Genomic DNA, 57671 nt, shown 5'->3' with positions numbered 1-57671 from the left:
AGTTCTAGATGCTTCTGGGTCTTCGGGGGGCCACCGTGCGGTTCGGCGGGCGGCCCGTGCTGGACGGCGTCGATCTGGAGGTCGCCGAGCACGAGGTGGTGTGCGTCCTCGGGCCGAGCGGCAGCGGGAAGTCCACGCTGCTGCGGGTGGTGGCCGGACTCCAGCCGCTGGATGCCGGGCGGGTGCTGCTCGACGGCCGCGACCAGGCGGGTGTGCCCGCCCACCGGCGGGGCGTCGGGCTGATGTTCCAGGACCATCAGCTGTTCCCGCAGCGCGATGTGGCCGGGAACGTGGCGTTCGGGCCGCGTATGCACGGCCTGCCCCGGCGGGAACGGGCCGAGCGGGTCGAGGAGTTGCTGGAGCTGGTCGGGCTGCCCGGGGCCGGGCGGCGGGCCGTGGCCGCGCTCTCCGGCGGCGAGCAGCAGCGGGTCGCGCTGGCCCGCGCGCTCGCGCCCCGGCCGCGGCTGCTGATGCTGGACGAGCCGCTGGGCCAGCTCGACCGCTCGCTGCGGGAGCGGCTGGTCGTCGAACTGAGGGAGCTGTTCGGGCGGTTGGGCACCACCGTGCTCGCCGTCACCCACGACCAGGGGGAGGCGTTCGCGCTCGCCGACCGGGTCGTGGTGATGCGGGACGGGCGGATCGCCCAGGCCGGGACGCCGCTTCAGGTGTGGCAGCGGCCGGCGGACGCCTTCGTCGCCCGGTTCCTCGGCTTCGACAACGTGGTCGACGCGACCGTCGCCGGGCAGGCCGCCGCCACGCCCTGGGGCAAGCTGCCGGTCCCCGAGGGTGCCGCGCAGGGCGCGCGCTCGCTGCTCGTGCGGCCCGCCGGGGTCCGGCTGGTGGCGGCCGACGCCGGGCTGCGCTGCACGGTCGCCGCCCGTACCTTCAAGGGCACCCATGTCGCCGTGCGCCTCCAGCCCGAGGACGCCCCGCGCCTGGAGGCCGCCTGCGCGCTGCGGTCGGCGCCCGAGGTCGGCGATGTGGTCGGCGTGGAGTTCGACGCGGCCGAAATCGTGGTGCTGGACTGAGCGGGCGGCTCATAGGCTCGGCCCATGAGCCGACTCGAGCATGACCGTTATTGTGATGAAATAGCCCATCAAGTGCGGCAGTTGAGGGCCGTGGTGACCTCCGGCGCCGATCTCTCCGCGACCGTGCCGACCTGCCCCGACTGGTCCCTCGAGCAGCTGGTGCGGCACACGGGCGGCGCGCTGCGCTGGGTGGAGCTGCTGGTGCGCACCCGCGCCGAGGCGGAGATCGAGCCGAGCGGGGTGCCGGGCGGTGCCGGACCGCAGACCACCGGGGACGCGGCCGCGCTGGACGCCTGGCTGGCGGAGAGCGGGGAGGCGGTCGTCGCCGCGCTGCGCGAGGCCGGGCCGGACGCCAAGGTGTGGGCCTGGTCCGGGGTCAACGACGCCGGTTTCTGGGCGCGCCGGATGACCCACGAGATCACCGTGCACCGTGCCGACGCGACGCTCGCCGCCGGGCTGCCCTACGACGTGGCGCCCGAGGTGGCGGCCGACGCCGTCGACGAGTGGCTGGAACTCGTGCAGTTCGTGCAGCGGGCCGTGCCGGACGACCCGGCGGGCGAACTGCGCGGCACCGGCCGCACCCTGCACCTGCACGCCACCGACGCCGATCCGGAGCTGAACGCCGAGTGGCTGATCGAGCTGGCCGAGGACGGCGTGGTCTGGCGGCGCGGCCATGAGAAGGCGGCGGTCGCGCTGCGCGGCCCGCTCACCTCCGTGCTGCTCGCCTTCTACCGCCGCCTTCCGCCGGACGGCCCGGACCTGGAGGTGCTGGGGGAACGGGAACTGCTGGACTTCTGGCTGGAGCGGGCGTCGTTCGGCTGAGCCGGGCCCGGGCACGCGGATGGCCCGCCCCCCGGCCGTAGCGGGGACGGGCCATCGCGGGGCGGGTGATCAGCGGTCGCTCTTGGCGCCGCGGCGGCGCAAGCCGAAGAACACCGCGCCACCGCCGGCGACGACCAGGGCGGCCGCGACGCCGGCGATCAGTCCGGTGCTGGAGCTCGCACCGGTCTCGGCGAGGTTGGACTTCCCGGCCGCGGGCGACGGCGCGTTGCTCACGGTGTCCGCGGGCGCGCTGCTGCCGCCCTCGGGGGCGGACGGGGTGGGCGTGGGAGTGCCGGCGGGTGCCGACGGGGACGCGGAGGCCGGCGGGGTGTCCGAGGGGGTCGCGGACGGGGTCGGCGTCGGGGTCGGGGTCGGGGTCGGGGTCGGGGACGGCGTCTCCTCCCCGGGCTTGCACGGGGTGGACGGGGTGGTCAGGTTCGGCTTGATGTCCTCGTCGACCTGGTTCCCGGCCTTGACGCGGATCCGGTAGGTGGCGTTGGGCTTCCAGTCCTCCTCGAAGGTGATCGTGACACCTTCGCGGGAGCCGCGGACCTCCTGGGTGCCGACCAGGCGCTCGTCGGCGCCGTTGTTCTCCAGGTAGACCGAGACGGTCGCCGGGACGCCCGTGGGGTCCTTGTCGGTGACCGTGATGACGCCCTTGGTGCCGTCGCACACGGCGGCGGCGGAGAACTCACTGATGTCGCAGGCGAGGGCGGTGCCAGCGGCACCGAGCGCGAGCGCGGCCGAGGCGGAGGCGACACCGAGCATGCGCACGGAACGTGCAACGTTACGGCGAGTTATGGACACGTTTGTCCTTACGGGATACGCACATGGGGGGTTGACGGGGAGTCGGGACGGCACCGGTGTCCGGTGGACGCCCCGGCATCCCAGGAGCCTCACAGGTTTATAAGCGCTCCATAAGAAGTGTCAATGCGCGGACCCCGCCCGGGTGTTGGCTTTGCCCGCTTATTAACCGCCGAGACGTTTCAACGCCTCCGGAGCCTCCTCGATCCGGTCGACCAGCGCGACCCGGGCCGCCATCGGGCGCTCCCGCGCGAGCGCATGGAGCAGCGGCCAGGCCGGCAGGTGCTCCGTCCAGTGCGCGGTGTCCACCAGGACCATGGGAGTCGGTTCGCCGCGCGACTGGTAGTAGTTCGGGGTCGCGTTGTCGAAGATCTCCTGTACGGTGCCTGCGGCGCCCGGCAGGAAGACCACCCCGGCGGTGCAGCGGGCCAGCAGGCCGTCCTCGCGGGTGGCGTTGGAGAAGTACTTGGCGATGTGCGCGGCGAAGGCGTTCGGCGGTTCGTGGCCGTAGAACCAGGTCGGGATGCCGACCGAGGCTCCGCCGCCGGGCCAGGCCGCGCGCACCTCGAAGGCGGCCCGCGCCCAGTCGGTCACCGACGGGACGAACGACGGCGCCTTGGCCAGGACGGCGAGGGCCTCGGTGAGCATGGCGTCCTCGAAGGGGGCCGCGTACGCGCCGAGGTTCGCCGCCTCCATGGCGCCGGGGCCGCCGCCGGTCGCGACGGTGAAGCCCGCGCGGGCGAGCGCGCGACCGAGGCGCGCGGCACCGGCGTACGCCTCCGTTCCGCGCGCCATCGCGTGGCCGCCCATCACACCCACCGTCCGGGCGCCGACGAGGAGTTCGTCGAGCGCGTCGGATACGGAGTCGTCGTGCACCGCGCGCAGCATGGAGGCGAAGACGTCGCCGTCGGCCCTGGTCTGCTGGAACCAGGCGTAGGAGAGGGCGTCCGGGGTGGCCTCGTACCCCTCGTCGAGTCCGTCGAACAACTCGTCCGACGTGTAGACGAACCCGCGGTACGGGTCGAAGGGGAGGCCCGGTATGGGCGGGAAGACGAGAGCGCCGGCGGCACCCACGCGGGTGGCGGCCTCGGGGGTCATGGGGCAGCCGAGGAAGACGGCGCCGGTGACGTCGGCGGTGAGCAGGGCGTCGGTGCGGTCCGTCAGGTCGACGGCCTGGACGCGGTGGTGGGCGAGAGAGCCCCGCGTCCGGGAGACCACCTCGTCGAACTCCGCGCGGGACTCGATCTCGCGGTCGTGGGAGGCGTGGTGACTCTGCTGAGGCTGGGCGGGTGTCGGATGCACCCGCCCATGCTAGGCAGCCGGGTCCGCGGGGCGGGTCAGCCCTCGATGGCCGCCGGGTCCATCCAGACGACCTCCCAGGTGTGGCCGTCGAGGTCGTCGAAGGAACGGCCGTACATGAAGCCCATGTCCTGCGTCTCGCCGGCCGTCGTGCCGCCCGCCGCGAGCGCCTTGTCCACCAGCTCGTCGACCTTCTCCCGGCTCTCCGCGCTCAGCGCGATCAGCACCTCGCTGGTCCGGGTGGCGTCGGCGATCTCCTTCTTGGTGAACTGCGCGTACTTCTCCTTGCTGAGCAGCATCGCGACGATCGTGTCGCTGATGACCACGCTCGCCGTGGTCTCGTCGCTGAACTGCGGGTTGATCGAGTAGCCCAGCTCGGTGAAGAACTTCTTCGAGGCGTCCACGTCGGCGACGGGCAGGTTCACGAAGATCATCTGCTGGTACATGCGGGGTCTCCCTAGGCGGTGTGTGTCGTGCGGTGTTCGTGGAGGCAGACCCGGGCGCCTGCGCGAACTCATCGGTGGCCGCGCATCTTTTCGTACGAGTTCTCAGTGGGCCAGCGGCTGGGCCGCCAGCGCGGCGACGAGCAGGGTCAGCGGGCCGAACACCGCCAGCAGCGCGCCCGCGCGCAGGGCGGCGGCGCCGCGCAGCACCGTGCCGGGGGCGCCGAGGCGCAGCAGGGCGGCGGTGGTGTCGGAGCGGACCTGCCGGGACTCCACGGCGGCGGTCAGCAGGGTCGCGAGGGCGCAGCCCGCGACCACCAGCACGCCCAGGGTGGTGAGGGGGCCGAGGGTGGCCGGGGTCTGGAGGCCGGCCAGGGCGTACACCGCGGAGGCCACCGCGCAGAGCACGCCGAGGGGGCGGCCGATCCGGTCCGCCTCCGCCATCAGGGCGCGGCCCGCGAGGAGGCGGAGGGCGCCGGGGCGGACGGACTGCAGCAGACGGCCGCACAGGTGGGTGAGTCCGGGGCCGGCCAGGGCGAGGCCCACGGCGGTCAGGGCCCAGCCGAGGAGGACGCCGACCGGGCCGGTGGTGAGGCCATTGGGCATGGTGAGGTCCGCGGGGGTGGTGTGACCTGCGTACGCCTCGACGGCGAGGCCGGCGGCGAGGGTGGCGATGCCCCAGGGGAGGGTGGCCGGGGTCTGCTGGGGGGACGGGGACGGGGACGGGGGCGCGGGGCGGGGCGTGGCCTCGGCGTCCGGTGACCGCTCCTGGCCCCGGGCCGTGTCCTCGGGGGCGGTCACGGTGTTCGGCGTTTGCGGGGCGGCCGTCGTGGAGGGGGCACGTCCGGGAACCACCGGTGCCGCCCCGGCCGGCACGACCGCCCGCGGCTTGCCGAAACGGGCGCCGAACCTGCCGTACGCGCCGAAGGTCTCGCGTCCCGCCGAACCGCCGAACGCCCCGAAGCGGCCGAAGCGGTGGCGTGGGCCCTGGACGGTGGCCCCGGGGTCGCGGGGGCGGAGGGTGAGGGCCACCGCGAGGGACGCGGTCGCCGGGATCGCCGCCAGCAGGGTGAGGGCCGCGGGGAGCGGCAGGGGCTGGTCCGCGGCGAGGAAGTCGGCGGCGGCGCCGTCGAAGGGCAGACCGGTGAGGTCGCCGCGCAGGTGCAGGAAGACGAGGAGGGCCAGCAGGCAGCCCAGCGTGGTGGCCAGGGCCGTGGTGATCGCCGAGACGGTCATCAGGCGGCCCGGGCCCAGGCCCACGGCCGACAGGCCGGGGCGCGGCGCGGTCGCCGGGTCGGTGCGGGCGACCGCCACGGCGAAGTGGACCGTCGCGGCCAGGGGGGTCGCGCACCAGGCCAGACGGAGCAGGAGGGACCCGGCCGGTTCGTCGGGGTGACCGAGCGCGTAGCCGAGGGCGGACAGCAGGAGGAAGCCCGTACCCGCCGAGGCCGCCGCGACCAGCAGGCGGCGCAGCTGGACGGCCGGGTGGGCGCTGCGGGTCAGGCGGAGAGCGAGCACGCGGCCCGGCCTTCCGTCTCGGGGGCCGGGGGCAGGTGGACGGTGCGCACGCGGCGCCCGTCCAGCAGGGAGACCGCGCGGTCGGCGAGGGCCGCGGTCCCCGCGTCGTGGGTGGCGAGCACCACCGTGATGCCGTGCGAGCGGGCCGCCGTGGTCAGGGTCCGCAGGACGTGGCCGCGGTCCGCGCGGTGCAGCGGGGCGGTGGGCTCGTCGGCGAACAGAACCGTGGGGGCGGGAGCCAGCGCGCGGGCGACGCAGACCCGCTGACGCTCCGACTGGGTGAGGTCGGCGGGGCTTCTGCGGGCCTTGTCGCCGATGTCGAGGCGTTCCAGCCACTCCTGTGCGGCGACCTTGGCCCGGCGGCGGGTGGTGCCGCGCAGCATCAGGGGGAGCGCCGCGTTCTCCCACACGTTCAGCTCCGGGACGAGCACGGGGGCCGGGTCGATCCAGCCGAACCGGTCGCGGCGCAGCCGTTCCCGGGTCAGGGGGCCCATGGTGTGCACGGGGACGCTGTTGAACCAGACCTCGCCGCGCTGGGCGCGCACCAGCCCGGCCAGACAACCGAGCAGGGTGGACTTGCCGCTGCCGCGCGGGCCGGTGACGGCCAGGATCTCGCCCTCCCGGACGCCGAGCGAGACGCCGCTCAGCGCGGGGGAGCCGTCCTTGTGCGTGAAGTGCAGGGACCGTGCCCAGAGCACGTCGTTGTCCGGCGGGGCCTCCATGGGCGTACACCTCGGTTCAGATCCGTAGTTCCCGTGCCTGTTCCCCCGTGCGGGGGAACGAAGCCAGGGCCGTATCGGTCACTGGCACGCTAGGCAGCGCGGTGCGGGAGCCCGGACAGCACACGGCCCCGGGCGCCCGTTTCTCACTCGAACGGGCGGCACCGGGGCCGCAGATGATCATCCCTGAGGAAGATCAGAGCTTCGTCCACGCCTCCGTGAGGGTGGCGCGCAGGATCTGCTCGATCTCGTCGAAGGTCTCCTGGTTGGAGATCAGCGGCGGGGCGAGCTGGACGACCGGGTCGCCGCGGTCGTCGGCACGGCAGTACAGGCCGTTGTCGAAGAGCGCCTTCGACAGGAAGCCGTACAGGACGCGCTCGGTCTCCTCGTCGTTGAAGGACTCCTTGGTGGTCTTGTCCTTCACCAGCTCGATGCCGTAGAAGTAGCCGTTGCCGCGGACGTCGCCGACGATCGGCAGGTCGTGCAGCTTCTCCAGCGTGGAGCGGAACGCGGCCTCGTTGTCGAGAACGTGCTGGGTGAGGTTCTCGCGCTCGAACAGGTCGAGGTTGGCGAGGCCCACCGCGGCCGACACGGGGTGGCCGCCGAAGGTGTAGCCGTGCAGGAAGGTGTTGTCGCCCTTGTAGAACGGCTCGGCGATGCGGTCGGAGACGATGCACGCGCCGATCGGGGAGTAGCCCGAGGTCATGCCCTTCGCGCAGGTGATCATGTCCGGGACGTAGCCGAACTTGTCGCAGGCGAAGATCGTGCCGAGCCGGCCGAAGGCGCAGATGACCTCGTCCGACACCAGGAGGACGTCGTACTGGTCGCAGATCTCGCGGACCCGCTGGAAGTACCCGGGCGGCGGCGGGAAGCAGCCGCCGGCGTTCTGCACCGGCTCCAGGAAGACCGCGGCCACCGTCTCCGGGCCCTCGAAGAGGATCTGCTGCTCGATCTGGTCGGCGGCCCAGCGGCCGAAGGCCTCGGGGTCGTCGCCGTGGATCGGGGCGCGGTAGATGTTGGTGTTCGGCACCTTGTGCGCGCCCGGGACGAGCGGCTCGAAGGGGGCCTTCAGGGCGGGCAGGCCGGTGATGGACAGGGCGCCCTGCGGGGTGCCGTGGTAGGCGACCGCGCGGGAGATGACCTTGTACTTGGTCGGCTTGCCCTTGAGCTTGAAGTACTGCTTGGCGAGCTTCCAGGCGGTCTCGACCGCCTCGCCGCCGCCGGTGGTGAAGAAGACCTTGTTGAGGTCGCCCGGCGCGTGGTGGGCCAGCCGCTCGGCCAGCTCGACGGCCTTGGGGTGGGCGTAGGACCAGACCGGGAAGAACGCCAGTTCCTGCGCCTGCTTGGCGGCCGTCTCGGCGAGTTCCTGGCGGCCGTGACCGGCCTGGACCACGAACAGGCCCGCGAGACCGTCGAGGTAGCGCTTGCCCTTGTCGTCGTAGATGTAGGTGCCCTCACCGCGGACGATGGTCGGGACGGGGGCGTTCTCGTACGACGACATGCGGGTGAAGTGCATCCACAGGTGGTCGTACGCGCTCTGGCTGAGGTCCTTGGTGCTCACGGTTATCGGGTCCTCACGGGTTATCGGGTTCCCCACATGTAGGTCTGCTTCTTGAGCTTCAGATAGACGAAGCTCTCGGTGGAGCGCACGCCGGGCAGGGACCGGATGCGCTTGTTGATGACGTCCAGCAGGTGGTCGTCGTCCTCGCAGACGATCTCCGCGAGGATGTCGAACGAGCCCGCGGTCATCACCACGTACTCCACTTCCGACATGTCAGTCAGCGCGTCGGCGATGGACTCCACATCACCCTCGACGTTGATCCCGACCATCGCCTGCCGGCGGAAGCCCACGGTGAGCGGGTCCGTGACGGCGACGATCTGCATCACGCCCTGGTCGAGCAGCTTCTGGACGCGCTGGCGCACGGCGGCCTCGGACAGGCCCACGGCCTTGCCGATCGCGGCGTACGGCCGGCGGCCGTCCTCCTGCAGCTGTTCGATGATGGCGAGGGAGACGGCATCCAGCTGGGGGGTGCCGTTCCTGGACTCGCGGGAGTCCCTCTGGTCTGCGCTTCGACTGGCCACGACCTCACTGTGCACGAGGACTCGACAGTTTCGCAAGGCCAGATCGATGAAATCCGTTGTTTACGTGATCGGAGCTTGCGGATTTCGCAGATCTGGGACGTTGGGGGGTGTTGAAACCGTGGGGCGAACGACTAGGGTGGGCATCTCAAGGTATGGACATCGACAGGAGGGCCGGCAGTGAGCACCGAGCTGCGTCGTCTGCGCAACTACATCGACGGAGAGTTCCGGGACGCCGCCGACGGACGGACCACCGACGTGGTGAACCCCGCCACCGGCGAGGCGTACGCCACCGCACCGCTGTCCGGGCAGGCCGACGTCGACGCCGCCATGGCGGCCGCCGAGGCCGCGTTCCCGGCCTGGCGCGACACCACCCCCGCCGAGCGGCAGAAGGCCCTCCTGAAGATCGCGGACGCGTTCGAGGAGCGCGCCGAGGAGCTGATCGCGGCCGAGGTGGAGAACACGGGCAAGCCCATCGGGCTGACCCGCACCGAGGAGATCCCGCCGATGGTGGACCAGATCCGCTTCTTCGCGGGCGCCGCGCGGATGCTGGAGGGCCGCTCCGCCGGTGAGTACATGGACGGGATGACCTCGATCATCCGCCGCGAGCCGGTCGGCGTCTGCGCCCAGGTCGCGCCGTGGAACTACCCGATGATGATGGCCGTGTGGAAGTTCGCCCCGGCCATCGCCGCGGGCAACACCGTCGTCCTCAAGCCCTCGGACACCACTCCGGCCTCCACCGTCCTGATGGCCGAGATCATGGGTTCGATCCTGCCCAAGGGCGTCTTCAACGTCATCTGCGGCGACCGCGACACCGGCCGCATGATGGTCGAGCACTCCGTCCCGGCGATGGCCTCCATCACCGGGTCGGTGCGCGCCGGCATGTCCGTCGCCGAGTCCGCCTCCAAGGACCTCAAGCGGGTCCACCTGGAGCTGGGCGGCAAGGCGCCGGTCGTCGTATTCGACGACCTCGACAGTGCGGCCATCGCCAAGGCCGTCGAGGACATCTCCGTCGCGGGCTTCTTCAACGCCGGCCAGGACTGTACGGCCGCCACCCGCGTGCTCGTCCAGGAGTCCATCCACGACGAGTTCGTCGCCGCGCTCGCCAAGGCCGCGTCCGAGACCAAGACCGGGCAGCCGGACGACGAGGACGTGCTCTTCGGCCCGCTGAACAACCCGAACCAGCTCAAGCAGGTCGCCGGCTTCATCGAGCGGCTGCCCGCGCACGCCAAGGTCGAGGCGGGCGGCGAGCGCGTCGGCGACAAGGGCTACTTCTTCGCGCCGACCGTGGTGTCGGGGCTGAAGCAGGACGACGAGATCATCCAGAACGAGGTCTTCGGCCCGGTCATCACCGTGCAGTCCTTCACCGACGAGGACCAGGCGGTGGAGTACGCCAACGGCGTCGAGTACGCCCTCGCCTCCTCGGTGTGGACCAAGGACCACGGCCGCGCCATGCGGATGTCCAAGAAGCTCGACTTCGGCTGCGTGTGGATCAACACCCACATCCCGCTGGTCGCCGAGATGCCGCACGGCGGCTTCAAGAAGTCCGGCTACGGCAAGGACCTGTCGGGCTACGGCTTCGAGGACTACACCCGGATCAAGCACGTCATGACGTCGCTGGACGCGTGATCGTCACGCAGCGGTGAACCCGTGAGCCCCGTGGCCCCGGACGGAGGACGGACCGTCCGGGGCCACGTCCGTCCCGGCGGTGTCGCGGGTCAGCGGGAGTGCCCAGGCTCGACGGGTGTCGGCTCCGCCCGAGCACCCTCGGCCGGGGTCGATTGTCCGCCTGCCGCCGGGCCCGGCCTCCGTCCGTGATGCCCCCGAGATCACCCACCCCGCTCGCCGTCCCTGCTGCGCGGCCCCGGCGGGATCGCCGCCCTCACGGGACACACCGGGCTCGCCGGCTGTGGCGTACCCGCCGCGCATCCGCGCCCGGCGAGCGAGCCGCCGACGACCGCTTCGCCCTCGACGAGCGACTGACCTGGCGAACCGGCCCCTCCGCGTCGACACGAGTCCTTCAGGCGGACCGCGCCCGCCGGCGGCCCCGGAGCAGGCATGCCGGGATCGTCCTGTCCCACCGAACGTGACGCGACACCCCGCCCCCGCTGCCGCGCGCCCCCGCCCTCTCCAGTGGTGACGTCCTGGCCGCCGCCCGGGACCCGGAGACCGCCGCCCTGGCCGGGCACCCGCTGATCTTCCCGGGCGCCGCGACGCGCGAGCGGCTCGCCGTCGCGCGGGACGTCACCTCCGGGGAGCGGGCGGAGTCCGGCAAGTTCTGGAACGCGATCGCCGGGTTGTGACGACCGCGTCGTGTCAGTGCCCGTGCGGGGCCTGCTCCTCGTGCTGCTCCGGGGTGGGGGCCGGGACCGAGGTGTGCTCGCCCGCCCGGACCGTGAAGGCCGCCGTGTGGACCTGGCCGGCGGCCTTGAAGTCGAGGAAGAGCCGGTAGGCGCCCTCGCTGGGCGCGGTCGCGGAGAAGGCGATCCGGGGGCCGGAGACCGTGGTGCCGTGGGCCTCCTCGTGCGGGTGGACGTGGAGGTAGGCGAGGTCGCCGGAGCGCAGGGCGACCAGGTGGCCGTAGGCGCCGAGGTAGGGCTGGAGGCCGGTGACCGGCTTGCCGTCGCGGCGGACGGTGAAGGTGAGGTCGCTCTCGCCGCCGGCCTTCAGGGTGCCGTCGAGGGTGACGGTGTAGCCGTCCACGGTGGCCGTGGCGGAGGGCGCGGGCAGGGCGTCGGGGGTGTAGGTGCCGGAGACCGCGAGGTCGGCGCCCAGGGTCAGGCCCTCGCGTTCGGCGGCGGGGGTGAAGTCGGCGAGGACGCGGTAGCCGCCGGGGTCGGGGAGGACGGTCGTGGTCGTCCAGGTGCCGTCGGCGGACCGGGTGGGGTGCAGGTGGCGGTAGGTGGTGAGGTCGCGTGAGGCGACGATCAGGTGCAGGTCCTTCTCGTGCTCGCGGCGGTAGTCGGTCACCGGGCGGCCGTCCGCGTCGCGGATGACGAAGCGCAGGGTGGCCGGTTCGTCCGCCGTCACGCGCGGGGTCTTCAGGTCGAGGGCGTAGCCGCGTTCGGAGATCTGCAGGCCGCCGGGTGAGGTGTCCGCCGGCGCGGGGGAGCTGTGGGCGGCCGACTCGTGCCCGCCCCCGCCCGGGTCCGTGGAGAGCGGGGAGACGGCGTCGCCGATGCCGTACGCGGCGGCGAAGGAGGCGGCCAGCGCGGCGCCGAAGGCACCGATCTTGTACAGGGGGCGCATCTCTGACTCCTGAGTGCTGCTCTTGATCCGGGTACCCATAGGGGGTATATATGTGAGCAGCTTATACCCCCCAGGGGTATCAAGTGAAGAGGAGTCGAGAGACAGCCAGAAGGAAGCTCAGGAGGAGCGGCAATGACCATCACGGCCCCTGGTGCCACCGAGGTCGAACTCGTGATCGGCGGGATGACCTGCGCTTCCTGTGCCGCGCGCATAGAGAAGAAGCTCAACCGCATGGACGGCGTCACCGCCACCGTCAACTACGCCACGGAGAAGGCGAAGGTGGCCTACGCGGGAGACGTCACCGTCCCCGAACTGATCGCCACCGTCGAGGCCACCGGATACACCGCGCGGGAACCCGCACCCCCAAAAGCCGCCCCCGAGGCGGTGCCCGAGGCCGACGAGCTCAAGCCGCTGCGGGAACGGCTGATCACCGCCGTCGTGCTCGCCGTACCGGTGATCGCCATGGCCATGATCCCGGTGTTGCAGTTCACGTACTGGCAGTGGCTGTCCCTGGCTCTCGCCGCCCCCGTCGTCACCTACGCCGCCTGGCCCTTCCACCGCGCCGCCTGGGCCAACGCCCGGCACGGCGCCGCCACCATGGACACGCTGATCTCGGTCGGCACCGCGGCGGCGTTCCTCTGGTCGCTGTGGGCGCTCTTCCTCGGCAGCGCCGGCACGCCCGGCATGACCCACCCCTTCGAGCTGACCATCGCCCGCAGCGACGGCGCCGCCAACATCTACCTGGAGGCCGCCGCCGGCGTCACCGCGTTCCTCCTGGCCGGCCGCTACTTCGAGGCCCGCTCCAAGCGCAAGGCGGGCGCCGCGCTGCGGGCGCTGATGGAACTGGGCGCCAAGGACGTCAGCGTGCTGCGCGGCGGCACCGAAGTGCGTGTGCCCGTCGCGGAGCTGAAGACCGGCGACCGCTTCCTCGTCCGGCCCGGCGAGAAGATCGCCACCGACGGCACCGTCGTCCAGGGCACCTCCGCCGTCGACGCCTCCATGCTCACCGGCGAGTCCGTCCCCGTCGAGGTCGGCGTCGGCGACGCGGTCACCGGCGCCACCGTGAACGCCGGAGGCAGGCTGGTCGTCGAGGCCACCCGGGTCGGCGCCGACACCCAGCTCGCCCGGATGGCCAAGCTGGTCGAGGACGCGCAGAACGGCAAGGCCGCCGCCCAGCGCCTCGCCGACCGGATCTCCGGCGTCTTCGTGCCGGTCGTCATCGCCCTCGCCCTCGGCACCCTGGGCTTCTGGCTGGGCAACGGCGCCGGACTGACCGCCGCGTTCACCGCCGCCGTCGCCGTGCTGATCATCGCCTGCCCCTGCGCCCTCGGCCTGGCCACCCCCACCGCGCTGATGGTCGGCACCGGGCGTGGCGCCCAGCTCGGCATCCTCATCAAGGGCCCGGAGGTCCTGGAGTCCACCCGCAAGGTCGACACCGTCGTCCTGGACAAGACCGGCACCGTCACCACCGGCCGGATGACCCTCCTCGCCGTGCACACCGCCGACGGCACCGACAGCACGGAGGTGCTGCGGCTGGCCGGGGCCCTGGAGAACGCCTCCGAGCACCCCGTCGCCCGGGCCGTCGCCGCCGGAGCCGCGGAGCGGGTCGGGGACCTGCCCACGCCGGAGGACTTCGCCGGCATCCCGGGACTGGGCGTGCGGGGCGTCGTCGAAGGGCACACCGTGCTCGTCGGCCGGGAGCGGCTGCTGGGGACGGGGGTCCCCCCGCTCGGGCGAAACCGGGAGCGGGGGAGGACGATCGAGCTGCCCCTGGAGCTTCAGCGTGCCAAGGCGGCCGCCGAGGCCGCCGGGCGGACCGCGATCGCGGTCGCCTGGGACGGCGAGGCGCGGGCCGTCCTGGAGGTCGCCGACGCGGTGAAGGACACCAGCGCCGAGGCCGTCCGGCGACTGCGGGCGCTCGGCCTGCGGCCCGTGCTGCTCACCGGCGACAACCGGGCCGTCGCCGAGGCGGTGGCCCAGGAGGTCGGCATCGACGAGGTGATCGCCGAGGTGCTGCCCGAGGAGAAGGTCGAGGTCGTCAGGCGGCTCCAGGCCGAGGGCCGTACGGTCGCCATGGTCGGCGACGGCGTCAACGACGCCGCCGCGCTCGCCCGGGCCGACCTGGGGCTCGCCATGGGCACCGGCACCGACGCCGCGATCGAGGCCGGAGACCTGACCCTGGTCCGCGGCGATCTGCGCGCCGCGGCCGACGCGATCCGCCTCTCCCGCCGGACCCTCGGCACCATCAAGTCCAACCTGTTCTGGGCCTTCGCCTACAACGTGGCCGCGCTGCCGCTGGCCGCGGCGGGCCTGCTGAACCCGATGATCGCGGGCGCGGCGATGGCGTTCTCGTCGGTGTTCGTGGTCAGCAACTCGCTGCGGCTGCGCGGGTTCAAGGCCGCGAGCTGAGTCCCCGCCGGGGCGGCCCCACGGTCTCCGTGGGGCCGCCCGCCCCTTCTCCTCACGGTCCTACTGGAGCGCCGCCCGCACGATGCCGTCCACCACCGGGTTCCCCGACTCGCCCTTCGCGTCGGTGGCGTTGATCATCGTCGGTCGGCGGGCGGTCCCTCGGCGGCCGAGCGCATCGCCGCCGCCGCACCCGGCGCGCACGTGGTGAAGGCCTTCAACCTCTGCCATGTCGACGTCTGGCGGCTGACCCCGCCCGTCTTCGACGGCCGCCCGCTGGCGGTACCGCTGTGCGGCGACGACGAGAGCGCCCTGTCCGCCGTACGCCGACCCGTCCGCGACCTCGGCTGTGTGCCGCTGGACGCCGGAGGTCTGGACCGGGCGGGGCTGGTGGAGGCGACGGCGGCACTGCTGATCGGACTGTGGGTGGGAGAGGGGGCGGACGCCCAGGCCATCGCGCCGCCGCTGGAGCACGCCGGGCCGCGTGACTAGCTCCGGTGGCGCAGGGCGCAGAGGGCGTCGATGCGGTTGGTGGTGATGGAGTCGACGTCCAGGTCGAGGAGGCGGCGCATGGCGCGGACCGTGTCCGGTGTCCACACCGACAGGAGGTAGCCGTCGCGGTGCACCCGGGCGGCGAGGTCGCGGTCGACCAGGCCGAAGCGGTAGTTGAGCCAGCGCGGGCGCACCGCGTCCAGCAGCGCGGGCCGCGGCGGCGCCAGCGTCGTCCAGGTCAGGGCGATCTCGGCGGCGGGGTCGGCGGTGCGCACCGCGAGCATCGCGGCGGCGCCCGCGCAGTAGTAGACGCGGTCCTCGGCGCGGCACTCGCGGACCACGTCCACCACCCGGCGGGCCGCCCGGACGTCCGGGGTGCCCGGCAGATCCAGCATCACCCGGCTGTCCCCGGTCGCCGCCAGCGCCGCGGCCAGCGTCGGCACCCGCTCCGCCGTCACCTCGCTCAACTCGGCGGCGGTCAGCGCCAGTACCGGACGGTCCACCTCCCACAGCCGCTTCAGCGTCTCGTCGTGCAGCAGCACCGGCACACCGTCCCGGGTCAGCCGTACGTCGATCTCGACCGCGTCCGCGCCCAGTTCGAGCGCGGTACGCAGCGAGTGCAGGGTGTTCTCACGGGCGTGGTAAGGGGCGCCGCGGTGGGCCACGGCGGTCACGTTGCGCATGGGCCCATTGTGCTGGGCCCCGCAGCGGACGGGTCAGGGCGCGAGTCGGCCCGCGAGATACGTGTCGGTGTACGTGTCGATCTCGGCGGCCAGCCGGGCCTTGCCCGCCGGGTCCAGGAAGGACGCCTCGACGGCGTTCTTCGCCAGACCGGCGAGGCCGCGCTCGTCCAGGTCGAGGAGGCGGGCGGCGACCGCGTACTCGGTGTTCAGGTCGGTGCCGAACATCGGCGGGTCGTCGGAGTTGATCGTGACGAGGACACCGGCGCGGACGAACTCCCCGAGGGGGTGCTCGTCCAGGGTGCGGACCGCGCGCGTGGCGATGTTCGAGGTCGGGCACACCTCCAGCGCGACGCGGTGCTCGGCGAGATGCGCCAGCAGCTTCTCGTCCTGCGCGGAGCTGGTGCCATGGCCGATGCGCTCGGCGCGCAGGTGGGTGAGCGCGTCCCAGACCGTCTGCGGGCCGGTCGTCTCGCCCGCGTGCGGCACGGACCGCAGGCCGGCCGCGATCGCGCGGTCGAAGTACGGCTTGAACTGCGGGCGCGGCACGCCGATCTCCGGGCCGCCGAGCCCGAAGGAGACCAGGCCCTCCGGGCGGACGCGGTCGTCCGTGGCCAGCCGGGTCGTCTCCTCGGCCGCCTCCAGGCCCGCTTCGCCCGGGATGTCGAAACACCAGCGCAGCACGGTCCCGAACTCGGCCTCCGCCGCCTCGCGGGCGTCCTCGATCGCGTCCATGAACGCCTTCTCGTCGATGCCGCGGCGGGTGGACGAGAAGGGGGTGATGGTCAGCTCGGCGTAGCGCACCTGCTGGCGGGCCAGCTCGCGGGCCACCTCGTAGGTCAGCAGGCGGACGTCCTCCGGGGTGCGGATGAGGTCGACGACCGACAGGTACACCTCGATGAAGTGCGCGAAGTCCGTGAACGTGAAGTAGTCGACCAGGGCCTCGGGGTCCGTGGGGACCTTCGAGTCGGGGTGGCGGGCGGCCAGTTCGGCGACGATGCGGGGGGAGGCGGAGCCGACGTGGTGGACGTGCAGTTCGGCTTTCGGCAGGCCGGCGATGAAGTCACCTGCGGTGGGCTGTGGCGTGGTGGGACGGTCGGTCACGGGTTCCTCCCCGGAGCGGCGCGCTGCTCTGCCCCGCCGGGCGGGGCGGGCGGGCGCGCGGGTGATCGGCTGATCGGTGGGTCGGGGTCATCGTAGGACGGGTGGGGGTGGGGGCGGGGTGCGGGTTTGTGTGTGGGGGGCTGGTCGTGCAGTCCTCCGTGCCCCTGAGGGGCGCGGGGGGAAGGGGTTTGGGTGTGGCCGTAGCATGACGGAACGTACGACAGAGGGGATCTCGCGCATGTCCGACGACGCGCAGCCGCCGGTGGCGCCGGGGCACGACGACACGCCCCGGCCCGCGCCGCCGCGCTCTGACGCCCCGCGCGATCCCTGGGCACCGCCGGAGCCGGCGCGGGAGTCGAAGGCGGACGCGTCGAAGGTGTCCTTCGAGAAGCCCGTGCCGGGGGAGCCCGCCGATCCGGCGCCCCTCGGCACCCCTGCCGGGCCCGGCGACACGCTCGCCTCCGGCAGTGGCCCCGTACCGCCCTCGGTCCACGACCAGCAGACCATCACCTCGTTGCCCGCCGCGGGCGGTGGCGAGGTGTCGTCGCAGTGGGCGGCCCCGACCGCTCCGCCGAGTCCGGGTCCTCCGCCGGGCGGTCTCGGTGATCCCTTCGCGCCGCCGGCCCCGCCCGGTCCGCGGCCGCGGGGCGGTGCGGTTCCCCCGCCGCCGATCGCCCCGCACGGTCCCGGGCAGATGCCGTACGGATATCCCGGCGGATACGGGTATCCGCCTCCCGCCGCCGGAGGCGGCTACTACGGCTGGCCGGGTATGCCGCCGGACGGCGCCAACGGGATGGGCACGGCCGGGCTGGTGCTCGGCATCCTCGCGGCGATCGTGTTCTGCCTCTGGCCGCTGGCCATCATCCTCGGCATCCTCGGCGTGATCTTCGGCGCGATCGGCCGGGGGAAGGCGAAGCGAGGGCAGGCCACCAACGGGGGTCAGGCGCTGGCGGGCATCATCTGCGGTGCCGCCGGGATCGTTCTGGGCATCACGACGGGCGTGCTGGTGATCGTGGTCCGGTGAGGGTGGTGGGGCCGGCGGCCCCGCCCGTGTCCGGGGGCCAGGGCCCTGGTGCCGTACGGAGTGCGTGGGGCTGTGCCCCCTGGCGCAGTCGCCGCCGCGCCTCCATCAGCGCGAACCCCAGCAGGTTCGGCCCCCGCCACCGCTCCGGATCCCCCGCCCCCTCGTCGTCGGCGGCGAGGCCGATGCCCCAGACCCGGTCCACCGGACTGGCCTCCACCAGCACCCGCTCTCCCGTGCCCAGCAGAAACTCCCGCAGCTCCGCGTGGGCGGCGAACTTCCCGACGCTGCCCTCGACCACGATGCCGAACCGCTCCCGCTCCCAGACGTCCTCGTCGAACCCCCGGACCAGCCGCCCCGCCTTCTTCGCCTCCGCCGGACGCCCCGCGGCCAGCACCCGCCGCTCCGCCTCCGCGTCGCCGAACAGGCGGGCCTTCGCGGCCATCATCCAGTGCTCGGCCGTCGCGTACTCCACGCCGTCGACCGTGAAGGGGGAGGGCCACCACTGGCTCAGGCAGCTCGGCCCGATCCGTCCGTCCGGCCGCGGGCGGTGCCCCCAGAAGTACAGATACTTCACCCGGGCCCCCGCTCGTACCTCCTTGACCAGGGCTTCCCGCGAGTCGATCTTCTCCATGCACGGCAGTGTCGCAGCCACCACTGACACTCCGTCCCCTGTTTTTCGCGTCGACTCGACACCTGGTCGACAGATTCCGTCGCGTAACCAAAAGGCAACAACGGAATCACTTGTTGGAGTCCCATCGCTCTGTCAGGATCGGCACTCAAATCGAGCTGGAGCTACGCCACCCACCCCCCTGGACACCATGCCGGGCGGGGTTTCGGCGGAGGAGAGCGACATGCACAACCCGGGCACCACCACCCCGGAACGATTCCCGGCACAGGACCGCTTCGCGGCCGGCGCGCAGTACATCGGCGGCAGACTGACCAAGGGCACGTCCGGCCGTACGCACGCCGTCGTCGACCCCGCCACCGGCGAGGAGGTCCACGTCTACCAGCTGGCGAGCACGGACGACGTCGACGCCGCCGTGGCCGCGGCCCGCGCCGCGTTCCCGGCCTGGGCCGGGGCCACCCCCGGCGAGCGGTCGGACGCGCTGCACCGGCTCGCCGCCGTCCTCGCCGACCGTGCCGAGGAATTCGCCCGCGCCGAGTCGCTCCAGTGCGGCAAGCCGCTCAAGCTCACCCGTGAGTTCGACGTCCCGGGCACGATCGACAACACCGCCTTCTTCGCGGGCGCCGCCCGGCATCTGCAGGGGCAGTCGGCCGGGGAGTACTCCGGGGACCACACGTCGTACGTGCGCCGGGAACCCATCGGTGTCGTCGGTTCCATCGCGCCCTGGAACTACCCCCTCCAGATGGCCGCCTGGAAGATCCTCCCGGCGATCGCCGCGGGCAACACGATCGTCCTGAAGCCAGCCGAGATCACTCCGCTGACCTCCCTGCTCTTCGCGGAGGCGGTCACGGAGGCCGGGATCCCGGACGGCGTCGTCAACATCGTCACCGGTACCGGCAAGGAGGCGGGCGAGCATCTCGTCGGCCACCCCGATGTCGCCATGACCTCGTTCACCGGCTCCACCCCGGTCGGCAAGCGGGTCGCCGAGATCGCCACCGCCACCGTCAAGCGGCTCCACCTGGAGCTGGGCGGCAAGGCGCCGTTCGTGGTCTTCGACGACGCCGACCTGGAGGCCGCCGTCCACGGCGCGGTCGCGGGCGCGCTCATCAACACCGGGCAGGACTGCACGGCCGCCACGCGCGCGTACGTGCAGCGTCCGCTGTACGAAGAGTTCGTCACCCGCACCGCCGCGCTCATGGAGACCGTGCGGCTCGGCGACCCGTTCGCCGAGGGGACGGACCTCGGACCGCTGATCTCGCACGCCCAGCGGGACCGCGTCGCCGGGTTCGTCGACCGGGCGCGGGCCTACGCGCGCGTGGTCACCGGCGGCGCGGCACCCCAGGGCGAGCTGGAGAAGGGGGCCTACTACCGGCCCACGCTCGTCGCCGACGCGCCCCAGGACAGCGAGATCGTCCAGTCCGAGATCTTCGGTCCGGTGCTGGTCGTGCTGCCCTTCGACAGCGACGGCGAGGGCATCGCGCTGGCCAACGACACGCCGTACGGCCTCGCCGCCTCCGCGTGGAGCCGGGACGTGTACCGGGCGAACCGGGCCACCCGCGAGATCAAGGCGGGCTGTGTGTGGGTCAACGACCACATCCCGATCATCAGCGAGATGCCGCACGGCGGCTACAAGGCGTCCGGCTTCGGCAAGGACATGTCCGCCTACTCCTTCGAGGAGTACACGCAGGTCAAGCACGTCATGTTCGACAACACGGCGGTGGCCCGGAAGGACTGGCACCGCACGATCTTCGGGGACCGATAGCACACAGGCCGCCCGACCCGCGGCCGACCGACCTCCCGAAAGGGCACCAACGCGCATGGAGCAGTACGAGCCCGACCGCCTGTCCCCGGCCCAAGTGGCCGCCATGCGGCGCAGCTTCCGGAACGGCAGGGCCGCTCTCAGCCGCCGTTCCCTGCTGCGCGCCTCCGCCGGCGGCGCGCTCGCGGCCGGCGGTCTGGGGGCGCTCAGCGCCTGCGGCATCCCGCCGGCGGCGAAGACCTCCGGGGTCTCGTCCGAGGACCACTCGGCCAAGGAGAAGACCGTCAGCTTCTCCAACTGGACCGAGTACATGGACGTCGACGACAGCGAGGAGCGCCATCCCACGCTCGACGAGTTCAAGCGGCGGACCGGCATCTCGGTCAAGTACACCGAGGACATCAACGACAACGTCGAGTTCTTCGGCAAGATCAAGCCGCAGCTCGCGGCCGGCCAGCCCACCGGCCGCGACCTGATCTGCGTGACCGACTGGCTCGCCGCGCGCCTGATCCGCTTCGGCTGGGTCCAGAAACTGGACCCGTCCAACCTGCCCACCGCCTACGCCCGCCTGTCCCAGCAGTTCCGCAGCCCGGACTGGGACCCGGGACGGGCGTACTCCTACCCGTGGACCGGTATCTCCACGGTCATCGCCTACAACAAGAAGGCGCTCGACGGCGTGGAGGTGACGTCCGTCTCGGACATGCTCGACAACCCCAGGCTCAAGGGGCGGGTCGGCTTCCTGTCCGAGATGCGCGACAGCGTCGGCATGACCCTGCTCGACATGGGCAAAGACCCGGGGAAGTTCACCGACGACGACTACGACGCGGCGATCGCCCGCCTCCAGAAGGCCGTCGACAAGGGCCAGATCCGCCGCTTCACCGGCAACGACTACACCTCGGACCTCACCAAGGGCGACCTCGCGGCCTGTGTCGCGTGGGCCGGTGACGTGGTGCAGCTCAAGGCGGACAGCCCCGACGTCGGCTTCGTCATCCCCGACAGCGGTTACATGACGTCGACGGACAACCTGCTGGTGCCCAACAAGGCCCGGCACAAGACCAACGCCGAGCGGCTGATCGACTACTACTACGAGCCTCGCCCGGCCGCCCAGCTCGCCGCGTACATCAACTACGTGTGTCCCGTCGACGGGGTGAAGGACGAGCTGGCGAAGATCGACGAGGACGCGGCGAACAACCCGCTGATCCTGCCCGACAAGGCCATGGCCGCCAAGTCTCGCGCCTTCCGCTCGCTGAGCGCGAAGGAAGAGACGGCCTACGAAGAGAAGTTCGCGAAGCTCACAGGGGCGTGACGACCATGACGACGACAGACACCAGCGGCGACGTCCGCCTCTCCGGGATCAGCAAGTCCTACGGCGCCTTCCCCGCCGTGCACCCGCTCGACCTGACCGTGCCGCAGGGCTCCTTCTTCGCCCTGCTCGGCGCCTCCGGCTGCGGCAAGACCACCACCCTGCGGATGATCGCGGGCCTGGAGGAGCCGACCGCCGGCACCGTCCACCTCGGCGACCAGGACGTGACCCACCTGCCGCCCTACAAGCGGCCGGTGAACACCGTCTTCCAGTCCTACGCGCTCTTCCCGCACCTGGACATCTTCGAGAACGTCGCCTTCGGTCTGCGCCGGCGCGGCATCAAGAGCGTGAGGAAGCAGGTCGACGAGATGCTGGAGCTGGTCCAGCTCGGCGAGCACGCGCGCAAGAAGCCGCACCAGCTCTCCGGCGGCCAGCAGCAGCGCGTCGCGGTCGCCCGCGCGCTGATCAACCACCCCAAGGTGCTGCTGCTCGACGAGCCGCTCGGCGCGCTCGACCTGAAGCTGCGCCGCCAGATGCAGCTGGAGCTCAAGCGCATCCAGACCGAGGTCGGCATCACGTTCGTCCATGTCACGCACGACCAGGAGGAGGCCATGACGATGGCCGACACGGTCGCCGTGATGAACGCGGGCCGCGTCGAACAGCTGGGCGCCCCCGCCGACCTGTACGAGAACCCGAAGACCACCTTCGTCGCCAACTTCCTCGGCACCTCCAACCTGATCGAGGCCGAGGTCGACGCCACGAGCGGCGACGAGATCGTGCTCAGGGCGGGCGGCGGCAAGCTGACCCTGCCGTCCCAGCGGTGCAGTGCCCCCACGGCGACCGGCGGCAAGGTGCTGGTCGGCGTACGGCCCGAGAAGATCTCCCTCACGCACGCCGACGACGCGGGGGCGATCCCGGACGGCCGCAACCGGGTCACGGGACGGATCGCCGACGCCAGCTTCATCGGCGTCTCCACCCAGTACGTCGTGGACAGCCCCGCGGGCGCCGCGCTCCAGGTCTACGTCCAGAACGTCGACCGCGACGCCCGGCTGGCGCCCGGCGCCGAGGTCGTCCTGCACTGGAGCCCGGCCCACACCTTCGGCCTGGACGCCGCCCAGGACATCCAGGCGGGCGTGGAGAAGGTCGAGGAGGGCTCCTGATGGCCGCCGTCACCGAGGCGCCACCGCCTCTCGCGCCACCCGCCCCGGAGCAGAAGCCGCCGCGCAGGCGTGGCCGCTGGATGCCGTATCTGCTGCTGCTCCCCGGCATCCTGTGGCTGATCGTCTTCTTCGCGCTGCCGATGGTCTACCAGGCCTCGACGTCCGTGCAGACGGGCTCCCTGGAAGAGGGCTACCAGGTCACCTGGCACTTCGCGACCTACTGGGACGCTCTCTCCGAGTACTGGCCGCAGTTCCTGCGCTCGGTGCTGTACGCCGGCGCCGCGACGGTCCTGTGTCTGCTGCTCGGCTACCCGCTGGCGTATCTGATCGCCTTCCGCGCGGGCCGCTGGAAGCACCTGATCATGATCCTGGTGATCGCCCCGTTCTTCACCAGCTTCCTGATCCGCACCCTCGCCTGGAAGACGATCCTCGCGGACGGCGGCCCGGTCGTCGGCGCGCTCAACGCGCTGCACGTCCTGGACGTCACCAGCTGGCTCGGCATGACCTCGGGCGACCGGGTGCTGGCCACCCCGCTCGCGGTGGTCTGCGGTCTGACGTACAACTTCCTGCCGTTCATGATCCTGCCGCTGTACACCTCGCTGGAGCGGATCGACGGCCGGCTGCACGAGGCGGCGGGCGATCTGTACGCCAGGCCCTTCACCACCTTCCGCAAGGTCACCTTCCCGCTGTCGATGCCGGGTGTCGTCTCCGGCACGCTGCTGACCTTCATCCCGGCCGCCGGTGACTACGTCAACGCGGACCTGCTCGGCTCCACCGACACCCGCATGATCGGCAACGTCATCCAGTCGCAGTTCCTGCGCATCCTGGACTATCCGACGGCCGCCGCCCTCTCCTTCATCCTGATGTTCGCGATCCTCATCATGGTCACGCTCTACATCCGCAGGTCCGGGACGGAGGATCTGGTTTAAATGGCCTTCGTCAACTGGCTCAAGCGCCGTCTCGTCGTCATCGCGGGACTGTTCACGCTCGCCTATCTGCTGCTGCCGAACGTCGTGGTGACGGTGTTCTCCTTCAACGATCCGAAGGGGCGCTTCAACTACGAGTGGCAGAAGTTCTCCACGGACGCCTGGACGGACCCGTGCGGGGTCGCCGACCTGTGCGGCTCGCTCTCGCTCAGCCTCCAGATCGCGTTCTGGGCGACGCTGGGCGCCACCGCGCTCGGCACGGCGATCGCGTTCGCGCTGGTGCGGTACCGCTTCCGCGCGCGGGGTGCCGTCAACTCGCTGATCTTCCTGCCCATGGCGATGCCCGAGGTGGTGATGGCGGCCTCGCTGCTCACGCTCTTCCTCAACATGGGCGTCCAGCTGGGCTTCTGGACGATCCTCATCGCCCACATCATGTTCTGCCTCAGCTTCGTCGTGACGGCCGTCAAGGCGCGCGTCATGTCGATGGACCCGAGGCTGGAACAGGCCGCGCAGGACCTCTACGCCGGCCCGTTCCAGACGTTCCTGCGGGTCACCCTGCCGATCGCGGCACCGGGAATCGCCGCGGGCGCGCTGCTCGCCTTCGCGCTCTCCTTCGACGATTTCATCATCACCAATTTCAACGCGGGCTCCACCGTCACCTTCCCCATGTTCGTCTGGGGTTCGGCCCAGCGCGGCACGCCCGTGCAGATCAATGTCATCGGTACGGCCATGTTCGTCCTCGCCGTGCTGTTCGTCCTGACCTCCATGGTCATCAGCAATCGCCGCACCAAGCACAAGGCGTAAAGGCAGTCGTAGGGAGTTGAAATCATGGCCCCAAGCGCCATGAGCCGTTGGACAAAGGCACTTTCCGAAGCCCAGCCGGTCCCGTACTGGCTGGACGACCCCGGCAGGCCCCGCCCCGAGCCCGCGCTCACCGGTGCCGAGACCTGCGACCTGCTGGTCGTCGGCGGCGGTTACAGCGGGCTGTGGACCGCGCTGATCGCCAAGGAGCGCGACCCGCAGCGGGACGTGGTGCTGCTGGAGGGCCGCGAGGTGGGCTGGGCCGCCTCCGGCCGCAACGGCGGCTTCTGCGCCGCATCCCTCACCCACGGTCTGCCCAACGGGCTCACCCGCTGGCCGGACGAGATCCACACACTGGAGAAGCTGGGCGCCCGCAATCTCGACGAGATCGAGAAGGCGGTCGCCCGGCACGGCATCGACTGCGACTTCGAACGCACGGGTGAGATCGATGTCGCCACCGAGACGTACCAGGCGTGGGAACTGCGCGACTGGTACGAGGAGATGCGGCGCGAGGGCCTGGCCGAGGGTGTCGAGTTCCTGGACGCCGAGGCGGTCCGCGCGCAGGTGGACTCGCCCACCTTCCAGGCGGGCCTGTGGGACAAGCGGGGCGTGGCCCTGCTCAACCCCGCCAAGCTGGTCTGGGGCCTGAAGCGGGCCTGCGTGAACCTCGGCGTGCGGGTCTACGAGCACACGCCCGCCCTCACGCTGAAGCCCTACGGCGCGGGGATGGCCGTCCGAACCCCCTACGGCCAGGTCCGCGCCCGCAAGGTCGCGCTCGGCACCAACGTCTTCCCCAGCCTGGTGAGGCGGGTCCGCGCCTACACGGTCCCGGTCTACGACTACGCGCTGATGACCGAGCCACTGACGGACGACCAGCTCGCGGCGGTCGGCTGGCAGGGCCGGCAGGGCCTCGGTGACAGCGCCAACCAGTTCCACTACTTCCGGCTGTCCGCCGACAACCGGATCCTGTGGGGCGGCTACGACGCCGTCTATCCCTACGGCGGCCGGGTCCGCGCCGAGTACGACGACCGTCCGGAGACCTACGCCAAGCTCGCCGGGCACTTCTTCACCTGCTTCCCGCAGCTGGAGGGCGTCCGCTTCACCCATGCCTGGGGCGGCGCGATCGACACCTGCTCGCGCTTCTCGGCGTTCTTCGGCACCGCCCACCAGGGCAAGGTGGCGTACGCGGCCGGATACACCGGCCTCGGTGTCGGCGCGACCCGCTTCGGCGCCGACGTGATGCTGGACCTGCTGGCGGGGGAGCGCACCGAGCGGACCGAGCTGGAGATGGTGCGCAAGAAGCCGCTGCCGTTCCCGCCGGAGCCGTTCGCCTGGACCGGCATCGCGCTCACCAAGTGGTCACTGGCCCGAGCGGACGCCCATGGCGGGCGGCGCAATCTGTGGCTGCGGACGATGGACCGGCTGGGCCTGGGCTTCGACAGCTGACGTGTGATCCAGGTCACCTGAGGGAAGCGCGTGAAGTCGCGTAATGCTCCCCGGAGGACCTCCCTCTCCCTCGTGGCGCGACTCGCGTCCACGAGACGACACAGGGAGGTCTTCTTCATGACTGGGGCGAAGACGGCGGTCGACTGGCTGGCATCCGTCGCACCGGATCCCGAGGCCTGCCGCTGGGAGTGGGAGCGCAACCCCCTGGGGGTCGCGCTGCTGCCCGCCGGCAAGGCCTGGGACGTCCTGATCCTGCCGGGCGGGCTGGGCCGTCCGACGCTCGACGTGCTCACCCGCATCCTCGACCGGACCGGCCCGGTGCTCGCCGACTCCGGCGACGCCCGGGTGGGGTTCTTCGTGCCGGCGGGCACCGCGGCCCGCTGGGTCGGCACGGGGATCCGCACGGCCGGGTCCGGCACCTGGATCGTCGTGCCGTATCCGGGCCGGCCGACGAGCAGCGTGCGCTGGCTGGTACCGCCGGACGGGTCCGGCACTCTCACCGATCCGGCCCTGCTCGAACTGGCGATGCATGAGGCGGCGGCGGGTCTGGCGACGGAGGAGGGGCGGCCCCAGGGGGCGTGACCAGTACCACTCCATGGGCGGCGCCGACTTCCACATCGCCATGACCGACACGCTGCTCACCGGTTTCCCGGTCGCGGGCGACGCGGTCAACGTCTTCCCGCCGCTGCGCCCCGACCAGGTCGCCATCGGCATGCCGGCCACGACGAACACGGGCAACGGGTACGTGTCCCCGGCCGAGGTGGTGAAGACCCCGGACTGTCTGACGAAGAAGGCGAACTGCGGCTCGTACGCCACCCACGGCACCTGGCCGGGACTGCGCGGCCTGATGACCTGGTCGGTCAACTGGGACCGGTTCGGCGGCTGGGAGTTCCAGCGGACGTTCGACGGCTACTTCGGCTGACCCGGGCGACGCAGACGACGTAGAGCGTGAGCAGCACCGCGCACAGGCACCAGCTGGCCAGCACGTCCAGCGGCCAGTGGTAGCCCCGCCGGACCAGACCGAAGCCGACACCGAGGTTGAGCGCCGCGCACAGCGCGACCAGTCCGCCGCGGACGGCGGCGCGGCGCAGCCAGGGCAGCAGGAGCAGGGCCGCGCAGCCGTAGGCGACGGCGGCGGTGGCGGTGTGGCCGGAGGGGAAGTAGCCGGTGGCGGGCGGGACGACCGGGGTGCCCGGGCGGTCGGTCAGCTCCTTGAGCGGGACGACGACCGCCGGAACGAGCGCGATCAGCAGGGCCGCGGCGGCGGCCGGCCGCCACCAGCGGTCTGCGCCGGCGGCGCGGGCCCGCCGGGCGGCGTACCCCGCGGCCAGCGCGAGCACCGGCACCGCCACCGGGACGTTCCCGAGGTCGGCGAGGAGTTCGGAGAACCGGTCCGGACGGACGAGCGCGCCGCTCAGCCGCTCGTCCAGGCGCACCAGCGGGCCGTCCGCGACGACCTGCCAGGTGATCAGCGCGAAGCAGACGAGGGGGAGAAGAAGGAGGAGAAGGGTCGGCCGCCCCGGAACAGGGGGGGTGGTTCCGGGGCGGCCGAACGGACCGGAACGTCGCGCGCCCCGGGGGGTCTGGGGCGGGCGACCGTCCGATCGGTGAGGAGATCCGGAGCCGGAGGCCCCGGGGGTGTGCGCGAGGGCACGACCAGGTCGAAGCTGGGGAGGCCCCGGCCTGATGTCGCCCACAGTCCCCTGTGGGCGGGGTGTATCTCTCATCTGCCTAGAACGTACGACAGGGCTCGCGCGGAGGACAGCCGGAACGGTGCCCTGTCATCCACCCCGCACACCTTCTTCACACGCTCTGCCGCAGGCTCCATCAGACGCGCGACGGTCCTGCTCAGATGCGCGCGAAGGCCTGCTCGATGATGTCGAGGCCCTCGTTCAGCAGGTCGTCGCCGATCACCAGCGGCGGCAGGAAACGCAGGACGTTGCCGTAGGTGCCACAGGTCAGGACCAGCAGGCCCTCCTGGTGGCAGGCCTTGGCGAGCGCGGCGGTCGCCTCCGGGTTCGGCTCCTTGGTGGCGCGGTCCTTGACCAGCTCGATGGCGATCATGGCGCCCCGGCCGCGGACGTCGCCGATGATGTCGAACTTCTCGGCCATGGCACCGAGGCGCGACTTCATGATCGCCTCGATGTTCTTCGCCTTGGCGTTGAGGTCCAGCTCCTTCATCGTCTCGATGGAGCCGAGCGCACCGGCGCAGGCGACCGGGTTGCCGCCGTAGGTGCCGCCCAGGCCGCCCGCGTGCGCGGCGTCCATGATCTCGGCGCGGCCGGTCACGGCGGCCAGCGGCAGACCGCCGGCGATGCCCTTGGCGGTGGTGATCAGGTCCGGGACGATGCCTTCGTCCTCGCAGGCGAACCACTGGCCGGTGCGGCAGAAGCCGGACTGGATCTCGTCCGCGACGAAGACGATGCCGTTGTCGTTGGCGAACTTCACGATCTCCGGCAGGAAGCCCTTGGCCGGCTCGATGAAGCCGCCCTCGCCGAGCACCGGCTCGATGATGATCGCGGCCACGTTCTCCGCGCCGACCTGCTTGGTGATCTGGTCGATGGCCTGCTTGGCGGCCTCGGGGCCGGCGTTCTCCGGGCCGGTCGGCCAGCGGTAGCCGTAGGCGACCGGCACGCGGTACACCTCGGGCGCGAACGGACCGAAGCCGTGCTTGTACGGCATGTTCTTCGCGGTCAGCGCCATCGTGAGGTTCGTACGGCCGTGGTAGCCGTGGTCGAAGACGACGACGGCCTGGCGCTTGGTGTACGCACGGGCGATCTTGACGGCGTTCTCGACGGCCTCGGCGCCGGAGTTGAACAGCGCGGTCTTCTTGGCGTGGTCACCCGGGGTCAGCTCGGCGAGGGCCTCGGCGACCTCCACGTAGCCCTCGTACGGGGTGACCATGAAACAGGTGTGGGTGAAGTCGGCGAGCTGCGCGGCGGCGCGGCGCACCACGGCCTCGGCGGAGGCGCCCACGGAGGTCACGGCGATACCGGAGCCGAAGTCGATCAGGCGGTTGCCGTCGACGTCCTCGATGATGCCGCCGCCCGCGCGCGCCGTGAACACCGGCAGCACGGAGCCCACGCCCGCGGCGACCGCGGCGGTACGGCGGGCCTGAAGCTCCTGCGACTTCGGGCCGGGGATGGCGGTGACGACGCGGCGCTCCTGCGGAACTGCGGTCATGAGGGCTCCTGGGGGTGTTTCCGGACTCTTGTCTTCTTTTCTCGCAGGTTAAGACGGGCGGAAGGGGGTGGGCATGCTCCATGTGGGCGTTGTCGGCGAGATCCATTGTCCGCCGTGGACATAGGCGACGTGGGTGGGCTTGCGTGGCAGGGGCGGATACCGTCGGTGCGCCCCGCCGCGCCACCGGTGAACTCCCCCCGCGCGCGCGTTAGATTGACTCGCTGATGGTGCACAGACCGGCCGCGAGCGCGGACGGAACGGCTGCTCAGGGGGCAAGGGCGATGGACAGCGACGGGACCCGGGACGCACGGGGCACGCATGCCGATCCGGTGCCGCGTCCGGCGAGGCCGCCGGAGATGCCGGCGATCCCGCCCCGCCCCCCCGCGGCGCCCCCCGTGCCGCCGCTTCCCGACGGCTCCGCCTTCCTGACCTGGCTGCGCACCCCCCGGCCCGAGGCGGCGCCCGGCGTCTGGCGGTTCGGCCACCGGCCGCGGCCCGACGAGGAACCCGAGCGGGTGCCCGGGCGGCAGCTGGTCAGCGGCGCGGTGATCGCCTTCCTGGTCGGCTGGCTGATCTGGTCGCTGCTGTGGAACGGCTACCTCGGCGGCTGGTGGCTGCTGCCCCTGTACGCGATGGTCCCCGACTCCTGGGCCGAGCCGCACAGCTTCGCCGCCGTCGTGGTCGTCTACGCGTACTACGTGATCGTCGGCCTGATCATCCTGGTCGGCGTCGGCCGGCTGGGCCGCTGGAGTGAAGTCTGGCGCCGCTACGGCCCGCCCGTCTGGCGCCGCCCCGCCCGCCCCGCCAACCCGCGCCCGCCCGCGCCCCAGGAGGACCCCGCCGAGTGGCCCGCCCTGCGCGCCGCCGGGGCCGTCGACGCCGCCGACCGGCTGGCCACCGAGGCCCGCCAGGGCCTCATGCGAGACGTCGACCACGCCCGGATCGCCCGCGCCTGGCAGGGCGTGCGCAACGGCCGGCACAGCCTGGCCACCTTCACCGGCGCGGTGCTCCGCGAGGGCTCCGCCGCCTGCCCGCACCCCTCCGGCGCCCGTGACCTGCCCGGCCGCCAGGCCCGGCACGACCTGCTCACCGGCCAGGTACGGCTCGGCACCACCGCCGACGACCCCCGCAACCCCTATGCCTACCGCGGCACCGGCCTCGCCCTCGGCCCCGAACTGCTCGGCACCTCGCTGCTCGCCGTCGGCCCGGCCGGCTCCGGCAAGACCGGCGCCCTCGTCCGCCCGCTCGCCGAGTCCCTGTGCCTGCACGCGCTGGCCGGGCGGGCCGCCGTCGTGGTGGTCGGCGCGGCGGGCGCCGGACTCGGCCCGGCCGACGCCTACGACGTCGTCGTCCGCGTCGGCGACCCGGAGTCGCTGTACGACCTGGACCTGTACGGCGGCACGACCGACCCGGACGAGGCCGCCGCCATACTGGCCGAAGCCCTGGTCGGCGACCTGGCCGACCCGCACCCCGGCAGCGACAGCCGCCGCTCCACCACCGTCCTCGCCCAGCTCCTCGGCCCCTACCGCGCGGTCCACGGCCGCTTCCCGTCCGTCCCCGAACTGCGCGCCCTGCTCGACGGGGCGCCCGGCCCGCTGGCCGAGCTGCGGGCCGGTCTCGTCGAGGCCGGGCAGGACTCGCTGCTGCGGGAGCTGGACGCGCGCGAGCGGCAGCTGGCCCACCCGGGTGACGTGGGCGGCGTCCTGGCGGACCGGATCGCGCTGCTCGACCGCCCGGCGTTCGCCGGCTTCTTCGACACGTCCGGCCAGTCCCGGCCGTTCTCCCTGAAGGCCCTCGACCATCCGGTCCGGGTCCGCATCGACCTGCCCGCGCGCGGCCACGCGGACGCCTCCCGGATCCTGGCCCGGCTGGTGCTCGCCCAGTTCACGGCCAGTGTGTCGGTACGGGAGGACCGCTCGCTGTTCGCCTGCCTGATCCTGGACGACGCGACGGGCGTGGTGACCCCGGAGGGGGTGCGCGGCATCCAGCGGCTGCGCTCGGCGAACGCGGGCGCCGTCCTCACCCTGCGCACCCTGGACGACGCACCTCGCCCGCTGCGCGGTCCCCTCCTCGGCGCCACCGGGTGCCGGGTGGCGCTGTCCGGCCTCACCCCGTGGGACGGGCAGGACTTCGCCGAGGTCTGGGGCAAGGAGTGGACCGAGGCGCGCGACGTCACCGACCGGCAGATCATCGCCGAGACCCCCGCCGGGAAGGCCGTGCACGCGCTGCGCCGGGTGATCACCGGCAAGGCGCCGACCGCCCGCGCGGTGACCGTACGGCAGGTCGAGCGCGAACGCTGGTCGGCGTCGGAGCTGGCGCACGGGGTGCCGCCGGGCCACGCGGTGCTCTCCCTCACCGACGTCAAGGGCGAGCACGCGCCGCCGCTGCTGGTGGACCTGCGCGGGTGAAGCGACCGCCGGGGGCTCCTACAGTGAGGCAGAATCGGTATGGGCCGTTCATACGCGGCGGCCAAAAAATCACCCGCCCCCTCCTGACTGAAGGCCGCATGCCTCCCACGCTCGCCTCCCTCGTCCACCACTCGGCGCTCAAGCTGACCGTCCGAGCCGGCGGGGACCGCCTGGACGTGCCCGTCCGCTGGGCGCACGTCAGCGAGCTGGCCGACCCCGTGCCGTACATGGAGGGCGGGGAGCTGCTGCTGATCACCGCGCTGAAGCTGGACGCGGAGGACCCCGAGGCCATGCGCCGCTACGTCCGCCGCCTGGCCGGCGCGGGCGTGGTCGGCCTGGGCTTCGCGGTCGGGGTCAACTACGACGCGATCCCCGAGGCGCTGGTCGACGCGGCGGAGGAGGAGGGCCTGCCGCTTCTGGAGGTGCCGCGCCGCACCCCGTTCCTGGCGATCACCAAAGAGGTCTCGGCCGCCATCGCGGCGGACCAGTACCGCGCGGTCACGGCGGGCTTCGCCGCCCAGCGCGAACTGACCAAGCAGGCCCTGAACGACGGCCCGGAGGGCCTGCTCGGCGCGCTCGCCAACCAGGTCGACGGGTGGGCCGCGCTCTACGACGCGTCCGGCGCCGTCGTCGCCGCGGCCCCCGACTGGGCGGTCCGCCGCGCCGCCCGGCTCACCGCCGACGTCGAACGCCTCCGGGACCGCCCGGCCCCGGCCAGCTCCGTCGTGGGCGGCCCCGACCACGAGGACCGCGTCGAACTCCACTCCATCGGCACCGGCCGCCGCCCCCGCGCGGCGCTCGCCGTCGGCACCGCGGCGGCCCTCGGCACGGCCGAGCGCTACGCGGTCCACTCGGCGATCGCCCTGCTGACCCTGACGACGGAACGCTCCCGCTCGCTCGCCGCGGCCGAACAGCGGATCGGCACCGCGGTGCTGGGGATGCTGCTGGCCGGCGAGCCGGACCACGCCCGCGCGGTGGCGGGAGACCTGTACGGCGGGCTGCTGGACGCCCCCTTCCGGATGATCGTGGCCGAGGGCGAGGCGGGCGTCGCCGGACTGACGGAGGCCGTCGAGGCGGCCGGGGCCCGCGCGGGTGAGGCGGTGCTGGCCGTCCCCGAGGGCGAGCGCCTGGTGGTGCTGGCGGCGGACGGCGGTGCGGCGGTGCGGGCCTGCGGCGACCACGCGGCGGCGCTGGAGGCGGCCCGGAGCAAGGGTGGCGCGGCCCGGGAGCAGCCGGCGGGGGAGGACGACGACCTGGTGGTCGGCCTGTCGGCGCCCGCGGGCCCGATCGCCGCCGCCGCCGCGTACAAGCAGGCCGAACAGGCCCTGTCGGTGGCCCGCCGCCGGGGCCGCGTCCTGGTCGAGCACGAGCAGCTGGCGTCGGGCTCGGTCCTCCCGCTGCTCGCGGACGACGCGGTGCGGGCCTTCGCCGACGGCCTGCTGCGGGCCCTGCACGAGCATGACGCGACGGGCCGCGGCGATCTGGTCGCCTCCCTGCGCGCCTGGCTGTCCCGCCACGGCCAGTGGGACGCGGCGGCGGCCGACCTCGGGGTCCACCGCCACACGCTCCGCTACCGGATGCGGCGCGTGGAGGAGATCCTGGGGCGGTCGCTGGACGATCCGGATGTGCGGATGGAGCTGTGGCTGGCGCTGAAGGCCACGGCGGGAGAGCAGTAGCGGCTGCGCGGGACAGCAGCCCGCCCCGGCCGTCGTCCAGGGCGGGGGGACCGGTTCCGGACCGGACCGCCCGGCTCCACCGATCCAAACCGTCGTACGCCCGTGCCCCACCACTACGTTTCGGACAAGCCCTCCACCGCCCCGCCGCCCCTACCGTGGACCTCGACAGGCAAGCACACCCCCAACGCGGAAGGGCACGGGCCACGACCATGACCTCCACCCACGCCTTCTGGCTCGCCGGCCGTCAGGCCACCGGCGAGACCACTTTCGATGTCGAGTCGCCGTGGGACGGTCGGCTGGTCGGGCAGGTCAGCGTGCCCACCGACGCGCAGGTCGAGGAGGCCGTGGCCGCCGCGTACGCCGTGCGGGACGAGTTCGCCGCCACGCCCGCCCATGTCCGTGCCGCCGCACTCGACCACGTCAGCAAGCGGCTCGCCGAGCGCACCGAGGAGATCGCCCAGCTGATCTCCGCCGAGAACGGCAAGCCGATCAAGTGGGCCCGCGGCGAGGTCGGCCGTGCCGTGTCCGTGTTCCGGTTCGCGGCCGAGGAGGCCCGGCGGTTCAACGGCGGCGAGGCGCAGCGCCTCGACACCGACCTCGGCGGCCAGGGCCGGCTCGCCCTCACCCGGCGCTTCCCCAAGGGTGTCGTGCTCGGTATCGCGCCGTTCAACTTCCCGCTGAACCTGTGCGCCCACAAGGTCGCCCCGGCGATCGCCGCCGGCGCGCCGATCATCCTCAAGCCCGCCCCGGCCACCCCGCTCTCCGGGCTCGTCCTGGGTGAGCTGCTGGCCGAGACCGAGCTGCCGGCCGGCTCCTGGAGCATCCTGACGGTCCCGAACGACCGGATGCCCGCCCTCGTCCAGGACGAGCGGCTGCCGGTGATCTCCTTCACCGGCTCCGACAAGGTCGGCTACGCGATCATGGACTCGGTGCCGCGCAAGCACTGCACCCTGGAGCTGGGCGGCAACGGCGCGGCCGTCGTGCTGGCCGACTGGGCGAGCGACGAGGACCTGGACTGGGCCGCGACCCGTATCGCGACCTTCTCCAACTACCAGGGCGGCCAGTCCTGCATCTCCGTGCAGCGTGTGATCGCCGACGCCGCCGTGTACGACCGGCTGCTGCCCCGTGTCGTCGCCGCCGTCGAGGCCCAGGTCACCGGTGACCCGAGCGACGACGCCACCGACGTCGGCCCGCTGGTCAGCGAGGACGCCGCCAAGCGCGTCGAGTCCTGGGTGGACGAGGCCGTGGCGGCCGGCGCCAAGCTGCTCGCCGGCGGCAAGCGCGACGGCGCCTCCTACGCGCCGACCGTCCTCACCGACGTCCCGGCCGAGGTGACCATCGCCTGCGAGGAGGTCTTCGGACCGGTCCTCACCGTGCAGAAGGTCGACGGCGAGGCCGAGGCCTTCGCCGCGGTCAACAACTCCAAGTTCGGCCTCCAGGCGGGCGTCTTCACCCACGACGTCCAGACCGCCTTCCGCGCCCACCGCGCGCTGGAGGTCGGCGGTGTCGTCATCGGCGACGTGCCCTCCTACCGTGCCGACCAGATGCCGTACGGCGGCGCCAAGCAGTCCGGCGTGGGTCGCGAGGGCGTGAGGTACGCCATGGACGACTACACCTACGAGCGCGTGCTGGTCCTCACCGGTCTCGCGCTCTGACCTGCCACGGACAGGTCAGAAGGCGACGGCCGCAGCCCACTGTGCGGGGGCTGCGGCCGTCGCTGTTTTCCCTGTGCCGGCCTGGTCCGGACCCTCAACCGGAGAAGCCGACCTGCGCGAGCCGCAGCGGGCCGCGCAGTCCGATGCGGACGTCGTGCACGCCCGCGGCGGCGCACCCGGCGGTCAGCCGGGTGTAGTCGTAGGGGCCGGACGTCGGGGCGGTGAGCGTCAGCGTCGCGAGCGCCGGGCCCCCGTCCAGTGACAGTTCGACCGTGCCGCCCTCGCCCGCCACCTCGACGGTCACCTCGGTGACGCCGGTGCCGAAGTCGCAGGCGCGGTAGAGGAGTTCGGCGATGTCCGCCGCCGGTGTCACCGCGTCGCCCGACACCTTGGTACGGTCGACGATCTCCGTGCCGCGCTGCTCGTCGAAACCGGCCGGGTCCAGGCCGCGGGCCACGACCGGGCGCGGTGCGGCGGGCTCGCCGGCCAGGGTCACCGCCGTCCGCAGCCGGATGTCCTCGCTGGAGGCGCCGACCAGCAGGTCGTACGGGCCGGGCGCCACCCGCCAGCCGTCCCGGGCCACGTCCCAGAACGCGAACGCGCGGAGCGGGACGTCGAAGGCCAGCTCCCGGGTCTCGCCCGGAGCCAGCGTGATCCGCGCGTGGTCCAGCAGCGCGCGGCGCGGCCGGATCACCGAGGGGTCCGCCGGCCGGACGTAGAGCTGCGCGACCTCGTCCGCCGTCATCACACCCGTGTTGGTGACCGTGAACGCGACGCGCACCGACTCCTCCTCGACCCGGGCCGTCACATCGGCGTACGCGAACTCCGCGTACGACAGGCCGTGGCCGAACGGGAACAGCGGCGTGCCCTCGAAGTACTGGTACGTCTGGCGGCCGCCGATCACGTCGTAGTCGAGCAGGTCCGGCAGGTCGCCGTCGTCCGCGTACCAGGTCTGCGGGAGCCGGCCGGCGGGGGAGACGTCCCCGGCCAGTACCCGGGCCAGGGCGGTGCCCGCCGCCTGGCCGCCGTGGGCGGTCCACAGCACCGCCGGGAGCGTGGCGTGGCCGACCGCGTAGGGGTAGGCGGACACCAGCGCCAGCACCGTGCGCGGATTGGCGGCGCGGGCCGCGCTCAGCAGGCGCCGCTGGTGCCCGGGGAGCCTCAGCGTCGTACGGTCCTCCGTCTCCCGGCCGTTGAGATGCGGGTCGTTGCCCGCGACCACCACGACCACGTCCGCCCCGGCCGCGACCCGGGTCACCGCGTCCTCGCCGCGCTCCGCGACGACCAGTTCGAAGACCGTCGGGCTGTTCTCCTCCGGCGCGGCAACCTTCACGCCGTCCGCGGCGACACAGACGGGGCGTCCCGTACCGAGGTGCCGGAGGAGGTGGCCGTTCCCATGGGGTTCGAGGCGGAAGGTCTCCTGGACCACCCAGCCGCCGGGCTGGTCCGCGGAGGCACGGACATAGCCGTCCTCGGCGACGGAGAGATAGCGGCCGTCGGGCGCGCGGAAGGTCAGCACGTCCTCGCCCCAGTCGATCAGGGCGAGTTCGGTGCCGGTGGCGTCGGTGGTGAGCGGCGGCAGGTCGGTGCGGCCCGCGAGCAGTGCCGGGTCGAGCGCGCCCTCGGCGCCGCGCGCCCGGTCGGCCGCGTCCCCGGTCTCGGGCACGCGTACATACGTCCCCTCCGGCGTCCTCAGCCGGACCCGGTCCACGCCCTCCGCGAAGGACACCCGTTCGGCGCCGAACCGCTCGTACAGGCCCTCCAGCGGGGTCGAGCGGTGGATGAGCGTGCCGCTGTACCAGTCGAGCTTGCACTCGTCGGCGAGCAGGCCGACGACGGCGATCCGGGTCCCGGGCGCCAGCGGCAGCAGACCGTCGTTCTTCAGCAGGACGACCGCCTGCTCGGCCGCCTCCCGGGCGAGCGCCTGGTGCTCCGGGGTGTCGAAGGCGCCCGCCTCCTCGTACCCGTCGAACTCGCCGAGCCGGAAGCGGACCGACAGCTGGCGGCGGACCGCGGTGTCGATGTCCGCCTCGGTCAGCAGGCCCCGCTCCAGGGCGCCGCGGACCCGGGCGGTGATCTTCGAGCCGTCCGTGCCGTGGTCGGTGAAGCTGTCGACACCCGCCAGCAGCGCCGCGGCCGTCGCCTCCTCGTGGGTGTCGAAGTAGCGCTCGGAGTCGACCAGGTTGGACGGCGCGCCCGCGTCCGAGCAGACCAGCAGGTCCTCCTGCGTCCAGGCGCGCAACTGCTCCCGCAGGTACGGGGAGACGTGGTTCGGGCGGCCGTTGACCAGGTTGTACGCCGGCATCACCCCGGCGACCGCGCCCGCCTCCACGGTGTCGCGGAAGGCCCGCAGGTCGTACTCGTGCAGCACCCGCGGGCGGACCGAGGACGAGGAGGTGTCCCGGTCCGTCTCGTTGTTGTGCGCGAGCCAGTGCTTGAGGACGGGGGCGGTGCGCCAGTACACCGGGTGCTCGCCGCGCAGGCCCCGGGTGTAGGCGGTGGCGATCGCGGAGGTCAGCCGGGGGTCCTCGGAGTAGCCCTCCTCGTTGCGGCCCCACAGCGGATGGCGCAGCAGGTTCACCGTCGGCGCCCACACGTTGAGGCCGACCCGCTCGTCGCGGGCGCGCATCGCCCGGATCTCCCGCGAGACCGCGTCGCCGACCCGGCGCACCAGCTCCGGGTTCCAGGTCGCGCCCAGCCCGACCGCCTGCGGGAACACCGTCGCCGGGCCCATCCAGGCCACGCCGTGCAGAGCCTCCTGGCCGGTGCGGAACGCGGCGAGGCCGAGCCGCTCCACGGCGGGCGCGAACTGGTGCAGGAAGGAGATCTTCTCGTCCAGGGTGAGCCGCGACAGCAGGTCGTCGACGCGCTTCGCGTACGGCAGGCTCGGATCGCGGAATGGCGGCGTAGGCGGCGTTTGTGCGGTCACGTGGGGTTCCCCTTGGGACGGAGCGGCAAGGCGCTTTCGAAGCGCTTCGATGCTCATTCGGTCCATGCGGGGGTGTCAAGACATCGCGGGGTACCAACTGTCATACCCGGGCGACCTTTCAAGGGATGGAGGAGCGCGTGCCCCGTGCGGTGGCCGGGCTCGCACCGCCGAGGAATCTTGGAAACGAACCCTTGTGCACCCCCGGGGGTTCACTTAACCTCGCAGCAACATCGAAGCGCTTCGACGATGCCCACCTTCAGAAGTCGAAGGAACGCTTCAGCTCAGCCAGTTCCACTCAAGACACCGCAGCCGACGGCCCACCGCCGGGTGTCCTGGTGCGCCACGAAGGGTTGACGCAATGACGCCGAACGCCGCTTCCGCCTTCTCCGGCCGGAGCCGGAGAAGCTTCCTCGCCTCCACGGCGGTCGCCACCGCAGCGGTGGCCGGGGGCATGCCGCTGCTGGCCGCCTGTGGCGGGGAGCAGGAAGGACGCAAGGAAGGCACGACCTCCGGCAAGGACGCCAAGAAGATCCTCCCGGCGTTCGTGGCGTCCGGCGTCGTCACCCCGGACATCCCCGCGAAGAACGGCTCGGCCGCCGGCTTCACCCGGGCGGTACCCGCCGCGCAGCTGAAGACCTCGGTGCCGAAGAAGCTCGGCAGCGGCGGCAAGCTCAAGATCATGGCGCCCTTCTGGGGCACCCCGCCCAAGGGCGACAACCCGTACTACAGGGCCATGAACGAGGCCATCGGAGTCCAGGTGACCTGGCAGAACCAGGACGGCGTCACCTACGACCAGAAGCTCGGCGCGGTGCTCGCCTCCAGCTCGATCCCCGATGTCGTGGTGGTCCCCGGCTGGAACCTGATGGGCAAGATCCCCAGCGCCATCAACGCCAAGTTCGCCGACCTCGGCCCCTACCTGTCCGGCGACAAGGTCAAGGACTACCCCAACCTCGCCGCCGTTCCCACCGAGGCCTGGCAGCGCGGCATCTTCGGCGGGCAGCTGCGCGCCGTCCCGATGCCCGGCTCGTACGTCACCGACATCGCGCCGCTGTACCGCAAGGACCTCTTCGCGAAGAAGGGGTACACCGTCCCGAAGAGCCCCGAGGAGTTCCTGTCCTGGGCCAAGGAGGCCACCGACCCCAGGGCGAAGGTGTGGGCGTGCGACGACATGAAGTGGTCGGCCTTCAACATCTTCGGGGCGCTGCCGGGCAGTGACAAGGCGCTGTGGTGGAACCTCCGGGACGGCAAGATGATCAACCGCGTCGAGACCGAGGAGTACCTCGAAGCCCTGGAGTGGACGCGCAAGCTCTACGCGGCGAAGGTGGTCCACCCGGACGCGGTCTCCGGCAAGGCGGGCGGCGACGCGGGCAACCGGTTCACCGCCGGTGAGGTGCTGGTCTACAACCAGAACATCTCGTCCTGGTGGGGCAAGATGTCCGAACAGCGCACGCAGAACCCCGACTTCGAGATGGCGGCCTTCGACATCTTCGGCCCCGACGGCGGCGACCCGTCGCTCTGGGCGGTGCAGCCGTCCAACATCTTCACCTTCGTCAACAAGAAGGCCGGCGAGCAGCAGATCAAGGACTTCCTCGCGGTCTGCAACTTCTGCGCGGCGCCGTACGGCACCAAGGAGTTCATGCTCACCGCCTACGGCGTCGAGGGCACCGACTACGAGGTGAAGGGCGGACTGCCGGTCAAGACCCAGCAGGGCGTCAACGAGGTCAACGGCGCCTTCGACTACACCGGCAACCCCGCCCCGTACGTCGCCTACCCGGACCTGCCCGACGTCACCCGGGGCATGGTCGAGTGGCAGCAGCGGATGGGCGCCTTCACCAAGAAGTCCTCGTTCTTCGGGCTCACCGTCACCGAGCCCAACCGCTGGTCCAACCTCGCCGACGACTTCGAGCAGCTCGAGGACGACGTGGTGCGCGGCCGCAAGAAGATCAGCGACGTCCAGCAGGCCGTCTCGGACTGGAAGCAGCAGGGCGGCGACGGACTGCGCGACTGGTACAAGAAGCTGCTCGACGACAACGGCTCCGCCGCGAACTGACCCGCTCAGGCAAGGAGATGGCCGTGTCCCACAGCACGGTGCCTCGCGGCAGAGCCGAGGCGAAGACCACTCCCGGGACCCCGGCGGCGTCCGGCACCACCGGCTCCGGGAAGGCGAGCGGGAACCCGGGCGGGAAGGCAGGCCGGCTGAGCTTCCGGCTCCGCTTCCGGCGCGACCGCACGCTCCTGCTGATGACCCTGCCGGCCGTACTGCTGGTCCTGGTCTTCAATTACGTGCCGATCCTCGGCAACATCGTCGCCTTCCAGGACTACGACCCGTACCTGAGCGACAACGGCGTCGTGGCGATGTTCCAGAGCCCGTGGGTCGGCTTCGACCAGTTCGAACGGGTCTTCGCGGACTCGGAGTTCTGGCACGCCGTGCAGAACACGTTCGTGCTGTTCTTCCTCCAGCTGGTGCTGTACTTCCCGATCCCGGTCCTGCTCGCCCTGCTCATCAACAGCGTGATCAGGCCCCGGGTGCGGGCGGTCGCCCAGGCCATCGTCTACCTGCCGCACTTCTTCTCCTGGGTGCTGGTCGTCACCGTCTTCCAGCAGATCTTCGGCGGCGCCGGCATCATCGCGCAGACCCTGGCCGACCACGGCCACACCGGCTTCGACGTGATGACCGACCCGGGCGCCTTCAAGTACCTGGTCACCGTGCAGACCATCTGGAAGGACGCCGGCTGGGGCATCATCGTCTTCCTCGCGGCCCTCTCCTCCGTCTCCAACGACCTGTACGAGGCCGCCGCCATGGACGGGGCCGGCCGCTGGCGCCGCATGTGGCACATCACGCTGCCCGCGCTGCGCCCGGTCATCGCCCTGCTGCTGGTGCTGCGGGTCGGTGACGCGCTCACCGTCGGCTTCGAGCAACTGCTGCTGCAACGGCAGGCGGTGGGCGTGGAGGCGTCCGAGGTCCTCGACACCTATGTGTGGTGGAACGGCATCCGCAACCAGGACTTCAGCTACGCGGCGGCCGCCGGCCTCATCAAGGGCCTCGTCGGACTGACCCTCGTCCTCGTGGCGAACAAGGTGGCCCATCTCATGGGCGAGCAGGGGGTGTACAAGAAGTGAGCGCCGTCATCGGCCAGCCGGTGCGCGAACCCCGCTGGTGGGAGGCCCCGCCGCGGCCGGTGTGGGAGGAGGAGCCGCGCAAGGCAGGGCTCGCCGCCAAGGGCATCGTCCTCGGTTTCGCCTGCTTCGCGATCCTCTTCCCGCTGTGGATCGTCATCGTCACCAGCCTGTCCTCGAAGAAGACCATCGACGAGGCCGGCGGCCTGGTGGTGATACCGAAGGACATCACCTTCATCGCCTACCAGGAACTGCTCGGCGGCGGCCAGGTGCAGCGGGCCGCGCTGGTCAGCGTCGGCGTCACCGTGGTCGGCACGCTGTTCAGCATGGCCGTCTCGGTGCTGTGCGCCTACGGGCTCTCGCGGTCCGGGTCGCTCGGCCACCGCTGGATCCTGATGACACTGCTGGCGACCATGTTCTTCGGCGCCGGGCTCATCCCGACGTATCTGCTGGTGCAGGCGCTGGGACTGACCGACACCTATCTCGCGCTGATCCTGCCGAGCGCGGTGAGCGTCTTCAACATCCTGGTGCTGCGCGGCTTCTTCATGGGCATCTCACAGGAGCTGATCGACAGCGCCCGGATCGACGGGGCCGGGGACTGGCGCATCCTGTGGAAGATCGTGATGCCGCTGTCGCGGGCGGTGCTGGCGGTCATCGCGCTGTTCTACGCGGTGGGGTACTGGAGCGCCTGGTTCAACGCGTCGATCTACCTCACCGACCAGGACATGATGCCGTTGCAGAACGTCATGATCCAGCTGGTGCAGAAGCAGGAGCGACCGGTGGGACTGGCCACGCAGATCAACACCGGCGGGCTGTCCGCGCTGGCCGTCCAGATGGCGGTCATGGTCATGGCGCTGCTGCCGGTGGCGGTGCTCTCGCCCTTCGTCCAGCGGCACTTCAAGAAGGGCATGCTCACGGGCGCGGTCAAGGGCTGACGCCGGTTCCCCCAGGCCCCGCCGCAGCCGGCCCGCGCCTGTCCAGCGGTCGGCTGCGGCGGACCCCACCTTCCAGAACGAGGTATGTCATGCGCACGTCGAAGCCCAGCAGACGGACCGTCCTCGCCGGGACCGCTGCCGCCGCCGCGATCACCGCCCTGCCGGCGTTCCACGGACCGGCCCGGGCCGCCGGGCCCGCCTCCGCCTACCGCTGGCGCAACGTCGTCATCGGCGGCACCGGATTCATCACCGGCGTCCTCTTCCACCCCTCCGTCCGCGGCCTCGCCTACGCCCGTACCGACATCGGCGGCGCCTACCGCTGGGACGAGAGGGCCGCCCGCTGGACCCCGCTCACCGACCACTTCGGCTGGGACGACTGGAACCTGCTCGGCGTCGAGGCGATCGCCGTCGACCCCGCCCACCCGGACCGGCTCTACCTCGCCGTCGGCACCTACTCCCAGCCCTGGTCCGGCAACGGCGCGGTGCTGCGCTCCGAGGACCGGGGCAGGACCTGGCAGCGCACCGACCTCACCGTGAAGCTCGGCGCCAACGAGGACGGCCGGGGCGCGGGGGAGCGGCTGCTGGTCGACCCGCGCGACAGCGACACCCTGTGGCTGGGCACCCGGCACGACGGACTGCTGAAGTCGACGGACCGGGGCGCCACCTGGGCGCCCGCCCCCGGCTTCCCGCCCGCCCCGGACCCGTCCGGCCAGGGCGTGACCCTCCTCGTCGCGGCCGGCCGCGCCGTCTACGCCGGCTGGGGCGACGGCGACGGCACCTCGCCCAACCTCTTCCGGACCACGGACGGCGGCACCTGGCAGCCCGTCACCGGTCAGCCGGCCGGCGCCGCCGCCAAGGTGCCGATCCGCGCCGCCTACGACCGGCACACCCGCGAGCTGTACGTGACGTACGCCGACGCCCCCGGCCCCAACGGGCAGACGGACGGCGGCGTGCACAAGCTGGCCACCGTCGGCGGCGGGTGGACCGACGTCACTCCGGCGAAGCCCGGCGGGACCACGTCCGACGGTTCCGCCGACACCTTCGGCTACGGAGGTGTCGCGGTGGACGCCCGCCGCCCCGGCACCGTCGTCGTCTCCACCAACAACCGCTGGGCCGCCGTCGACACCCTGTACCGCTCCACGGACGGCGGGCGCTCCTGGACCTCCCTCAAGGAGTCGGCCGTCTTCGACGTGTCCGAGACGCCGTACCTGAGGTGGGGCGGGGAGCAGCCCAAGTTCGGCTGGTGGATCCAGGCGCTCGCCGTCGACCCGTACGACTCGCGGCACATCGTCTACGGCACCGGCGCCACCCTCTACGGCACCCGGGACCTGCGGCACTGGGCCCCGCGGATCCGCGGCCTGGAGGAGAGCGCCGTACGCCAGCTGATCTCGCCCCCGGCCGGGGAGGCGCATCTGATCAGCGGGCTCGGGGACATCGGCGTGATGTACCACGAGCGGCTCACCGCGTCCCCCTCGCGGGGCATGGCCACGAACCCCGTGTTCGGGTCGGCGACCGGCCTCGCGCAGGCCGCCCGGAAACCGTCGTACGTCGTGCGCGCCGGCTGGGGAGATCACGGCAACGGGGCGTACTCCACCGACGGCGGGCGGACCTGGGCGCCCTTCGCCGCCCAGCCCGGTCTCGCGAAGAACGCGCCGGGGCCGATCGCCGTCAACGCCGACGGAACCGTGCTGCTGTGGACGTTCCTGCACTGGGACGGCACCAAGTACCCCGCCTACCGCTCCGCGGACAACGGCGCGACCTGGTCCGAGGTGACCTCCTTCCCGAAGGGGGCGACGCCGGTCGCCGACCCGGCCGACCCGGCGGTGTTCTACGCGTACGACACCGACACGGGAACGCTGCTCGCCAGCACGGACGGCGGCCGCACCTTCACCGCCCGGGCGAGCGGACTGCCCTCCGGCGACAGCCAGTTCAAGGTGGTCGCGGCGCCGGGGCGGACCGGTGACCTGTGGCTCAGCGCCAAGCGGAACGGGCTGTACCGCTCCACCGACGGCGGGGCGGCCTTCACCAAGGCCGACAGCTGCCGGGCCTCCTACACCCTGGGCTTCGGCAAGGCCGCCGACGGCGCCGGCTACCCGGCGGTCTACCAGGTCGGCGCGGTGGAGACGATCACCGCCGTGTACCGCTCCGACGACGGGGCGAAGACCTGGACCCGGATCAACGACGACGCCCACCAATGGGGCTGGACCGGCGAGGCGATCACCGGCGACCCACGCGTGTACGGCCGGGTCTACCTCGCCACCAACGGACGCGGAATCCAGTACGGAGAACCCATCTGATGCCGCACCTGAACGACGCCACCCGCGGCCGGCTCCTCTTCGGCGGCGACTACAACCCCGAGCAGTGGCCCGAGGAGACCTGGCACGAGGACGTCCGGCTGATGAGGGACGCCGGCGTCAACTCCGTCACCCTCGGCGTCTTCTCCTGGTCGAGGCTGGAACCCGAACCGGGCGCCCGGGAGTTCGGCTGGCTGGACACGCTGATGGATCTGATGCACGACAACGGCATCGGCGTCGTCCTCGCCACCCCGACCTCCTCGCCCCCGCCGTGGCTCGGCCGGCTGCACCCGGAGACCCTGCCCACAGACGCCGACGGGCGGGTCGAGCACTGGGGCGGACGGCAGCACTTCTCGCACTCCAGCGCCGTCTACCGCCAGCACGCCGCCGCGATCACCGAGGCCCTGGCCGCCCGCTACGGCGGCCACCCCGCCCTCACGATGTGGCACATCAACAACGAGTACTGCACCTTCGACCACGGCGACGAGGCCGCCGCCCGGTTCCGGGTCTGGCTCCAGCACCGGTACGGCAGCCTCGACGCCCTCAACACCGCCTGGGGCACCGCCTTCTGGAGCCAGGGCTACGACACCTGGGACGGCGTCATCCCGCCCCGCCGCGCCCACTACCTGCACAACCCCACCCAGGTGCTCGACTTCCGGCGCTTCACCTCCGACATGCTCCTGGAGTGCTACGCCGCCGAGCGGGACATCGTCCGCCGGCACTCCCCGCACATCCCGGTCACCAGCAACTTCATGCCGCTGTGGATCGGCCAGGACGCCTGGCGCTGGGCCGAGGAGGAGGACGTCGTCTCCGTCGACCTCTACCCGGACCCGCGCGACCCGCTCGGCGCGCAGCACGGCGCCCTCGTCCAGGACCTGACCCGGTCGCAGGCGCGCGGCCCCTGGATGCTGATGGAACAGGCGGCGGGCCCGGTCAACTGGCGCGGCGTGAACCACCCCAAGCCGCGGGGCCTGAACCGGCTCTGGTCGCTCCAGGCGGTGGCCCGCGGCGCGGACGCGGTCTGCTACTTCCAGTGGCGCCAGTCCCGGCAGGGCGCCGAGAAGTTCCACTCCGGGATGGTCAGCCACGCGGGGGAGCGGGGCCGTACCTTCCAGGAGGTCAAGCGGATCGGCGCCGAGCTGCGCAAGCTCGCCGAGGTCACCGGCACGCGCATCGCCGCCGACGTCGCGCTGCTGCACGACTGGCACGCCTGGTGGGCAGGGGACCAGGAGGGCCGCCTCTCCACCCGGGTGGACCACTCCACCGTGCTGCACGCCTGGCACCGGGCCCTGTGGGAGTCCCACCTCACCACCGACTTCGCCCACCCCGAGCACGATCTCGGCCGCTACCGCATGGTCGTCGTGCCGCAGCTCTACCTCCTCACGGACGCGGCGATCGAGAACCTGCTCGGCTACGTCCGCGCGGGCGGCACCCTGGTCTGCGGCTTCCTCACCGGCGTCGCCGACGAGGACGACCGGGTCCGCGCGGGCGGCATGGACGCCCGGCTGCGCGAGCTGTTCGGCATCCGGGTCCTGCACGAGTGGTGGCCGCTGGAGGCGGGCGAGCGCGTCGAGTGCGACGGTTTCCGGGGCACGCTGTGGTCGGAGGAGATCGAGGCCGCCGACGACGTCACCGAGACCGTGGCCTACAAGGGCGGCGAGCTGGACGGGCTGCCCGCGCTGCTGCGCCGGGACCGAGCCTGGTACGTCTCCACGCTCCCCGAGCCGGACGCCCTGCGGGCCCTGCTGGCCCGCGCCGCCGCCGAGGCCGGCGTCCGCCCGGTCCTGGACGGTCTGCCGCCCACCGTGGAGGCGGTGCGCCGCGGTGAGCTGCTCTTCGTGCTGAACCACGGCCGCGAGCCGGTGACGGTCGCCGTGCCGGGCCGCCATCACGACCTGCTCACCGATACGGCGGTGACGGCCGAGGTGCGCCTGGACCGTTACGGCGTGGCGGTGCTGCGGCCATGAGCGACACCCCCGTGCACGGCACCTGGGAGCCCCGGCCCGCCGGCCGCTGGGAGGACGCCTTCCTGAGCGGCAACGGCCGCCACGGCGCCCTTGTGTTCGGCGATCCGAACGACGACCGTGTCATCGTCACCCAGCACACCCTCGTCCGCCCGGCCGGTGACGACCGCCACCGCCGCCCGCCTCAGCTCGCCGCCGGACTCCCGGCCCTCCAGGACCGCCTGCTCGCGGGTGACCTCACCGCCGCCGAGACCTTCACCGACGGCCGCCCGCTGCAATGGGTGCGCCCCTTTCACCCCGCCTTCCGGACCCGGCTGCGCCGCACGGGCGACCCCGGCGGTCCCTACCGGCGGACGGTCGACTTCACCACCGGCGAGGTCACCGCCGTCCACGGCGACTGGACCAGCCGCGTCTTCGTCTCCCGCGCCGACGACGTGATCGTCCAGTACGTCACCGCCCCCGGCCTCACCCTCGGCCTCTGCCTCGACCCCCGCCTCCCCGGCGCCCCGCACGGCCTCCGCGTCGGCGACGGAGCCGTCCTCACCCCCGACGGCGCCCTGCTCAGCCTGCGCGTGCGCTACCCGGGTACGGACCTCGCCTACACCGGCGTCACCCTCGCCGTCGTCGAAGGCGGTACGACGAGACTGGCCCCGCCGGGCGCCCGGATCGAGGGCGCGACGGCGGTCCTGCTCCTCACCCGGGTGCGCCGCCACACCGGTGAGCTGGACGTGGTCGCCGAGGGCCGCGCCCTGCGCGACCTGCTCACCGGCACGCCGTACGACGCCCTCCTCGCCCGGCACACCGCCCTGCACCGCGTCGCCTACACCCGGGTCACCCTCGATCTGGCCGCCGACCCGGCCGAGCGGGCCCTGCCCGGCTCCGAACTGCTGGCCCGCCCGCAGAGCCCGGCGCTCCTGGAGCGGCTGTTCGCCGCCGGCCGCTACCACCTGCTGTCCGCGAGCGGAGTGCTCCCGCCCCGCCTGACCGGCCTGTGGACCGGTGACTGGAACACCGCCTGGTCCGGCGCGTTCACCCACGACGCCAACCTCAACCTCCAGACCGCCTCCGCCGCGTCCGCCGCCCTCCCGGAGGTCACCGAGGCCCTCGCCGCGCTGATCCACCGCCAGCTCCCGGACTGGCGGGACAACGCCCGCGCCGTCTTCGGCACCCGGGGCGTGGTCGCGCCCGCGCACACGGACGGCGAGTCCGGGCACAGCTACCACTTCAGCCGCGAATACCCCCTGCACCTGTGGACCGCGGGCGCCGACTGGCTGCTCAAGCCGCTCGTCGACCACGACGAGATCCACGGCGGGCGCGACCCCCGCACCGCCGCCGCGCTCGCCGAAGTCGCCCTGTTCTACGAGGACTTCCTCACCCGCACCGACACCGACGGCCACCTGGTGATCGTCCCCTCCTACTCGCCGGAGAACCGCCCGGCGGGCGGGAGCTGGGGCGCGCTCAACGCGGCCATGGACCTCTCCGCGGCCCGGCACGCCCTGCTCACCGCCGCCGCCTACCACCCCGAGCACGCCGACCGCTGGCGCGCGCTCGCCGACCGGCTCCCCCCGCACCGCGTCAACGAGGACGGGGCACTGGCCGAATGGGCCTGGCCCGGCCTGGAGGACTCCTACGACCACCGCCACCTCAGCCACCTGTACGGCGTGTGGCCGCTGGACGAGATCAACCCCTACGACACCCCCGGACTGGCGAAGGCCGCCCACCGGGCGCTCGAACTGCGCGGCGCCGAGAACGACTCCGCGCACGGCCATCTGCACCACGCGCTGATCGCCGCCCGCCTCAGCGACGCCGGGCGGGTCGCGCACGCGCTCGGCCAGGTGCTGGCGGGTGACTTCTTCCACGCCTCCCTGATGAGCGCGCACTATCCCCGGCGCGACGTCTACAACGCGGACGCCGCGCACACCCTGCCCGCCGTACTGATCGAGATGCTGGTGCACTCGACCCCCGGCCGGCTCGTGCTGCTCCCCGCCCTCCCCGCGTACCTCCCGGCGGGCGAAGTGCGGGGCGTGCGCACCCGGTTCGGGGCCGAGGTCGACCTCGCCTGGAGCCGCGCGAGGACGACCGCGGTGATCCGGCCCTCCCGCACCACCCGTGTGGAACTCAGAACCCCCTCCGGCGCCGAACCGCTCGATCTGGCCGCCGGAGTGGACCGCGTCCTCGACCTCGGGACGCGGTGACTTTCCGCAATTCCCCCCACCCATGGAAAGGGACACCATGGCAGCACGCACCGCACTCCGCGGGATCACCAAGGTCCTGCTGGCCCCGGCCCTCGCGCTCGGCGCCACCGTCGGCCTGGCCTCCGCCCCCGCCCAGGCCGCCGTCTGGAACTCCTGTGACCAGTGGGGCAACACCACCCTGAACGGCTACACCCTCTACAACAACATCTGGGGCTCCGGCGCCGGCAGCCAGTGCGTCTGGGCCAACTCCGGCACCAACTGGGGCGTCTGGGCCGACCACCCCAACACCGGCGGCATCAAGTCGTACCCCAACTCCAAGAAGGTGATCAACAAGCCGATCACCTCGATCGGCTCGCTCACCAGCAGCTACAACGTCACCGTCCCGTCGTCCGGCGCGTACAACACGTCGTACGACATCTGGGACACCGACTACGACTACGAGATCATGCTCTGGGTCAACCACAACGGCGCCGTCGGCCCGCTCGGCACCGCCCAGGGCAGTGTCAGCCTCGGCGGCCACACCTGGAACGTCTACAAGGGCAGCAACGGCCACAACGAGGTCTTCTCGTTCCTGCGCACCTCGGACTCGAACTCCGGCACCGTCAACATCCTGCCGATCCTGAAGTGGATCAAGGACACCAAGCGCTGGATGGGCAACGAGACCATCGGTGACGTCCAGTTCGGCTACGAGATCACCTCGTCCTCCGGCGGGCTGAACTTCACCACCAACAACCTCACCGTCAGCAGCAGCTGACGACCCCACAACGGGGGCGCCCGGTCCCCTCTCCGGGCGCCCCCGTCCGACACGGCTACTCCGCCACGGGCAGCCGCGCCCCGTCCCGCAGGAACAGCGGGATGCGGTCCAGCGGGGCGTCGACCGTCACGGCCGCACCGCCCTCGTACGTCTCCCCGGTCCACGCGTCCGTCCAGGCCGCGCCCGCCGGGAGGTGGACCGTGCGGGCCGTGGCGCCCGCCGTCAGCACCGGGGCGACCAGGAGATCCCGGCCGAAGAGGTAGGCGTCGTCCACCGACCAGGCCGCCTGGTCCTCCGGGAACTCAAGGAACAGCGGTCGCATCACCGGCAGGCCCTCCTCGTGGGCCTCGCGCATGACCCTCAGGACATACGGCTTCAGACGCTCACGCAGCCGCAGATACCGCTCCAGGATCGCGCCGGCCTCCTCGCCGTACGACCACACCTCGTTCGGGCCGCCGGTCATCTCCGGGCCCAGCGGCATGCCCGGGGCGCGGAAGCCGTGCAGCCGCATCAGCGGGGACAGCGCGCCGAACTGGAACCAGCGGACCATCACCTCGCGGTACGCCGGGTCGTCCGGGTCCCCGCCGTGGAATCCGCCGATGTCGGTGTTCCACCAGGGGATCCCGGACAGGGCCGTGTTGAGGCCGGCCGCGATCTGGCGGCGCAGGGTCGGGAAGTCGGTGCCGATGTCACCGGACCACAGCGCGGCGCCGTAGCGCTGGCTGCCCGCCCACGCCGAGCGGTTGAGGGTGATGATCTCGTCCTCGCCGCAGTCCCTCAGGCCCTCGTGGAAGGCGCGGGCGTTCTCCGCGGGGTAGAGGTTGCCGACCTCCAGGCCCGGGCCCGCCCAGTAGCGCAGGTTCTCCTGGAAGCCCGGCTTCAGCTCCGGCTCGCAGGCGTCCAGCCAGAACGCCTTGATGCCGTACGGCAGGAGGTAGTTGTCGCGGACGCGGGACCAGACGAACTCCCGGGCCTCCGGGTTGGTGGCGTCGTAGAAGGCCACCTGGACCGTCGACGCGACCTCCTTGTCCGGCCAGTCGGCGTGCGCCATCGGGCCGTACTGCGTGCCGATGAAATAGCCGCGCTGCTCCATCAGCTGGTGGTTCTCGCTCAGCGGGGAGACCGACGGCCAGACGCTGACCACCAGCTTCACACCCAGTTCGGCCAGCTCGCGGACCATCGCCGCAGGGTCGGGCCACTCCTTCGGGTCGAACTTCCACTCGCCGAGATGCGTCCAGTGGAAGAAATCGCAGACGATCACGTCGAGCGGCAGGCCGCGGCGCTTGTACTCCCGGGCCACCGCGAGGAGTTCGTCCTGGGTGCGGTAGCGCAGCTTGCACTGCCAGAAGCCCGCCGCCCACTCCGGCAGCATCGGGGTGCGGCCGGTGACCGCGCTGTAGCGGCGCTGGCCGTCGGCCGGGGTGCCCGCGGTGATCCAGTAGTCGATCTGCCGGGCCGAGTCCGCCACCCAGCGGGTGCCGTTGTGCGCCAGCTCCACCCGGCCGATCGCCGGGTTGTTCCACAGCAGGGTGTAGCCGCGGCTGGAGGTGAGCACCGGGATGCCGACCTCGGCGTTGCGCTGGACCAGGTCGAGCACCAGGCCCTTCTGGTCCAGCCGGCCGTGCTGGTGCTGGCCGAGCCCGTACAGCTTCTCGTCGTCGTACGCGGCGAAGCGCTGCTCCAGCCGGTGGTGGCCGTTGCCGACGGCGGTGTAGAGGCGTGAGCCCGGCCACCAGAAGTGGGCACGCTCCTCGGCGAGGATCTCGCCGCCGTCGACGGTGCGCACGAACCGGATCAGGCCCTCCGCGCTCACCCGCACGGTCAGCGCGCCGACGGTCAGCCGCGCCTCGCCGTCGCCGGTCTTCACGGTGCTCCCGGTGGGCGGGGCGTCGGCGAGCAGGGCACCCGGCAGGCCGTCCAGGACCGGGCCGCCGAGCCGGGCCCGGACCCGCACCGCGTCCGGACCCCACGGCTCGATCCGCAGCGTCTCCTGACGGCCGCTCCACTCCAGCGCGCCGTCCCGCTCGCGGAACGTGCCGACGGTGGGGGAGGACTGCGCCAGGCTGACCTCGGGCTGTGTTTCGGCAGGCTGAATCACGTGGCGTGCTCCTGAAGACATGGGTGCCCCGGGAGGGGCGTGCGGAGAAGGAGGGAGCCGGGGTGCCGGTCAGGGCGCGGCGGGCGCCGGTCCCGTGCTCGCACGGACCGTCAGCTCGGGCGCCAGCAGGACCACCTCGTCGCTGCCCCGCCCGTCCAGCTTGGCGACCAGGTGCTCCACGGCGTGCCGGCCCATCTCCTGGGCGGGGATGGCGACCGACGTCAGCCGCACCGACGCCTGGACGGCGACCTGGTCCGGGCAGACGGCGACCACCGACACGTCCTCCGGCACGGCCCGGCCCTGCTGGCGCAGCAGCGCGAGCAGCGGCTCCACCGCCGACTCGTTCTGCACCACGAACCCGGTGGTCGCCGGACGCTCGTCGAAGATCCGGGCGAGGGTCGCCGCCATCGAGTCGTACCCGCCCTCGCAGGGGCGGTGCAGCACCCGCAGGCCCAGCTCGCGGGCGCGGGCGCGCAGTCCGTCGAGGGTGCGCTCGGCGAACCCGGTGTGCCGTTCGTACACCGCCGGCGCCTCGCCGATGACAGCGATGTCGCGGTGGCCGAGCGAGGCCAGATGCTCCACGCACAGCGCGCCGGTCGCCGTGAAGTCGAGGTCCACGCAGGTCAGGCCGGTGGTGTCGGCGGGCAGCCCGATCAGCACGGACGGCTGGTCCGTGCCCCGCAGCAGTGGCAGCCGCTCGTCCTTCAGCTCGACGTCCATCAGGATCATGGCGTCGGCGAGCCCGCTGCCGGTGACCCGGCGCACCGCGTCCGGGCCCTCCTCGCCGGTCAGGAGCAGGACGTCGTAGCCGTGGGTCCGGGCGGTGGTGGCCACCGCGATGGCGATCTCCATCATCACCGGCACGTACATGTCGGTGCGCAGCGGGATCATCAGCGCGATGATGTTCGACCGGTTGCTGGCCAGGGCGCGGGCTCCGGCGTTGGGGTGGTAGCCCAGCTCCCGGATGCTCTGCTCGACCCGCTGCCGGGTGGTCGTGGAGATGGACCGCTTGCCGCTGAGGACATAGCTCACCGTGCTCGCCGAGACTCCGGCGTGCTGGGCGACCTCGGCGAGGGTGACCATCCGCTCTCCAAGCTTTGTGAAGCGCTTCGACAATGCGCTGTGCGAACAATGGCGGGTGAGGGTGGTTCGACAGTAACCCCAGCACGGTTGGGTGTCCATAGGTCGTCGAAGCGCTTCGACAGCTTTCTTCTCACGCCTCTCCCGCAGACAGTGAACAACACCGCTCGGCCGAACGGCCGCGCGAAGGGTGGTGGGACAGTCCGTTATCGGGTACATACGATCGCGTAACACCCGTCGGTAGCCAATTGGACCCCAGATCCCGATTCGCGGCGAGGTGCCTCATGTCCGCCACTCCCACCACCCGACCCACCGTCACCGAACGTGAGGCCCGCCAGGTCGCGGAGGCGGCCCGGGAACAGCACTGGCGCAAGCCCAGCTTCGCCAAGGAACTGTTCCTCGGCCGCTTCCGCCTCGACCTCGTCCACCCCCATCCGCTCCCCGCCGCCGAGGACGTCCGCCGCGGCGAGCAGTTCCTGGCGAAGCTGCGCGCGTTCTGCGAGACCGAGATCGACTCCGCCCGCATCGAACGCGAGGCCCGCATCCCCGACGAGACCATGAACGGGCTCAGGGAACTCGGCGCCCTCGGCATGAAGATCGACCCCGAGTACGGCGGCCTCGGCCTCACCCAGGTCTACTACAACAAGGCCCTCGCCCTGGTCGGCTCCGCGAGCCCGGCCGTCGGCGCACTGCTCAGCGCCCACCAGTCGATCGGCGTCCCGCAGCCGCTGAAGATGTTCGGCACGCCCGAGCAGAAGGAACGGTTCCTGCCGCGCTGCGCCCGCACCGCCATCTCCGCGTTCCTGCTCACCGAGCCGGACGTCGGCTCCGACCCGGCCCGCCTCGCCACCACCGCCGTACCCGACGGGGACGACTACCTCCTCGACGGCGTGAAGCTGTGGACCACCAACGGGGTGGTCGCCGACCTGCTCGTCGTCATGGCCCGCGTGCCGAAGACCGAGGGCCACAAGGGCGGCATCACCGCGTTCGTCGTCGAGGCCGCCTCGCCGGGCATCACCGTGGAGAACCGCAACGCGTTCATGGGCCTGCGCGGCCTGGAGAACGGCGTCACCCGCTTCCAGGGCGTCCGGGTCCCCGCAGCGAACCGCATCGGCCCCGAGGGCGCGGGCCTGAAGATCGCCCTGACCACCCTGAACACCGGCCGCCTGTCGCTGCCCGCGATGTGCGTCGGCGCCGGCAAGTGGTGTCTGAAGATCGCCCGTGAGTGGTCCGCGGTCCGGGAGCAGTGGGGCAAGCCGGTCGCCCTGCACGAGGCGGTCGGCTCCAAGATCGCCTTCATCGCGGCCACCACCTTCGCCCTGGAAGCCGTCGTCGACCTGTCCTCCCAGATGGCCGACGAGGACCGCAACGACATCCGCATCGAGGCCGCCCTCGCCAAGCTCTACGGCTCCGAGATGGCCTGCCTCATGGCCGACGAACTCGTCCAGATCCGCGGCGGCCGCGGCTTCGAGACCGCCGAGTCGCTCAAGGCGCGCGGAGAGCGGGCCGTACCGGCCGAGCAGATGCTGCGCGACCTGCGCATCAACCGCATCTTCGAGGGCTCCACCGAGATCATGCACCTGCTCATCGCCCGCGAGGCGGTCGACGCCCACCTCTCCGTCGCGGGCGACCTCATCGACCCCGACAAGTCCCTCCAGGACAAGGCGAAGGCGGGCGCGCAGGCCGGTGTTTTTTACGCCAAGTGGCTGCCCAGGCTGATCGCGGGCCCCGGTCAGCTGCCCCGCTCCTACGCCGAGTTCCGGCACGGCGGCGTCGACCTCTCCCCGCACCTGCGGCACGTCGAGCGCACCGCCCGCAAGCTCGCCCGCTCCACCTTCTACGCGATGTCCCGCTGGCAGGGCCGCATGGAGACCAAGCAGGGCTTCCTCGGCCGGATCGTCGACATCGGCGCCGAACTGTTCGCGATGAGCGCCGCCTGCGTCCGCGCGGAACTCCTCCGCTCCCAGGGCGACCACGGCCGCGAGGCGTACCAGCTCGCCGACGCCTTCTGCCACCAGGCCCGCCTGCGCGTCGACGCCCTCTTCACCCGCCTGTGGGACAACACCGACGAGCTGGACCGCACCCTCGTGAAGGGCGTCCTGACGGGCACCTACGAGTGGCTGGAGCACGGAGTGGTCGACCCCTCCGGCGACGGTCCCTGGATCGCCGACACCCACACACCCGAGACCCCCCGGCCCGACGTACGGCGGATCATCCCCGAGTGAACGACGCCCGCGCGAGGGACGCCCTGTCCTGACAGCGCTGCCGTGCGGCCACAATGGGGGGATGAGCGACAGTCCATCCACCCGAGGGCGCGGGCCGCAGTCCCCGTCCGCCCTCGCCGACCCGCACCTCGTCTACGACCCGGTGACGGCAGACGGCCCGAAGGACGTGGTGATCCTCGGCTCCACCGGGTCGATCGGCACCCAGGCCATCGATCTCGTGCTGCGCAACCCGGACCGCTTCCGGGTGACCGGCCTGTCCGCCAACGGCGGCCGGGTCGCCCTGCTCGCCGAGCAGGCCCGCCGGCTGCGGGTGCGGGCCGTCGCGGTCGCCCGCGAGGACGTGGTGCCCGCGCTGCGCGAGGCGCTGAGCGCGGAGTACGGCCCGGGGGAGCCGCTGCCCGAGATCCTGGCCGGACCGGACGCGGCCACCCAGCTCGCGGCGTCCGCCTGCCACACCGTGCTGAACGGCATCACCGGCTCCATCGGCCTCGCCCCGACCCTCGCCGCCCTGGAGGCGGGCCGTACCCTCGCGCTCGCCAACAAGGAGTCGCTCATCGTCGGCGGCCCGCTGGTCAAGGCGCTGGCCAAGCCCGGCCAGATCATCCCGGTCGACTCCGAGCACGCCGCCCTCTTCCAGGCCCTCGCCGCCGGCACCCGCGCGGATGTGCGCAAGCTCGTCGTCACGGCCTCCGGCGGGCCCTTCCGGGGACGTACGAAGCAGGAGCTGGCCGCCGTCACCGTCGAGGACGCCCTCGCCCACCCCACCTGGGCGATGGGCCCGGTGATCACGATCAACTCCGCCACCCTCGTCAACAAGGGCCTGGAGGTCATCGAGGCGCACCTGCTGTACGACATTCCCTTCGACCGCATTGAGGTCGTCGTGCACCCGCAGTCGTATGTCCACTCGATGGTGGAGTTCACGGACGGATCGACGCTGGCGCAGGCGACGCCCCCCGACATGCGGGGCCCGATCGCCATCGGCCTCGGCTGGCCGGAACGCGTCCCCGACGCGGCCCCGGCCTTCGACTGGAGCAAGGCCTCGACGTGGGAGTTCTTCCCGCTCGACAACGAGGCCTTCCCCGCCGTGCACCTCGCCCGGCACGTGGGCGAACTCGCGGGCACCGCCCCGGCGGTGTTCAATGCCGCCAACGAGGAGTGCGTCGAGGCGTTCCGGAGCGGCGCGCTGCCGTTCAACGGGATCATCGAGACCGTGACCCGGGTCGTCGAGGAACACGGCGTCCCGCGCACGGGAACCTCGCTCACCGTGCCGGACGTCCTCGAAGCGGAGACCTGGGCACGCACCCGGGCCCGGGAACTGACGGCGATGACGGCGGAGGCCCGTGCATGACGACCCTGATGATGATCCTCGGCATAGTCGTCTTCGCGGTCGGCCTGCTGATCTCGATCGCCTGGCACGAGCTGGGGCATCTCTCCACGGCCAAGCTGTTCGGCATCCGCGTGCCGCAGTACATGGTCGGCTTCGGCCCGACCATCTGGTCGCGCAGGAAGGGCGAGACCGAGTACGGCATCAAGGCCATCCCGTTCGGCGGCTACATCCGCATGATCGGCATGTTCCCGCCGGGCCCCGACGGCAAGCTGGAGGCCCGCTCCACCTCCCCGTGGCGGGGCATGATCGAGGACGCCCGCTCCGCCGCCTTCGAGGAGCTGAAGCCGGGCGACGAGACCCGCCTCTTCTACACGCGCAAGCCGTGGAAGCGGGTCATCGTGATGTTCGCCGGCCCGTTCATGAACCTGGTGCTGGCCGTCGCGCTGTTCCTGGTCGTGCTGATGGGCTTCGGCGTCACCCAGCAGACCACCGCGGTCAGCGAGGTGCAGAAGTGCGTGGTCCCGCAGAGCCAGGCCCGTGACACCTGCAAGGCCTCCGACCCGGCCTCGCCGGCCGCCGCGGCGGGCCTGCGGGCCGGTGACAGGATCGTCGCCTTCGACGGCGTGCGCACCGACAACTGGAACCAGCTGTCCGACCTGATCCGTTCCCACCCGGGCGAGAAGGTCGCGATCGTCGTCGACCGCAAGGGGCAGGAAGTCACCCTGCACGCCACGATCGCCACCAACCAGGTCCTCAAGAAGGACTCCCACGGCCAGGTCGTCGAGGGCGAGTACGTCACCGCCGGCTTCCTCGGCTTCAGCGCCGCCACCGGCGTGGTCAAGCAGGACTTCGGCGACTCGGTGACCTGGATGGGCGACCGCGTCGGCGAGGCCGTCGACTCCCTCGCCGCGCTGCCCGGCAAGATCCCCGCCCTGTGGAACGCCGCCTTCGACGGCGCCCCGCGCGAGCAGGACTCCCCGATGGGCGTGGTCGGCGCGGCCCGTGTCGGCGGTGAGATCTTCACCCTCGACATCCCGCCGACCCAGCAGCTGGCGATGGCGCTGATGCTGGTCGCGGGCTTCAACCTGTCCCTGTTCCTGTTCAACATGCTCCCGCTGCTCCCGCTCGACGGCGGGCACATCGCGGGCGCCCTGTGGGAGTCGCTGCGCCGGAACACCGCCCGGCTGCTGCGCCGCCCCGACCCGGGACCGTTCGACGTGGCGAAGCTGATGCCGGTGGCCTACGTGGTGGCCGGGATCTTCATCTGCTTCACCATCCTGGTGCTGATCGCGGACGTCGTTAACCCGGTCAGAATCTCGTAGCCACCCGGCGTTCGACGCGGCCCGGCGGTGCTCACCTGCCGGGCCGCCCGTTCTCCGGATGGTTTACGGGCGGGATGTGCTCAGGCCATGGCCCGTGCCGTAATCTCGAAGCCCGGGGCCCGCCGCTGACGGGACCGGGACCTTGATCCACGACTTGGGGTTGCACAGCAGATGACTGCGATTTCTCTCGGCATGCCGTCCGTTCCGACCAAGCTCGCCGAGCGCCGGAAGAGCCGGCAGATCCAGGTCGGATCCGTGGCGGTCGGCGGGGACGCGCCGGTTTCGGTCCAGTCCATGACGACGACCCGCACCTCGGACATCGGCGCCACCCTCCAGCAGATCGCCGAGCTGACCGCCTCCGGCTGCCAGATCGTCCGCGTCGCCTGCCCCACGCAGGACGACGCCGACGCCCTCCCGGTCATCGCGAAGAAGTCGCAGATCCCGGTCATCGCCGACATCCACTTCCAGCCGAAGTACGTCTTCGCCGCGATCGAGGCCGGCTGCGCCGCCGTCCGCGTCAACCCCGGCAACATCAAGCAGTTCGACGACAAGGTCAAGGAGATCGCCAAGGCGGCGAAGGAGCACGGCACCCCGATCCGGATCGGCGTCAACGCGGGCTCCCTCGACCGGCGCCTGCTCCAGAAGTACGGCAAGGCGACCCCCGAGGCCCTGGTCGAGTCCGCGCTGTGGGAGGCCTCCCTCTTCGAGGAGCACGACTTCCGGGACATCAAGATCTCGGTCAAGCACAACGACCCGGTCGTCATGATCGAGGCCTACCGGCAGCTCGCCGAGCAGTGCGACTACCCGCTCCACCTCGGCGTCACC

The 57671-nt window shown here is 72.2% G+C and carries 43 protein-coding genes and 4 pseudogenes (1 of these 47 running past the window's edge); 30 read left to right on the top strand and 17 right to left on the bottom strand.

The window, feature by feature from the left end; all coding sequences use genetic code 11:
• The 3 genes in view from VE614_RS29390 to VE614_RS29380 are tightly spaced (at most 24 nt apart) and all read left to right on the top strand, a layout consistent with a single transcriptional unit that may run on beyond the window.
• On the top strand, positions 1–8 hold the final stretch of the coding sequence (locus VE614_RS29390; RefSeq protein WP_324943847.1) for an iron ABC transporter permease. It extends 1594 nt beyond the left edge of the window; the window shows 8 of its 1602 coding nt (coding positions 1595–1602); the start codon falls outside the window, past its left edge; the stop codon is at positions 6–8.
• Positions 9–1028 carry an ABC transporter ATP-binding protein gene (locus VE614_RS29385; protein WP_324943844.1) on the top strand — a complete coding sequence of 340 codons (1020 nt, stop codon included), beginning with the start codon at positions 9–11 and terminating at the stop codon, positions 1026–1028.
• Positions 1029–1052: 24 nt separating this feature from the next.
• Positions 1053–1850, top strand: coding sequence for a maleylpyruvate isomerase family mycothiol-dependent enzyme (locus tag VE614_RS29380; protein ID WP_324943841.1), 798 nt, complete (start codon positions 1053–1055; stop codon positions 1848–1850).
• Between the two features lie 69 nt (positions 1851–1919).
• On the opposite strand, the gene VE614_RS29375 is transcribed toward VE614_RS29380, so the two are convergent.
• The 7 genes from VE614_RS29375 to VE614_RS29345 form a co-directional block, all read right to left on the bottom strand.
• Positions 1920–2618: an LAETG motif-containing sortase-dependent surface protein gene (locus tag VE614_RS29375; protein WP_324943838.1), complete on the bottom strand. Its 699-nt coding sequence runs from the start codon at positions 2616–2618 to the stop codon at positions 1920–1922.
• Positions 2619–2819: 201 nt separating this feature from the next.
• Positions 2820–3956, bottom strand: coding sequence for an LOG family protein (locus VE614_RS29370; RefSeq protein WP_324943835.1), 1137 nt, complete (start codon positions 3954–3956; stop codon positions 2820–2822).
• A gap of 35 nt (positions 3957–3991) precedes the next feature.
• On the bottom strand, positions 3992–4399 hold the full coding sequence (locus VE614_RS29365; RefSeq protein ID WP_324943832.1) for a VOC family protein: 408 nt from the start codon (positions 4397–4399) through the stop codon (positions 3992–3994).
• Positions 4400–4501: 102 nt separating this feature from the next.
• A complete protein-coding gene (locus VE614_RS29360; protein ID WP_324943829.1) occupies positions 4502–5914 on the bottom strand; it encodes a hypothetical protein in 1413 nt (470 codons plus the stop codon).
• Positions 5896–6636, bottom strand: coding sequence for an ABC transporter ATP-binding protein (locus VE614_RS29355; RefSeq protein ID WP_324943826.1), 741 nt, complete (start codon positions 6634–6636; stop codon positions 5896–5898). The genes VE614_RS29360 and VE614_RS29355 overlap by 19 nt, the downstream gene beginning before the upstream one ends.
• 193 nt (positions 6637–6829) lie before the next feature.
• Complete coding sequence (locus VE614_RS29350; RefSeq protein ID WP_324943823.1) at positions 6830–8194, bottom strand: aspartate aminotransferase family protein; 1365 nt, start codon at positions 8192–8194, stop codon at positions 6830–6832.
• Positions 8195–8214: 20 nt separating this feature from the next.
• Positions 8215–8730: an Lrp/AsnC family transcriptional regulator gene (locus VE614_RS29345; RefSeq protein WP_043504450.1), complete on the bottom strand. Its 516-nt coding sequence runs from the start codon at positions 8728–8730 to the stop codon at positions 8215–8217.
• A 162-nt stretch (positions 8731–8892) separates the two neighbouring features.
• On the opposite strand from VE614_RS29345, the gene VE614_RS29340 reads away from it, so the two are divergent.
• Positions 8893–10341, top strand: coding sequence for a gamma-aminobutyraldehyde dehydrogenase (locus VE614_RS29340; protein ID WP_324943817.1), 1449 nt, complete (start codon positions 8893–8895; stop codon positions 10339–10341).
• Between the two features lie 506 nt (positions 10342–10847).
• Positions 10848–11015, top strand: a pseudogene (locus VE614_RS29335) (spermidine/putrescine ABC transporter substrate-binding protein); the annotation flags it as partial.
• A gap of 13 nt (positions 11016–11028) precedes the next feature.
• Here VE614_RS29335 and VE614_RS29330 read toward each other — a convergent pair.
• Entirely contained in the window at positions 11029–11961 is a 933-nt protein-coding gene (locus tag VE614_RS29330) for a hypothetical protein (RefSeq protein WP_324943814.1), read from the bottom strand.
• A 132-nt stretch (positions 11962–12093) separates the two neighbouring features.
• On the opposite strand from VE614_RS29330, the gene VE614_RS29325 reads away from it, so the two are divergent.
• Positions 12094–14370, top strand: coding sequence for a heavy metal translocating P-type ATPase (locus VE614_RS29325; protein ID WP_324943811.1), 2277 nt, complete (start codon positions 12094–12096; stop codon positions 14368–14370).
• 60 nt (positions 14371–14430) lie between these two features.
• On the opposite strand, the gene VE614_RS29320 is transcribed toward VE614_RS29325, so the two are convergent.
• Positions 14431–14571, bottom strand: a complete 141-nt coding sequence (locus VE614_RS29320; RefSeq protein ID WP_324943808.1) for a hypothetical protein — start codon at positions 14569–14571, stop codon at positions 14431–14433.
• Between VE614_RS29320 and VE614_RS29315 the strand changes: the two are divergent.
• Positions 14521–14859 (top strand): annotated as a pseudogene (locus VE614_RS29315) (NADP oxidoreductase); the annotation flags it as partial. The gene VE614_RS29320 and the pseudogene VE614_RS29315 overlap by 51 nt on opposite strands.
• Here VE614_RS29315 and VE614_RS29310 read toward each other — a convergent pair.
• Both VE614_RS29310 and VE614_RS29305 read right to left on the bottom strand, forming a co-directional pair.
• Positions 14856–15542 carry a glycerophosphodiester phosphodiesterase gene (locus VE614_RS29310; protein ID WP_324943805.1) on the bottom strand — a complete coding sequence of 229 codons (687 nt, stop codon included), beginning with the start codon at positions 15540–15542 and terminating at the stop codon, positions 14856–14858. The pseudogene VE614_RS29315 and the gene VE614_RS29310 overlap by 4 nt on opposite strands.
• Positions 15543–15575: 33 nt before the next feature.
• Positions 15576–16795 (bottom strand): annotated as a pseudogene (locus VE614_RS29305) (adenosine deaminase).
• Positions 16796–16881: 86 nt separating this feature from the next.
• On the opposite strand from VE614_RS29305, the gene VE614_RS29300 reads away from it, so the two are divergent.
• Positions 16882–17667 carry a DUF4190 domain-containing protein gene (locus VE614_RS29300; protein WP_324943802.1) on the top strand — a complete coding sequence of 262 codons (786 nt, stop codon included), beginning with the start codon at positions 16882–16884 and terminating at the stop codon, positions 17665–17667.
• On the opposite strand, the gene VE614_RS29295 is transcribed toward VE614_RS29300, so the two are convergent.
• Positions 17633–18298: an NADAR family protein gene (locus tag VE614_RS29295; RefSeq protein WP_324943799.1), complete on the bottom strand. Its 666-nt coding sequence runs from the start codon at positions 18296–18298 to the stop codon at positions 17633–17635. The genes VE614_RS29300 and VE614_RS29295 overlap by 35 nt on opposite strands.
• A 220-nt stretch (positions 18299–18518) precedes the next feature.
• Between VE614_RS29295 and VE614_RS29290 the strand changes: the two genes are divergently transcribed.
• From VE614_RS29290 to VE614_RS29255, 8 genes and pseudogenes are all read left to right on the top strand, one after another.
• Complete coding sequence (locus VE614_RS29290) at positions 18519–20054, top strand: gamma-aminobutyraldehyde dehydrogenase (RefSeq protein ID WP_324943796.1); 1536 nt, start codon at positions 18519–18521, stop codon at positions 20052–20054.
• A 55-nt stretch (positions 20055–20109) separates the two neighbouring features.
• Positions 20110–21354, top strand: coding sequence for a spermidine/putrescine ABC transporter substrate-binding protein (locus VE614_RS29285; protein ID WP_324943793.1), 1245 nt, complete (start codon positions 20110–20112; stop codon positions 21352–21354).
• A complete protein-coding gene (locus VE614_RS29280) occupies positions 21351–22511 on the top strand; it encodes an ABC transporter ATP-binding protein (protein WP_324943790.1) in 1161 nt (386 codons plus the stop codon). Before VE614_RS29285 ends, VE614_RS29280 begins: the two co-directional genes overlap by 4 nt.
• Positions 22511–23440 carry an ABC transporter permease gene (locus tag VE614_RS29275; protein WP_324943787.1) on the top strand — a complete coding sequence of 310 codons (930 nt, stop codon included), beginning with the start codon at positions 22511–22513 and terminating at the stop codon, positions 23438–23440. The genes VE614_RS29280 and VE614_RS29275 overlap by 1 nt, the downstream gene beginning before the upstream one ends.
• Complete coding sequence (locus VE614_RS29270) at positions 23441–24241, top strand: ABC transporter permease (RefSeq protein WP_324943784.1); 801 nt, start codon at positions 23441–23443, stop codon at positions 24239–24241.
• A gap of 24 nt (positions 24242–24265) precedes the next feature.
• Positions 24266–25684, top strand: coding sequence for an FAD-dependent oxidoreductase (locus VE614_RS29265; RefSeq protein WP_324943782.1), 1419 nt, complete (start codon positions 24266–24268; stop codon positions 25682–25684).
• Between the two features lie 117 nt (positions 25685–25801).
• Entirely contained in the window at positions 25802–26266 is a 465-nt protein-coding gene (locus tag VE614_RS29260; protein WP_324943779.1) for a hypothetical protein, read from the top strand.
• Positions 26265–26606 (top strand): annotated as a pseudogene (locus VE614_RS29255) (chitinase); the annotation flags it as partial. The gene VE614_RS29260 and the pseudogene VE614_RS29255, both read left to right, overlap by 2 nt.
• On the opposite strand, the gene VE614_RS29250 reads toward VE614_RS29255, so the two are convergent.
• Both VE614_RS29250 and gabT read right to left on the bottom strand, forming a co-directional pair.
• On the bottom strand, positions 26545–27411 hold the full coding sequence (locus VE614_RS29250; protein ID WP_324943776.1) for a phosphatase PAP2 family protein: 867 nt from the start codon (positions 27409–27411) through the stop codon (positions 26545–26547). The pseudogene VE614_RS29255 and the gene VE614_RS29250 overlap by 62 nt on opposite strands.
• A 121-nt stretch (positions 27412–27532) precedes the next feature.
• Positions 27533–28867, bottom strand: a complete 1335-nt coding sequence (gabT, locus tag VE614_RS29245) for a 4-aminobutyrate--2-oxoglutarate transaminase (protein WP_324943773.1) — start codon at positions 28865–28867, stop codon at positions 27533–27535.
• Positions 28868–29148: 281 nt separating this feature from the next.
• Between gabT and VE614_RS29240 the strand changes: the two genes are divergently transcribed.
• From VE614_RS29240 to VE614_RS29230, 3 genes are all read left to right on the top strand, one after another.
• Positions 29149–31275 (top strand): ATP-binding protein, encoded by a 2127-nt coding sequence (locus tag VE614_RS29240; RefSeq protein WP_324943769.1) that lies wholly within the window; start codon positions 29149–29151, stop codon positions 31273–31275.
• Positions 31276–31373: 98 nt separating this feature from the next.
• Positions 31374–32951, top strand: a complete 1578-nt coding sequence (locus VE614_RS29235; protein ID WP_324943766.1) for a PucR family transcriptional regulator — start codon at positions 31374–31376, stop codon at positions 32949–32951.
• Between the two features lie 209 nt (positions 32952–33160).
• A complete protein-coding gene (locus tag VE614_RS29230; protein WP_324943762.1) occupies positions 33161–34606 on the top strand; it encodes an aldehyde dehydrogenase family protein in 1446 nt (481 codons plus the stop codon).
• A 94-nt stretch (positions 34607–34700) separates the two neighbouring features.
• Here VE614_RS29230 and VE614_RS29225 read toward each other — a convergent pair whose 3' ends face one another.
• Positions 34701–37535 (bottom strand): glycoside hydrolase family 3 C-terminal domain-containing protein, encoded by a 2835-nt coding sequence (locus VE614_RS29225; RefSeq protein WP_324943759.1) that lies wholly within the window; start codon positions 37533–37535, stop codon positions 34701–34703.
• Positions 37536–37893: 358 nt separating this feature from the next.
• On the opposite strand from VE614_RS29225, the gene VE614_RS29220 reads away from it, so the two are divergent.
• The 7 genes from VE614_RS29220 (at position 37894) to VE614_RS29190 (ending at position 48794) form a co-directional block, all read left to right on the top strand.
• Complete coding sequence (locus VE614_RS29220) at positions 37894–39585, top strand: extracellular solute-binding protein (RefSeq protein ID WP_324943756.1); 1692 nt, start codon at positions 37894–37896, stop codon at positions 39583–39585.
• A gap of 23 nt (positions 39586–39608) precedes the next feature.
• Positions 39609–40655 (top strand): ABC transporter permease, encoded by a 1047-nt coding sequence (locus VE614_RS29215; protein ID WP_324943753.1) that lies wholly within the window; start codon positions 39609–39611, stop codon positions 40653–40655.
• Entirely contained in the window at positions 40652–41587 is a 936-nt protein-coding gene (locus tag VE614_RS29210) for a carbohydrate ABC transporter permease (RefSeq protein WP_324943750.1), read from the top strand. The genes VE614_RS29215 and VE614_RS29210 overlap by 4 nt, the downstream gene beginning before the upstream one ends.
• Before the next feature lie 89 nt (positions 41588–41676).
• Complete coding sequence (locus tag VE614_RS29205) at positions 41677–43884, top strand: 1,4-beta-glucanase (protein WP_324943747.1); 2208 nt, start codon at positions 41677–41679, stop codon at positions 43882–43884.
• Entirely contained in the window at positions 43884–45848 is a 1965-nt protein-coding gene (locus VE614_RS29200; protein ID WP_324943744.1) for a beta-galactosidase, read from the top strand. The genes VE614_RS29205 and VE614_RS29200 overlap by 1 nt, the downstream gene beginning before the upstream one ends.
• Positions 45845–48040, top strand: a complete 2196-nt coding sequence (locus VE614_RS29195) for a glycosyl hydrolase family 95 catalytic domain-containing protein (protein WP_324943741.1) — start codon at positions 45845–45847, stop codon at positions 48038–48040. The genes VE614_RS29200 and VE614_RS29195 overlap by 4 nt, the downstream gene beginning before the upstream one ends.
• A 37-nt stretch (positions 48041–48077) precedes the next feature.
• Positions 48078–48794 (top strand): glycoside hydrolase family 12 protein, encoded by a 717-nt coding sequence (locus VE614_RS29190; protein ID WP_324943738.1) that lies wholly within the window; start codon positions 48078–48080, stop codon positions 48792–48794.
• 55 nt (positions 48795–48849) lie between these two features.
• Here VE614_RS29190 and VE614_RS29185 read toward each other — a convergent pair whose 3' ends face one another.
• A complete protein-coding gene (locus tag VE614_RS29185) occupies positions 48850–50892 on the bottom strand; it encodes a glycoside hydrolase family 31 protein (RefSeq protein WP_324943735.1) in 2043 nt (680 codons plus the stop codon).
• Positions 50893–50961: 69 nt separating this feature from the next.
• Positions 50962–51975, bottom strand: a complete 1014-nt coding sequence (locus VE614_RS29180; protein ID WP_324943732.1) for a LacI family DNA-binding transcriptional regulator — start codon at positions 51973–51975, stop codon at positions 50962–50964.
• A 281-nt stretch (positions 51976–52256) separates the two neighbouring features.
• Between VE614_RS29180 and VE614_RS29175 the strand changes: the two genes are divergently transcribed.
• The 4 genes from VE614_RS29175 to VE614_RS29160 all read left to right on the top strand — a co-directional run.
• A complete protein-coding gene (locus tag VE614_RS29175) occupies positions 52257–54197 on the top strand; it encodes an acyl-CoA dehydrogenase family protein (RefSeq protein WP_324943729.1) in 1941 nt (646 codons plus the stop codon).
• A 61-nt stretch (positions 54198–54258) separates the two neighbouring features.
• Complete coding sequence (gene dxr, locus VE614_RS29170) at positions 54259–55545, top strand: 1-deoxy-D-xylulose-5-phosphate reductoisomerase (protein WP_324943726.1); 1287 nt, start codon at positions 54259–54261, stop codon at positions 55543–55545.
• A gap of 8 nt (positions 55546–55553) precedes the next feature.
• On the top strand, positions 55554–56846 hold the full coding sequence (locus VE614_RS29165) for a site-2 protease family protein (RefSeq protein WP_324943924.1): 1293 nt from the start codon (positions 55554–55556) through the stop codon (positions 56844–56846).
• A 171-nt stretch (positions 56847–57017) separates the two neighbouring features.
• The coding region (locus VE614_RS29160) for a flavodoxin-dependent (E)-4-hydroxy-3-methylbut-2-enyl-diphosphate synthase (RefSeq protein WP_324943723.1) at positions 57018–57671 on the top strand (654 nt) is incomplete at its 3' end.

The sequence above is a fragment of the Streptomyces sp. genome (genome assembly GCF_035645055.1).
Lineage (GTDB): Bacteria > Actinomycetota > Actinomycetes > Streptomycetales > Streptomycetaceae > Streptomyces.
Note: the sequence above shows the minus strand (reverse complement) of the source record. Positions and strands in the feature narration are given on the sequence as shown.

Coding starts and splice junctions, on each gene's coding strand:
- VE614_RS29385 (WP_324943844.1), top strand. CDS start 9: ATGCTTCTGGGTCTTCGGGGGGCCACCGTGCGGTTCGGCGGGCGGCCC.
- VE614_RS29380 (WP_324943841.1), top strand. CDS start 1,053: ATGAGCCGACTCGAGCATGACCGTTATTGTGATGAAATAGCCCATCAA.
- VE614_RS29375 (WP_324943838.1), bottom strand. CDS start 2,618: ATGCTCGGTGTCGCCTCCGCCTCGGCCGCGCTCGCGCTCGGTGCCGCT.
- VE614_RS29365 (WP_324943832.1), bottom strand. CDS start 4,399: ATGTACCAGCAGATGATCTTCGTGAACCTGCCCGTCGCCGACGTGGAC.
- VE614_RS29355 (WP_324943826.1), bottom strand. CDS start 6,636: ATGGAGGCCCCGCCGGACAACGACGTGCTCTGGGCACGGTCCCTGCAC.
- VE614_RS29330 (WP_324943814.1), bottom strand. CDS start 11,961: ATGCGCCCCCTGTACAAGATCGGTGCCTTCGGCGCCGCGCTGGCCGCC.
- VE614_RS29325 (WP_324943811.1), top strand. CDS start 12,094: ATGACCATCACGGCCCCTGGTGCCACCGAGGTCGAACTCGTGATCGGC.
- VE614_RS29310 (WP_324943805.1), bottom strand. CDS start 15,542: ATGCGCAACGTGACCGCCGTGGCCCACCGCGGCGCCCCTTACCACGCC.
- VE614_RS29300 (WP_324943802.1), top strand. CDS start 16,882: ATGTCCGACGACGCGCAGCCGCCGGTGGCGCCGGGGCACGACGACACG.
- VE614_RS29295 (WP_324943799.1), bottom strand. CDS start 18,298: ATGGAGAAGATCGACTCGCGGGAAGCCCTGGTCAAGGAGGTACGAGCG.
- VE614_RS29290 (WP_324943796.1), top strand. CDS start 18,519: ATGCACAACCCGGGCACCACCACCCCGGAACGATTCCCGGCACAGGAC.
- VE614_RS29285 (WP_324943793.1), top strand. CDS start 20,110: ATGGAGCAGTACGAGCCCGACCGCCTGTCCCCGGCCCAAGTGGCCGCC.
- VE614_RS29275 (WP_324943787.1), top strand. CDS start 22,511: ATGGCCGCCGTCACCGAGGCGCCACCGCCTCTCGCGCCACCCGCCCCG.
- VE614_RS29270 (WP_324943784.1), top strand. CDS start 23,441: ATGGCCTTCGTCAACTGGCTCAAGCGCCGTCTCGTCGTCATCGCGGGA.
- VE614_RS29265 (WP_324943782.1), top strand. CDS start 24,266: ATGGCCCCAAGCGCCATGAGCCGTTGGACAAAGGCACTTTCCGAAGCC.
- VE614_RS29260 (WP_324943779.1), top strand. CDS start 25,802: ATGACTGGGGCGAAGACGGCGGTCGACTGGCTGGCATCCGTCGCACCG.
- VE614_RS29250 (WP_324943776.1), bottom strand. CDS start 27,411: ATGAGAGATACACCCCGCCCACAGGGGACTGTGGGCGACATCAGGCCG.
- gabT (WP_324943773.1), bottom strand. CDS start 28,867: ATGACCGCAGTTCCGCAGGAGCGCCGCGTCGTCACCGCCATCCCCGGC.
- VE614_RS29240 (WP_324943769.1), top strand. CDS start 29,149: ATGGACAGCGACGGGACCCGGGACGCACGGGGCACGCATGCCGATCCG.
- VE614_RS29235 (WP_324943766.1), top strand. CDS start 31,374: ATGCCTCCCACGCTCGCCTCCCTCGTCCACCACTCGGCGCTCAAGCTG.
- VE614_RS29230 (WP_324943762.1), top strand. CDS start 33,161: ATGACCTCCACCCACGCCTTCTGGCTCGCCGGCCGTCAGGCCACCGGC.
- VE614_RS29220 (WP_324943756.1), top strand. CDS start 37,894: ATGACGCCGAACGCCGCTTCCGCCTTCTCCGGCCGGAGCCGGAGAAGC.
- VE614_RS29205 (WP_324943747.1), top strand. CDS start 41,677: ATGCGCACGTCGAAGCCCAGCAGACGGACCGTCCTCGCCGGGACCGCT.
- VE614_RS29200 (WP_324943744.1), top strand. CDS start 43,884: ATGCCGCACCTGAACGACGCCACCCGCGGCCGGCTCCTCTTCGGCGGC.
- VE614_RS29195 (WP_324943741.1), top strand. CDS start 45,845: ATGAGCGACACCCCCGTGCACGGCACCTGGGAGCCCCGGCCCGCCGGC.
- VE614_RS29190 (WP_324943738.1), top strand. CDS start 48,078: ATGGCAGCACGCACCGCACTCCGCGGGATCACCAAGGTCCTGCTGGCC.
- VE614_RS29180 (WP_324943732.1), bottom strand. CDS start 51,975: ATGGTCACCCTCGCCGAGGTCGCCCAGCACGCCGGAGTCTCGGCGAGC.
- VE614_RS29175 (WP_324943729.1), top strand. CDS start 52,257: ATGTCCGCCACTCCCACCACCCGACCCACCGTCACCGAACGTGAGGCC.
- dxr (WP_324943726.1), top strand. CDS start 54,259: ATGAGCGACAGTCCATCCACCCGAGGGCGCGGGCCGCAGTCCCCGTCC.
- VE614_RS29165 (WP_324943924.1), top strand. CDS start 55,554: ATGATGATCCTCGGCATAGTCGTCTTCGCGGTCGGCCTGCTGATCTCG.